Annotated in this window: 44 protein-coding genes (2 of these 44 cut by a window edge); 12 read left to right on the top strand and 32 right to left on the bottom strand. The window is 67.0% G+C overall.

From position 1 onward, the window contains the following. From A1D30_RS15050 to A1D30_RS15020, 8 genes are all read right to left on the bottom strand, one after another. On the bottom strand, nt 1-1,238 hold the beginning of the coding sequence (locus tag A1D30_RS15050) for a cellulose biosynthesis protein BcsC (protein WP_242421906.1). Its footprint begins 3,100 nt before the window's first position; only the first 1,238 of its 4,338 coding nucleotides appear in the window; it begins with the start codon at nt 1,236-1,238; the stop codon falls past the left edge of the window. 88 nt (nt 1,239-1,326) lie between these two features. Then, a complete protein-coding gene (gene bcsB / locus A1D30_RS15045) occupies nt 1,327-3,651 on the bottom strand; it encodes a cellulose biosynthesis cyclic di-GMP-binding regulatory protein BcsB (protein ID WP_063461529.1) in 2,325 nt (774 codons plus the stop codon). A gap of 54 nt (nt 3,652-3,705) precedes the next feature. Next, nucleotides 3,706-5,901, bottom strand: a complete 2,196-nt coding sequence (gene bcsA, locus A1D30_RS15040; RefSeq protein ID WP_063461528.1) for a UDP-forming cellulose synthase catalytic subunit — start codon at nt 5,899-5,901, stop codon at nt 3,706-3,708. Then, nucleotides 5,898-6,680: a cellulose biosynthesis protein BcsQ gene (gene bcsQ / locus A1D30_RS15035; protein WP_063461527.1), complete on the bottom strand. Its 783-nt coding sequence runs from the start codon at nt 6,678-6,680 to the stop codon at nt 5,898-5,900. Before bcsQ ends, bcsA begins: the two co-directional genes overlap by 4 nt. Continuing rightward, nucleotides 6,677-7,282 (bottom strand): cellulose biosynthesis protein BcsP, encoded by a 606-nt coding sequence (bcsP, locus tag A1D30_RS25540; RefSeq protein ID WP_131798466.1) that lies wholly within the window; start codon nt 7,280-7,282, stop codon nt 6,677-6,679. The genes bcsQ and bcsP overlap by 4 nt, the downstream gene beginning before the upstream one ends. Nucleotides 7,283-7,328: 46 nt before the next feature. Then, nucleotides 7,329-7,805 carry a cellulose biosynthesis protein BcsD gene (gene bcsD / locus A1D30_RS15030; protein ID WP_063461526.1) on the bottom strand — a complete coding sequence of 159 codons (477 nt, stop codon included), beginning with the start codon at nt 7,803-7,805 and terminating at the stop codon, nt 7,329-7,331. 309 nt (nt 7,806-8,114) lie between these two features. After that, complete coding sequence (gene mnmA / locus A1D30_RS15025) at nt 8,115-9,233, bottom strand: tRNA 2-thiouridine(34) synthase MnmA (RefSeq protein ID WP_063461525.1); 1,119 nt, start codon at nt 9,231-9,233, stop codon at nt 8,115-8,117. A 17-nt stretch (nt 9,234-9,250) separates the two neighbouring features. Further along, the gene (locus tag A1D30_RS15020) at nt 9,251-10,171 is read right to left on the bottom strand and encodes a LysR family transcriptional regulator (protein WP_063461524.1); all 921 of its coding nucleotides are present in this window, start codon (nt 10,169-10,171) and stop codon (nt 9,251-9,253) included. Nucleotides 10,172-10,360: 189 nt separating this feature from the next. Here A1D30_RS15020 and A1D30_RS26460 point away from each other — a divergent pair, with 189 nt between their 5' ends. The 7 genes from A1D30_RS26460 to A1D30_RS14985 all read left to right on the top strand — a co-directional run bounded on the left by A1D30_RS26460 (nt 10,361) and on the right by A1D30_RS14985 (nt 18,472). Beyond that, the gene (locus A1D30_RS26460; protein WP_063461523.1) at nt 10,361-11,449 is read left to right on the top strand and encodes a 4-oxalomesaconate tautomerase; all 1,089 of its coding nucleotides are present in this window, start codon (nt 10,361-10,363) and stop codon (nt 11,447-11,449) included. A gap of 87 nt (nt 11,450-11,536) precedes the next feature. Continuing rightward, nucleotides 11,537-12,535: a tripartite tricarboxylate transporter substrate binding protein gene (locus tag A1D30_RS26455; protein WP_063461522.1), complete on the top strand. Its 999-nt coding sequence runs from the start codon at nt 11,537-11,539 to the stop codon at nt 12,533-12,535. A 52-nt stretch (nt 12,536-12,587) separates the two neighbouring features. Further along, the gene (locus tag A1D30_RS15005; RefSeq protein ID WP_063461521.1) at nt 12,588-13,652 is read left to right on the top strand and encodes a porin; all 1,065 of its coding nucleotides are present in this window, start codon (nt 12,588-12,590) and stop codon (nt 13,650-13,652) included. Between the two features lie 75 nt (nt 13,653-13,727). Further along, the gene (locus A1D30_RS15000; RefSeq protein ID WP_063461520.1) at nt 13,728-14,675 is read left to right on the top strand and encodes a LysR substrate-binding domain-containing protein; all 948 of its coding nucleotides are present in this window, start codon (nt 13,728-13,730) and stop codon (nt 14,673-14,675) included. A gap of 120 nt (nt 14,676-14,795) precedes the next feature. Continuing rightward, complete coding sequence (tcuA, locus tag A1D30_RS14995) at nt 14,796-16,289, top strand: FAD-dependent tricarballylate dehydrogenase TcuA (RefSeq protein WP_063461519.1); 1,494 nt, start codon at nt 14,796-14,798, stop codon at nt 16,287-16,289. Then, nucleotides 16,276-17,457: a tricarballylate utilization 4Fe-4S protein TcuB gene (gene tcuB / locus A1D30_RS14990; protein ID WP_063461518.1), complete on the top strand. Its 1,182-nt coding sequence runs from the start codon at nt 16,276-16,278 to the stop codon at nt 17,455-17,457. The genes tcuA and tcuB overlap by 14 nt, the downstream gene beginning before the upstream one ends. Before the next feature lie 40 nt (nt 17,458-17,497). Beyond that, complete coding sequence (locus A1D30_RS14985) at nt 17,498-18,472, top strand: tripartite tricarboxylate transporter substrate binding protein (RefSeq protein WP_063461517.1); 975 nt, start codon at nt 17,498-17,500, stop codon at nt 18,470-18,472. Between the two features lie 17 nt (nt 18,473-18,489). Here the strand turns inward: A1D30_RS14985 and A1D30_RS26745 are convergent, their stop codons facing one another. From A1D30_RS26745 to A1D30_RS14965, 4 genes are all read right to left on the bottom strand, one after another. Then, nucleotides 18,490-20,133, bottom strand: a complete 1,644-nt coding sequence (locus tag A1D30_RS26745) for a DUF692 family multinuclear iron-containing protein (protein ID WP_063461516.1) — start codon at nt 20,131-20,133, stop codon at nt 18,490-18,492. Between the two features lie 169 nt (nt 20,134-20,302). Continuing rightward, on the bottom strand, nt 20,303-20,596 hold the full coding sequence (locus tag A1D30_RS14975; RefSeq protein ID WP_063461515.1) for a hypothetical protein: 294 nt from the start codon (nt 20,594-20,596) through the stop codon (nt 20,303-20,305). Between the two features lie 163 nt (nt 20,597-20,759). Next, nucleotides 20,760-21,248, bottom strand: coding sequence for an NUDIX hydrolase (locus tag A1D30_RS14970; protein WP_063461514.1), 489 nt, complete (start codon nt 21,246-21,248; stop codon nt 20,760-20,762). A gap of 37 nt (nt 21,249-21,285) precedes the next feature. After that, nucleotides 21,286-22,209 carry an EamA family transporter gene (locus A1D30_RS14965; RefSeq protein ID WP_063461513.1) on the bottom strand — a complete coding sequence of 308 codons (924 nt, stop codon included), beginning with the start codon at nt 22,207-22,209 and terminating at the stop codon, nt 21,286-21,288. 133 nt (nt 22,210-22,342) lie between these two features. On the opposite strand from A1D30_RS14965, the gene A1D30_RS14960 reads away from it, so the two are divergent. Then, nucleotides 22,343-23,236, top strand: a complete 894-nt coding sequence (locus A1D30_RS14960) for a LysR substrate-binding domain-containing protein (RefSeq protein ID WP_063461512.1) — start codon at nt 22,343-22,345, stop codon at nt 23,234-23,236. Here A1D30_RS14960 and A1D30_RS14955 read toward each other — a convergent pair. From A1D30_RS14955 to A1D30_RS14900, 12 genes are all read right to left on the bottom strand, one after another. After that, complete coding sequence (locus A1D30_RS14955) at nt 23,223-23,765, bottom strand: GNAT family N-acetyltransferase (protein ID WP_063461511.1); 543 nt, start codon at nt 23,763-23,765, stop codon at nt 23,223-23,225. The two genes, A1D30_RS14960 and A1D30_RS14955, sit on opposite strands and share 14 nt — an antisense overlap. Nucleotides 23,766-23,782: 17 nt before the next feature. Continuing rightward, nucleotides 23,783-24,487, bottom strand: a complete 705-nt coding sequence (locus A1D30_RS14950; RefSeq protein WP_063461510.1) for a riboflavin synthase — start codon at nt 24,485-24,487, stop codon at nt 23,783-23,785. A 77-nt stretch (nt 24,488-24,564) separates the two neighbouring features. Beyond that, entirely contained in the window at nt 24,565-25,923 is a 1,359-nt protein-coding gene (locus A1D30_RS14945; protein ID WP_063461509.1) for an esterase-like activity of phytase family protein, read from the bottom strand. A 166-nt stretch (nt 25,924-26,089) separates the two neighbouring features. Further along, the gene (locus A1D30_RS14940) at nt 26,090-27,469 is read right to left on the bottom strand and encodes an MATE family efflux transporter (RefSeq protein ID WP_063461508.1); all 1,380 of its coding nucleotides are present in this window, start codon (nt 27,467-27,469) and stop codon (nt 26,090-26,092) included. Beyond that, a complete protein-coding gene (locus A1D30_RS14935; protein WP_063461507.1) occupies nt 27,466-27,996 on the bottom strand; it encodes a L,D-transpeptidase in 531 nt (176 codons plus the stop codon). Before A1D30_RS14935 ends, A1D30_RS14940 begins: the two co-directional genes overlap by 4 nt. Before the next feature lie 15 nt (nt 27,997-28,011). Beyond that, the gene (locus tag A1D30_RS14930) at nt 28,012-29,727 is read right to left on the bottom strand and encodes an NAD(P)-binding protein (RefSeq protein WP_109790957.1); all 1,716 of its coding nucleotides are present in this window, start codon (nt 29,725-29,727) and stop codon (nt 28,012-28,014) included. A 21-nt stretch (nt 29,728-29,748) separates the two neighbouring features. Next, nucleotides 29,749-30,741, bottom strand: a complete 993-nt coding sequence (locus tag A1D30_RS14925) for a two-component system response regulator (RefSeq protein ID WP_063461506.1) — start codon at nt 30,739-30,741, stop codon at nt 29,749-29,751. Continuing rightward, nucleotides 30,738-34,547: a PAS domain S-box protein gene (locus A1D30_RS14920; protein ID WP_242421905.1), complete on the bottom strand. Its 3,810-nt coding sequence runs from the start codon at nt 34,545-34,547 to the stop codon at nt 30,738-30,740. The genes A1D30_RS14925 and A1D30_RS14920 overlap by 4 nt, the downstream gene beginning before the upstream one ends. Nucleotides 34,548-34,641: 94 nt before the next feature. After that, nucleotides 34,642-36,201, bottom strand: coding sequence for a polyamine aminopropyltransferase (locus A1D30_RS14915; protein WP_109790956.1), 1,560 nt, complete (start codon nt 36,199-36,201; stop codon nt 34,642-34,644). A gap of 65 nt (nt 36,202-36,266) precedes the next feature. Further along, nucleotides 36,267-36,485, bottom strand: a complete 219-nt coding sequence (locus tag A1D30_RS14910; RefSeq protein ID WP_199865996.1) for a DUF350 domain-containing protein — start codon at nt 36,483-36,485, stop codon at nt 36,267-36,269. A gap of 70 nt (nt 36,486-36,555) precedes the next feature. Continuing rightward, the gene (locus A1D30_RS14905) at nt 36,556-38,070 is read right to left on the bottom strand and encodes a DUF4178 domain-containing protein (RefSeq protein ID WP_063461502.1); all 1,515 of its coding nucleotides are present in this window, start codon (nt 38,068-38,070) and stop codon (nt 36,556-36,558) included. A 129-nt stretch (nt 38,071-38,199) separates the two neighbouring features. Next, nucleotides 38,200-39,252, bottom strand: coding sequence for an SPFH domain-containing protein (locus A1D30_RS14900; RefSeq protein WP_063461501.1), 1,053 nt, complete (start codon nt 39,250-39,252; stop codon nt 38,200-38,202). Between the two features lie 272 nt (nt 39,253-39,524). On the opposite strand from A1D30_RS14900, the gene A1D30_RS14895 reads away from it, so the two are divergent. After that, nucleotides 39,525-39,797, top strand: a complete 273-nt coding sequence (locus A1D30_RS14895) for a DUF2061 domain-containing protein (RefSeq protein ID WP_063461500.1) — start codon at nt 39,525-39,527, stop codon at nt 39,795-39,797. Nucleotides 39,798-40,005: 208 nt separating this feature from the next. Here A1D30_RS14895 and A1D30_RS14890 read toward each other — a convergent pair whose 3' ends face one another. Next, nucleotides 40,006-40,311: a flagellar basal body protein gene (locus tag A1D30_RS14890; protein ID WP_063461580.1), complete on the bottom strand. Its 306-nt coding sequence runs from the start codon at nt 40,309-40,311 to the stop codon at nt 40,006-40,008. A gap of 91 nt (nt 40,312-40,402) precedes the next feature. After that, complete coding sequence (locus A1D30_RS14885; RefSeq protein WP_063461499.1) at nt 40,403-41,365, bottom strand: LysR family transcriptional regulator; 963 nt, start codon at nt 41,363-41,365, stop codon at nt 40,403-40,405. A gap of 143 nt (nt 41,366-41,508) precedes the next feature. Between A1D30_RS14885 and A1D30_RS14880 the strand changes: the two genes are divergently transcribed. The 3 genes from A1D30_RS14880 to A1D30_RS14870 all read left to right on the top strand — a co-directional run bounded on the left by A1D30_RS14880 (nt 41,509) and on the right by A1D30_RS14870 (nt 45,117). After that, on the top strand, nt 41,509-42,873 hold the full coding sequence (locus A1D30_RS14880; RefSeq protein WP_063461498.1) for an aspartate aminotransferase family protein: 1,365 nt from the start codon (nt 41,509-41,511) through the stop codon (nt 42,871-42,873). A gap of 20 nt (nt 42,874-42,893) precedes the next feature. Further along, a complete protein-coding gene (locus A1D30_RS14875) occupies nt 42,894-43,529 on the top strand; it encodes a DJ-1/PfpI family protein (protein ID WP_063461497.1) in 636 nt (211 codons plus the stop codon). Between the two features lie 70 nt (nt 43,530-43,599). Next, entirely contained in the window at nt 43,600-45,117 is a 1,518-nt protein-coding gene (locus A1D30_RS14870; protein WP_063461496.1) for a CoA-acylating methylmalonate-semialdehyde dehydrogenase, read from the top strand. Nucleotides 45,118-45,269: 152 nt separating this feature from the next. Here the strand turns inward: A1D30_RS14870 and A1D30_RS14865 are convergent, their stop codons facing one another. The 6 genes from A1D30_RS14865 to A1D30_RS26655 form a co-directional block, all read right to left on the bottom strand. Then, nucleotides 45,270-46,541 carry a TolC family outer membrane protein gene (locus tag A1D30_RS14865; RefSeq protein ID WP_242421904.1) on the bottom strand — a complete coding sequence of 424 codons (1,272 nt, stop codon included), beginning with the start codon at nt 46,539-46,541 and terminating at the stop codon, nt 45,270-45,272. A gap of 86 nt (nt 46,542-46,627) precedes the next feature. After that, nucleotides 46,628-47,968: an HlyD family type I secretion periplasmic adaptor subunit gene (locus A1D30_RS14860; RefSeq protein WP_242421903.1), complete on the bottom strand. Its 1,341-nt coding sequence runs from the start codon at nt 47,966-47,968 to the stop codon at nt 46,628-46,630. 67 nt (nt 47,969-48,035) lie between these two features. Then, nucleotides 48,036-49,784 carry a type I secretion system permease/ATPase gene (locus A1D30_RS14855; protein ID WP_063461494.1) on the bottom strand — a complete coding sequence of 583 codons (1,749 nt, stop codon included), beginning with the start codon at nt 49,782-49,784 and terminating at the stop codon, nt 48,036-48,038. A gap of 27 nt (nt 49,785-49,811) precedes the next feature. After that, nucleotides 49,812-51,608, bottom strand: a complete 1,797-nt coding sequence (locus A1D30_RS14850; RefSeq protein WP_242421902.1) for a type I secretion system permease/ATPase — start codon at nt 51,606-51,608, stop codon at nt 49,812-49,814. Between the two features lie 36 nt (nt 51,609-51,644). Next, on the bottom strand, nt 51,645-52,376 hold the full coding sequence (locus tag A1D30_RS14845) for a hypothetical protein (protein ID WP_063461492.1): 732 nt from the start codon (nt 52,374-52,376) through the stop codon (nt 51,645-51,647). Nucleotides 52,377-52,483: 107 nt separating this feature from the next. Further along, nucleotides 52,484-57,671 carry the 3' portion of a DUF4347 domain-containing protein gene (locus A1D30_RS26655; RefSeq protein ID WP_063461491.1) on the bottom strand. Its footprint extends 827 nt past the window's final position, so 5,188 of the gene's 6,015 nt are visible here — the last part of the coding sequence; its start codon lies beyond the right edge, outside the window — the gene reads right to left on this strand; the stop codon is at nt 52,484-52,486.

Below are 57,671 nucleotides of genomic sequence, written 5' to 3'. Positions count from 1 at the left end.
TCGGCCGCGTCGTACTGGCCTGCTTCCACCAGCAGGTCGGCCAGGTCGGTTTCGGCCGTCACTTCGGTGGGGTTGATGCGCACAGCCTGCTCCAGCGTGCGGCGCGCGGCAGCGGTGTCGCCGCGCTCGCGTTCGCTGGTGGCCTGTTCGACCAGGCTCCAGTAGGTGGCACTGTCCAGCGCCTGCTTCCAGCGTGCGGCCGAGCCGGCGCGCGAGGCGCGCTCCAGCAGCCCCCGGGCGTCGGCAAACCGCTCCTGGCGCAGCCGCAGGATGCCCAGGCCGCCCAGGGCATCGCCATCGCTGGGGCGGGCTTCGAGCACCTGCAGGAAGGCGGCTTCTGCCGCATCCAGCTCGCCATCCTCCAGCGCCTGGAACCCGGCCGTGGTGCGCAGGCGCAGCGGGTCTGTCGCCACAGGGCGGCTGGCCACCTGGCTCTGCTTTTGCAGGTTCTGGGCCTGGGCCAGGCGTGTCTGCACGGCGGTGTCGCCGGGGTTTGCGCGCAGGAACTCCTGGTACAGCGGGATGTCGGCCGAGCGGTTGCCCGTCCAGGCCAGCGCCTTGCGCCAGCTCTCGGTGGCAGCCTTGCCCACATCGGGGCGGCCCGCCAGGCGTGCCAGCTGCGCGATGCCATCGCGGCGGGTGGATTCGCGGTAGGTCAGGTGCTGGGCCAGGGCCAGCGCGATCTGCGGGTCTTCGGGGGATTCCTGCGCCAGGCGGCTGAGGCCCCGGCGGGCTTCGTCCCAGCCACCGGCCGTAGCGCCCAGGGTCTGGTAGTACTCCAGCGCCAGCGGCCCGGTGGGGGGGCGCTCGCCCAGCGCGGCCTGGTAGGTGCTCAGCGCCTGGCTGGCCTGGCCGCTGCGGGCCTGCTGGCGTGCGGTCTCGATCTGGGGCGCGCTGCGCCCGGTCCGGATGGATTCCTGCAAGCGACTCACCAGCGGGCTGCGCGGGTGCGCCGCCTGCAGCTGCGTCAGGTAGCGCTGTGCGCCTTCGGGGCGCTGGGCGTTCAGTTCGACCAGCGCCATGCCATACAGCGCCTGGGCGTTCTGCGGGTTCAGGCGCAGCAGCTTCTGCCAGGCCTCACCGGCGCGTTCGGTGTCGCCGCGCTCCTGCCAATACTGCCCCTGGTCCAGCAGGGTCTGCTCGGCCCCGGTCTGGGCCCAGGCGGCAGCGGGTGCCATCAGCGAGGCCAGCAGGCCCATGGCGAGTGTGTGGTGGTGACGACGACGTTTGGAGGACATGCCTACCTTCTCCCTGCGAGTCTCCCGGCCGCCAGGGCCGGGAGGGTGTTGCGTGATTCCGAATCGGCTGAGCCTGCCGCGTGCGGCCTCAGCCCTTCTTTTGCTGCTTCAGCCGGGCGCGAGCGCGGGCCCGCAGCGACAGGTACATGATGATGGCCACCAGCACCGCCGCCGAGACCCCGAGCAGGATCAGCAGCAGCGGATTGCGCGACAGGTACCACTGCGCGTACAGCAGTGGCCCCAGTTGGCCCACATGGTAGTTTTTCTCGGCCACCAGGCTGTCCACCTGTTTGCCCCGGATCACCGTGGTGCTGCCCTGCACCTTGGTGACCGCGTCGGCATCCAGCAGCGCGTCCATCACCTGGGCCAGGCCCGCAGGCTGGTTGCTGGCCACCAGCACCACGCTGCGCCCCGTGCGCAGGGGCGATTCAAACCCCGCAATGAACGCGTCGGTGCTGCTGCTGGAAAACGCCACCTGGCTGCGGTGCGCGCGGGTGCCGGATTCGTCTTCGAAGCCCCACCAGCGCAGCACGCGCTGGGCCAGGTCTGCCAGCTGGAAGCTCTTGGCATCGCCCTGCAATGCCGCCGGAATGGCGCTGGCCCACTGCTTGAGCAGGGGCTGGTTGCCACCGCCCGAGGAAATGACCAGCAGGTCCTTGTCACCCAGGCGCTCGACCTGCTGGGCCTGCGCCACCGTCACGCCCAATGCCGGGAATCCCGTGACGCGGCCCATGAGCCCCATGAGCCCGAGGTAGGTGCCCAGCTCCTGCACACCCGCCTTGTCGGGCATGACCACGGCCGACTCCGACAGGTCGGCCATGCGCGTGAACGGAAACCCGGCGTTGCCGAACGCGGCCAGGTCCGGCATGGCGATGAAGTGCGGGAAGCCGGAGATGTCGATGGTGGAGTCGGCCTCCACCGAGCCCCGCACGTTGTCCAGCGGCACGTCCTTGCAAGCGCCCTGCTTGACCACGTCGTAGTAGTAGTGCATCTGCAGCTGCGACTGGGCAGGCAGCTTGAACAGCGGGATGTGGAGCTTCTCGCGCTCGGGCACCGTTTCGCCTGTGGGCATCACCTTGGTGAACCAGCGGTCGAGCGTGCCCTGCTCTTCATGGTTCACGGCCCGCAGGGGCAGCGAGCGCAGGAACTGCTGGTTCACGTTGATGTTGAGCGTGGACTTGTCAGCGTTGGGGCGCGGCGTGTAGCGGTAGCGCAGGTCCACCGGAATACCCTTCTGGCGCCAGCCAAACAGGTCGGGCGGCAGGAAGAAGTTCACGCGGATCAGGTCGGGCGAGTAGCCGGACACATTGAGCGCCTGGGCCTCGGCCAGTTCGCCAAACTTCACGGGCCGATCGCTGGCCAGCCAGTGGGGGGCATCGTAGGGCTTGCGGGGCTTGAGTTCGGTGACCTCGGTGATGCGCGCGAGCGGGCCGGACAGGGCCGAGGAGCCAATCGCCAGCGCCTTGGCCGCCACGACCAGCTCGGCATCGTCGCGCCCCATGACCAGCAGCAGCTTGCCGTTGCGGTCGGTCGGATGGCTGACCACGGCCACGGTGGGGCCGGAGATTTCGGGCAGCGCCAGGCCTGCGGGTGCCTGCGCCCGGCCAGCCACCATCACCACGGCGTTGCCACGCGCAGGCAGCTCGCCGATGAGGGAGGGGAACTTCGCGCCACGGAAACCTGCCAGCGCGCCAAACCACGACGACATCGTGCCCGCCGCCTGCAGGGTGCCTGCATTGGGCGCGGCATTGAACACGATGGGGAGTTCCAGCGGCCGCACGTCCCGGCGATCGAAGAAGGGCTGGGGCAGCAGCGCCAGGTCGTTGGTCTGCGCCACCGGGGCCACCGTCAGCTCCAGCACGCTGTCGTTGCCGATGTTGGCCCACAGGCTGGAGTGCAGCGGGTCTTCACACTCCATGGTGTAGTGGCCGATGAGCTGCAGGTTCAGCCGGTTGAACTCGGTGATGAGGCGCGGCGGGATGGTGATCTCGCGCTGCAGGTTCTCACCGGCCTGCTGGGTGGTCACGGGAATCGTGGCAGCCACCTGCTCGTTCACCAGCACCTTGATGTGCGACAGGTTGGTGAGCAACGCAGGCGAATACGAGTAATTGAGCTTGAGCTTGGCACCAACCACCACCTCGTCGTTGCGCACGCTGAAAGCCACGCCACTGGTGCCATCCACACCCCGCAGCTGCAGCGGGAACAGCGCGCCCAGCTCCTTGAGGCTGGCGCGGTGCACACGCACCCCAGACTCGGCAGGCGGCACGGCCACAGGGGCCGGTGCGGCCAGCGGTGCAGGGGCGGCTGCCAGCTGCGAAACGGGCGCTGCAGCCCCCGCCAGCACCAGGGCCAGCATGGCAGGCAGCATGCGCTGGCGTGGCAGCCGCGCTGTCGGATGTCGTGTGGAGATCATGGTGAGGGAGAAATCTTGGAAAACAGGAAAGGCTGAGGGCGTGTTGTGCACGCGCTAACGGGACTTGAGGGGCTTGAGGGACTTGAAGGCCGTGGCGGTCAGCTGCCCCATGCCACGCAGCCCGATCACGATCACGCTCTTGAGCGAACGCAGCGGCTTGTCGCGCTGGCCCGTGCCCCAGGTGGCGATCCAGGCGTCGGCGCGCGCAAAAGTGAGCGAGGCCAGCTCGGCCTGCTGGTGCAGGCTGAGGTTGTCGAATTTCACCCCCAGGCGCCCCTTGCCGCTGAACGTGACGATGGCCGGGAAAACGCCTTCTTCGTCCGAACGGAACAGCGACACCGCCAGGCGGCTGCCCATGGGGATATCGACATCGGGCGGCACCGCAAGCCCCAGGCCATGCTGCGAGAAGTCTTCGGTCTTGCACACCAGGGTGCGGCCGTTCTCGAAACGGATCACGGCCGGCAGGCTGGCCGCCACGCGCGGCGTGCCCCGGATCTGGCGCGTCTCACTGGCCACGGCCACACTCGCGCCCAGCAAGATGATGTTGTAGACGGTCCACACCATGTTGATGACCAGCGTGGTGGTTTCGTCCCCGGCCGACGAGAACAGCTTCCAGACCCCGACCGCCATGCCGACCAGATTGATCAGCAGCAGCACCACGTAGGGGCGGGCAATGGTCCAGTCGAAGTAGGCTTTTTCGATCACCCCCCCCTTGGCCGTGACGTTGAACTTGCCCAGCTTGGGGTTGATCGCGGCCACCAGCACGGGCCGCATGATGTACCAGGCCAGCACCGACTCGTACACCTCGTTCCAGAACGAATGGCGAAAGCGCCCCTGGATGCGCGAGTTGGTCACGCTGGCATGGGCCAGATGCGGCAGGGCATAGGCCGTGATCATCAGCGCGGAGGCCTGGAACACATGTGCACCAAAAAACAGGTAGGCCAGCGGCGCCGTCAGGAACACCAGGCGCGGCAGGCCATAGAAGAAATGCAGCATCGCGTTGAGGTAACACAGCCGCTGGCCAAAGTGCAGCCCCTTGCCGAACAGCGGGTTGTCGGTGCGCGCAATCTGCGCCATGCCCCGCGCCCAGCGGATGCGCTGGCCCACATGGCCCGACAGGCTCTCGGTGGCCAGGCCCGCAGCCTGCGGCACTTCGAGGTAAGCGGTGTTGTAGCCCAGGCGGCTGAGCTTGAGCGCGGTGTGCGCGTCTTCGGTCACGGTCTCCACCGCGATGCCGCCCACTTCCAGCAGCTCCTTGCGGCGGATGATGGCGCAGGAGCCGCAGAAGAACGACGCGTTCCACAGATCATTGCCGTCCTGCACGATGCCGTAGAACAGCTCGCCCTCGTTGGGCATGCGGTGGAAGGTGTCGAGGTTGCGCTCGAAGGGGTCGGGCGAGAAGAAGACGTGCGGCGTCTGCAACATCACCAGATTGGTGTCCTTGAAGAACCAGCCCATGCACACCTGCAGGAAGGAGCGCGTGGGGATGTGGTCGCAGTCAAAGATGGCGATGTACTCGGAATGCGTGACCTTGAGCGCCGCATTGATGTTGCCCGCCTTGGCGTGGTGGTTGTTGTCGCGGATGAGGTAGCCCACGCCCAGCTCTTCGCAGAACTCGCGGAATTCGGTGCGGCGGCCGTCGTCGAGCACATACACATGCAGGCGGTCTTTGGGCCAGTCCAGGCTCATGGCCGAGAACACCGTCTGGCGCACCACTTCCAGTGGCTCGTTGTAGCTGGGGATGAACACATCCACGCTGGGCCAGGTGCTCACGTCCGCCGGCATGGGCACGGGGCGGCGCTGCAGCGGCCAGGCGGTCTGGAAGTAGCCGATGAGCAGCACGGCAAACGCATACAGCTCGGCCAGCACCAGCCCGTAGCCGAAGGCGGCGTCCATCCAGTGGGTAAACCCGATGGTGTCGGTGAAGCGCCAGTAGATGTAACGCGACGACGCCGAGATCGACAGCACGATCATGGCCAGCGTGGACAGGCGCCCCGGGGTCTTGCTCAACAGCAGCGCGGCGGCAAACGAGCCCAGGGAGAACAGGATCTGCCCCTGCAGGTCCAGCGGCACGCTGATGACCAGCCCCATCAGCAGCGCACTGAACACCACGGCCACCACACGGGCTGTGGGGTGTTGCCAGATCGCCCAGCCCGTGATGGCATGCACCACCGTGCGCCAATGCGCCTGCGGGCTGTGGGAATCGGCGTCGGCAACTTCGTCGGCCTGGGGCCGCTGGTCCACGCTCATCGCGCTGCCCCCGCCAGTGGCAAGCCCAGGCGCTGGGCCAGCACCTGCGCACACTTGCGCAGGTCGTCGGCCGCCTGGCCATGGGTGTCGTACTCCAGCACGCTCTGGTCATAGGCCAGGGCCTCGCGCACCGCCTGGTCCTCGTGGATCACGCCGATCAGCCGGTCGCCCAGGCTGTCCTGCATCACGCGGGTGATGTCCTTGGACAATTGGCGCGCGCCATCGGCCTGGTTCAGCACATGCAGGGTGCCGGCAAAGTCGGGGCGTGGTGTGCAATAGGTATGCACCAGGCGCTGCATCAGGGCCAGCGCCGCATACGACGCCGCATCGGGCAGGTTGACCACCACCACCACCTGGGCCGCCGTGAGCGCCTGCTGCATGTAGGCCGAGGGGCCCGGCGGCGTGTCGATGAACACCAGCGCATCGGAGGGCAGATCCAGGCTTAGCAACTGTTGCGCGAGCCAGTCGGGGTTAGCCTCCAGGTGCCGTTCAAAGGCCACACGATCGGCCTCGTTCACCACCCCGTAGGGCAGCACATGCACCCCTGAAGGGCTTGGCTGGCAAACCGAACCCCAGCTATCGCCCGACAGGCTGGCGCGGGAAACCCCGGCAAGGGCCCCCGGGTCGGCCCCGAAATGCAGGCCCAGCGCGTTCTGGGGGTCCAGGTCCACCACCAGCACCGTCGGCGCACCCTGGTGCTGCAGCGCCGTGGCCAGGTTCGCAGTCAGGGTCGTTTTGCCCACACCGCCTTTGGCAGAAACAACGGCAACCACCTTCATGGCTGGCCCTTGCGAGGCTGCCAGGTGGCAGCGGGCCGGGGTGATGGCTCTCCGGTCAGGCGCGCAAACACCGAGGGCAGGTCGGTGGGCAGCGGGTCTTGTGGCGCAGCAGGCGCATCGCGCAGAGTGCTTGCGGCAGACGCGTGCAGGCCGGCCAGCCCCGCCAGTGGAGAACGCGCGGCGAGTGCCGGAACGGAAGCAGAAGGTGCCAGGGGCGCTGCTACCTGAGCCATCGCAGGCGCAGAAACGGGGAGCGGGGCAGGTGCGGCGGCTGGTTGTGGCGCCGCAGCGGCGCCCCACAACGGCGCGGGGCTGTCACCGGCCCTCGGCGCGGCGGGCTGCGTCCAGCCTGCGGGAGCGGGCCCGCTGGCGACTGGCGCAGCCGGGCTTTGTGGCGCAGCGGCTGGAGTTGAGGCTGGCAAGCCGCCGGGGCGGCGGTCCACCGCTGGCACGTCCCCGCTCACAGCACCCCGAACGGCAGATACCAACGGCCAGCGTTCACTGGAACGTTGGTGCTCCTGCTTGCGGGCCAGCTCCTGGTAAGGGTCGGCCTTGCCTCCAAATTGCTGGAAGAGGTTCACGATATCGTCTGATTGCTTCACGGGTCACCGCCAATAGCAAAACGTGGAAAACCGGAGCCCGCAGGGCTCAGCGTGCCAGCTGGAAATGGATGCAGCCCCAGGCGTCCGCCGGGGCGGACTGGGCCACGCGAAGCTGGGCGGCGCCAGCCTGTTCGAACCAGCTCTGGTAGACCCCTTCGAGGAAGCCGCCGGACCATGGCGCATGGCCCGGCCCGAAAGCCGCCGACAAGGGCGAGAGGTCGTGGTGAATGTCCAGCTGCGCCGCAGCCTGCTGCAGGCGGACGCCACCCCAGCCGATGCGGTCCCACACCGCCGCCATGCTGCGCTGCAGGTCATCCAGGGTGGCACATGCGGGCAGGGGGTGCTCGGCAGCAAACCGTGCGCCCACCCGGAACATCAGCGCGCGCAGGTCCTCAGGCGGCAGCGCGGCAGCAAACTCGGCCGCCAGGGCCTGCAGGAACCCCCTCCATTGCACGGTGCACTGCTGATCGATAAGGCGTTGGGTGATGTCGGGGTTGGCTGGCAGGGAGGCAGTTGAAAACATGGCGTGCGCACGAGCAAGCTTCGGGCCCGATTCGGCGGCCCTCGCGGGGGGTGGACTCAAGGGAGATACCCCATGCATCGGCTGATACATGTGGTTTCAAACAGGTTGTGCGGAATTCTAGGAGGCTTGCCCCAAAAAATGCACTTTCAGCGGCCATGCCAAAGGTCAACTTCCTTCAACGGCACCCTCCATGCCGGTGTGTGTGGGCACAACACCACACAGCATAAACGAAAACTATTACAAAATAATTTCAATAGTCATGACGGTTTCTGAACCCACCCAGGAATCCACCCCACGGGCACCCAAGAATCAGGGCGCAGCGACCTGGATCACCCCACCCCCCAGGCACACCTCCCCGTCATACAGCACCGCACTCTGTCCGGGGGTCACGGCCCACTGGGCCTCCGGGAACTGCAGCGCAAAGCCTGCGAGCGCGGCCTCCAGGGTGCAGGCCGCATCCTGCTGGCGGTACCGCGTCTTGGCAGCATAGGCGCCCGGCGCTGGTGCCTGCCCCGCACACCAGCTCACATCCTGTGCCACCAGGTGGTGCGACAGCAGCCAGGGGTGGTCATGCCCTTGCACCACACGCAGCGTGTTCTTCTCCAGGTCCTTGCGGGCCACAAACCAGGGCTCGTGCGCGCCACCACCACGTTGCGCGCCTTTTTCCTTCACGCCGCCAATGCCCAGGCCCTGGCGCTGGCCCAGGGTGTAGAACGACAGGCCCACATGCTTGCCCAGGCTGCGACCCCGGTCGTCCAGGATGGGGCCCGGCGCATGGCTGATGTAGCGGTTCAGAAACTCGCGGAATGGCCGCTCGCCAATGAAGCAGATGCCGGTCGAATCCTTTTTCTTGGCGTTGGGCAGGCCAATTTCCTCGGCGATGCGGCGCACCTCGGTCTTGTGCAGCTCGCCCACGGGGAACAGGGTCTTGGCCAGCTGCGCCTGGTTCAGGCGGTGCAAGAAGTAGCTCTGGTCCTTGGAGGGGTCCAGCCCCTTCAGCAGCTCGAACAGGCCGGAGGTGCTGTTCTGGCGCACGCGGGCGTAGTGGCCCGTGGCAATCTTCTCGGCGCCCAGGCGCATGGCGTGGTCCAGGAACGCCTTGAACTTGATCTCGGCGTTGCACAGCACGTCCGGGTTGGGCGTGCGGCCCGCCTGGTACTCGCGCAGGAACTCGGCGAACACGCGGTCCTTGTAGTCGGCCGCAAAGTTCACATGCTCGATCTCGATGCCGATCACATCGGCCACGGCGGCCGCGTCCACGAAGTCGATGTTGGACGAACAGTATTCGCTGTCGTCATCGTCTTCCCAGTTTTTCATGAAGATGCCGACGACCTCGTGGCCCTGCTTTTTGAGCAGGTGCGCGGTCACGGCCGAATCCACGCCGCCGGAAAGGCCGACGACGACGCGGTGTTTGGTGGGTGCTGTCATTGCCCCAATTGTATTTTTCAGGCCGCCGTCGCCTTGCGCGGCCGCACAGAACGCGTAGCGACCAAGAGGTCATACAGCTGCTGCGCGGCAGGCGACAGGGTTTTGCCCCGGCGCTTGATGAGCCCCATCTGCCGGGTGACGATGGGCTCCACCAACGGAATGCTGACCAGCGTGGGGTGGTCCTTGCCCGGCATCGCCAGGCTGGGCACGGCCGCCACGCCCAGGCCCGCCTCCACCAGGCCCAGCAGCGTGGTCACATGCTTGGCCTCGTACAGGCACTGGGGCCGGTCGGGCACATTGGCCAGCGCCAGGTCCATCAGCAGGCGGTTGCCCGAGGTCTTGCCCACCGACATGAAGTCGTGCTGCCCTAGCTCGGCCCAGGTGACCTTCTTGCGCCGCGCCAACACATGGTCGCGCCGGCAGGCGGCCACAAAACGCTCGGCCAGCACGGGCTTGAACTCGATCTCGGCCTCCTGGCTGCCGATGAAGTTGAGGCCAAAGTCCGCATCGCCCTGCGCCACGGCCACCAGCACCTCATTGGCGCTGGCGTCGTGCACCTTGACGCGGATCTTGGGAAAGCGCTCGTGGTAGCGCTTGACCACCTGCGGCAGGAAGTAATACACGGCCGAGGGCACGCAGGCAATCGTCACCTCGCCCATGCGGCGCGCAGCCACATCGCCCAGGCCCATGAGCATGCCGTCCAGGTCATCGAGCCACACGCGCGTCTTGCGCGCAAAGTCGCGGCCCACGGCCGTGAGCGTGACGCGGCGCGTGGTGCGGTCGAGCAGGCGCACACCCAGCGCTTCTTCGAGTTTGTCGATGCGGCGGCTGAACGCAGGCTGCGACAGGTGGATGGACTCGGCCGCGGCGCGAAAGCTGTGCAGCTCGGCCACGGCAGCAAAGGCCTGGATGTCGGCAAGGTCGAACTTGTTGTTCATCGGGGCTTCCTTCAAGTGATTTCACAGCTTCTTCGGCATTGCAAGCCGTGCATCAAACGTTCAGAAAATTGCAATTCACGGACGTAATTGGAGCATGTAAAAGCAGCCAAAGCCTATTGCACGCCATGCATCAATCATTGCCAACAATGCAATTCACAGATCATCGAAGGCGCCGCACCATGCCGACCCATGAGCACCAACCTTCCTTGCGTTCTGATGCGTGGCGGCACCTCCCGGGGGCCGTTCTTCCTGGCCGACTGGCTGCCGCAGGCCCCCGAGGCCCGCGACCGCACGCTGATTGCGGCCCTGGGCTCGCCGCATGAGCTGCAGATCGACGGCCTGGGCGGCGGCAACTCGCTGACCAGCAAGGTCGCCATCGTCTCGCGCTCCACGCAGCCCGACTGCGACGTGGACTACCTGTTTGCCCAGGTCAGCGTGCAGGAGGCCCGTGTGGACACGCGGCCCAACTGCGGCAACATGCTGGCGGGCGTGGGCCCCTTTGCCATCGAGCAGGGCCTGGTGGCGCCCTCAGGCCAGGGCACAACCCGGGTGCGGGTCTACAACGTCAACACCCGCTCCCGCATCGACGTGCAGGTGTGCACCGCCGGGGGCCAGGTGCACTACGACGGCGACGTGCGCATTGACGGCGTAAAGGGCACGGCAGCCCCGGTGCTCATGAATTTTTTGGACGCCTGGGGCGCTGTCACCGGGCAGATTTTTCCCACGGGCCAGCGCATCGACCACATCCAGGGCCTGGATGTCACCTGCATAGACGCGGCCCAGGTGATGGTGCTGGTGCGGGCCGCCGACCTGGGCCTGCGCGGCGACGAGACACCCGCCGAGCTGGACACCAACACCGCCTTGCTCGCCCGCCTGGAGGCCTTGCGCCTCGAAGCAGGCCAGCGCATGGGCATGGGCGATGTGACGCACAGCGTGCTGCCCAAGCCGGTGATCGTGTCGCCAGGCACATCACCGGGCTGCGTGGTGTCGCGCTACTTCACCCCTCACCAATGCCACCGGTCCCACGCTGTCACGGGCGCCATCGGCGTAGCGGCGGCCTCGGTACTGCCGGGCACGGTGGCCACCGACGAACGCAGCCCCCCCAGCGCCGGGCTGCGTCGCGTGGAGGTGCAACACCCGGCAGGCCGCATCCAGGTGGAGGTGGAACTCAGCGAGGTGGACGGCCAGTTCAAGCTGGTGCAGGCCGCGCTGGTGCGCACCGCACGAAAGATTCTGGAAGGCACGCTGTTCGTGCCCGAAAGCGCCCCCGCGCACTGAGCGCTCTTCAAGGCGCTGCTTGCGCAGCGCCGTTCCAAAGATTTCAACGATTGCGACGATTCCAACCATTACGACAGGAGACAAACCATGACCCATCCCATCCACACCACCAAGCGCCGCACGGCACTGGCCACCGCCGCGCTGGCGCTCGCGTCCAGCGCCTTCTGGGCCACTGGCACCGCCCACGCTGCCTACCCCGACAAGCCCATCACACTGGTCGTGCCCACCGCCGCCGGAGGCGGCAACGACGGCATGGCGCGCGTGGTGGCGCTCAAGCTCTCCACCCTGCTGGGCCAGCAAGTCATCGTGGAGAACAAGGCCGGAGCCAATGGTGCCATTGCTGCCGAATACGTGGCCCGAGCGGCACCCGACGGGCACACCATTCTGTTCGGCTACATCGGCACCCACGGCATGAGCCCCGCGCTGCAGAAGCTGCGCTACGACCCCATCACGCAGTTCGAGCCCATCGGCATGGTCAGCTACTCGCCCACGCTGATGGTGGTGAACCCCAAGGTGCCCGCCAAAACGGTGGGCGAGCTGGTGGCGCTGAGCAAGGCCAAGCCCCGCGACTTCAACTACGCATCGGCGGGCAATGGCACGGCCCCGCACTTCTCGGCCGAGATCTTCAAACTGGAAAGCGGCGCCCAGATGGCCCATGTGCCCTACCGGGGCGCAGCCCCCGCCATGAACGACACCATGGCCGGGCAGACGCAGGTGATGTTCCCCAGCCTGTTCTCGGCCTACCCGCACGTGAAGAACGGCAAGCTGCGCGCGCTGGCGCTGGCCGGGCCCAAACGCTCGTCGCTGCTGCCCGATGTGCCCACGCTCGAAGAAGCAGGCGTCAAGGGTGTGGAGATCACCCAGTGGTATGCCCTGTTCGCACCTGGCAAGACGCCGCGCCCGGTGATCGACCTGCTCAACAAGACCCTCAACACCGCGCTGGCCGACAAGGATGTCGTGCGCCGCATCGAGGAACAGGGCGCGGTGGTGGACACCAGCACGCCCGAGCAGCTGGCCCTGACCGTGAAGCAGGAACTTGCCAAGTGGAAGGGCGTGGTGCTGAAGGCCCAGCTCACCCCGGACTGACCGGCGGGGCGCTCCGGGAGGCCCCGCTCCATTTCAAACACAGGAGACATTCATGAAAAGACTTGTGGCAGCGGCTTGCGCTGCACTCATCGCCCCCTGCGCCATGGCGCAGAACGCGGGCGTGACGCTCTACGGCGTGGTGGACCTGGGCCTGCGCAACGGCAGCGGCCTCACCGCATCCAACGCCCCGGCACCAGGCTCCACCCACAGCCTGGGCAGCGGCATCCACACCACCAGCCGCTGGGGCCTGCGGGGCAGCGAAGACCTGGGCGGCGGCGCCAAGGCGCTGTTCAACCTGGAGAGCGGGCTCAACGCCGACACCGGCGCACCCGCCAACGCCAGCAAGTACTTCGACCGGGCATCCTGGGTGGGCCTGCAGGGCGGCTGGGGCACGCTGGCCCTGGGCCGCCAGACCACCACGCTCGCCGACGCCATCTCGCCCGTGGACCCGCTGGCCATGCGCTTTGCCAGCTTCAACCCCAACATCGGCGTGACGGCGCTGAGCCAGCATGGCCTGGGCATTGAGTACGGCAGTGCAGGCGCCAATTCGGGCTCGTACCGGCTGGACAACTCACTGAAGTACACGGGCCGTTTCGGCGGCTTCACGGCACGTGCCATGTGGGGCATCGGCGAAGTCGCATCGCAGGCCTCAGCCCTGTCGTCACGCGGCGCGGGCCTGGCCTGGGCTGCGGATGGCTTCGTGGTATCCGGCGCGTACCAGAGCTTCAACGACACCAACAAGCGCTCGCTGGACGCCACCACGCTGGGCGCCGCGTACCAGTGGGGCAGCGTGCGCCTGGCCGCCAATGCAGGCCGCAACAAGGCCGAAACAGCCGCAGGCCGCTTCACAGAGCAGCGCGTGCTGTCGGCCGGTGCGACCTGGGCGGTGGCGCCTTTGGTGGACCTCACGGCCGCCTACTACAAGGTAGACCGCACGCGCACCGGCGCGGCCGACGACGGCTATGGCCGCCTGGTGGCCTTTGCCGAATACAAGCTCTCGCGCCGCACTAAGGTGTATGCCGAGCTGGACAACACCCGCTGGCGCAACGGCTTCCAGGGTGCGGCCAACAAGGCGACCGCCACCGGTGTCTCTGCAGGCGTAGTGCACACCTTCTGAAGTGCAAGAGCCTGCTTGCTATGTCCTCGGGGTGCGGCCACGCAGGCACTGGTGGGACTGTGCGACCATCGCCCCATGGAACTGCGCCAGCTTCGCTACTTCGTCCGCATCGTCGAACTCGGCTCCATGGGCCGCGCCGCGCTCGACCTGCAGATGGTGCAGTCGGCCCTGAGCCAGCAGATCAGTCGGCTGGAGGGAGAGCTGAGCACGCGGCTTTTGCAGCGCACCAGCAAGGGCACCGTGCCCACCGAGGCCGGGCTGGCCTTTTTCCGCGAGGCGCAGCTCACCCTGCGCCATGCCGACCAGGCGGCGCGCGTGGCGCGGCAAGCCCGGCTGTCGGGCACCGTGACCGTGGGCCTGGCGCCCACCACCGCGTCGGTGCTGGGCATCCCGCTGATGCGCGCCATGCGCGAGCGTTACCCCGACGTGCGGCTGCACATGGTCGAGAGCCTGTCGGGCCACCTCTCCAACATGCTCAACGCACGCCAGCTGGACCTGGCCGTGCTGTTCGACACCCAGCCCGCGCGCCGCTGGAGCGTGCTGCCGCTGCTGGAGGAGCGCCTGTTCCTCATCCGCAGCGCCCACGGCGGCACCAGCACCTTGCCCGCCAGACTGCCCAAGCGCCTGCGCCTGGCGCAGATCCAGCACGAGCCGCTGATCCTGCCCACCGGCCCGCATGGCCTGCGCAGCCGCATCGACGCCGCATTTGCCACCGCCAAGGTGACGCCCCAGGTGGCGATGGAGATCGACTCGCTGGCCATGCTGATGGACGCAGTGAACGCGGGCCTGGGCAGCACCCTGCAGCCCTGGGCCGCCGTGGGGCGCTACCCGGATGCCGCCACGCGTTTTGGCCTGGCCGAACTGGCCGACGCGCCCGCCAGCCGCCCCGCCGCGCTGTGCAGCCTGTCCGACGACGAACTCTCGCCCGCTGCGCTGGCCACCCGCGTGGTGCTGGCAGATTGCGCGCGGGCGCTGGTGCAGTCGGGCACCTGGGTCGGCGCCACGCTCGCGCAGGCGGCGTAAAAGGCACATCAAGCAGTGCCCGGCCATCACGATCCGTGATGGCCCCTTGCCCATTCGGGCCTGCCCACACCGGGGCGAAATTCCTACAGTGGCGGCCACCCCCACGAATGGAAAACCACGGTGCCACACCACCCCACCCCTGCGGAACACACTGCGGTTGACGTGCTTGTCATCGGCGGTGGCAACGCCGCCCTGTGCGCCGCCCTGATGGCGCGCGAAGCAGGCGCCAGCGTGCTGCTGCTCGAATCGGCCCCGCGCGCCTGGCGCGGCGGCAACTCGGCCCACACCCGCAACCTGCGCTGCATGCACGACGCGCCGCAGGACGTGCTGGTCGATACCTACCCCGAGGAAGAGTTCTGGCAAGACCTGCTCAAGGTGACGGGCGGCCTCACCAACGAACACCTGGCGCGCCTGGTGATCCGCGCGTCAAGCACCTGCCGCCCGTGGATGCGCCGCCACGGCGTGCACTTTCAGCCCGCACTGGCGGGCACGCTGCATGTGGCGCGTACCAATGCGTTTTTCATGGGTGGCGGCAAGGCGCTGGTCAACGCCTACTACCGCAGCGCGGAGCAGCTGGGCGTCCAGATCCGCTACGAAGCGCCTGTGGAGCGCATCGAGATGGACGGCCGCCGCTTCATCGCCGCGCACCTGGCCAATGGCGAGCGCATTGCCGCCAGAAGCTGCGTGCTGGCTGCGGGCGGCTTTGAATCGAACCGCGAGTGGCTGCGCGAGGCCTGGGGCCAGAACGAACGGGGCGAATGGCCTGCGGACAACTTCCTGATTCGCGGCACGGCCTACAACAAGGGCGTGCTGCTCAAACACCTGCTGGAAGACCACGGCGCCGACCGTATTGGCGACCCCACGCAGGCGCACATGGTGGCCATCGACGCACGCGCACCGCTGTACGACGGCGGTATCTGCACACGCATCGACTGCGTGTCGCTGGGCGTGGTGGTCAACCGCAACGGCGAACGCTTCTACGACGAGGGCGAAGACTTCTGGCCCAAGCGCTACGCCATCTGGGGCCGCCTGGTGGCGCAGCAGCCGGGGCAGATCGGCTACTCCATCATCGACAGCCAGGCCATTGGCCGCTTCATGCCGCCCGTGTTCCCGGGTGTGAAGGCGGGCACCTTGCCCGAGCTGGCCCAAAAGCTGGGCCTGCCGGTGGACACCTTCACCCGCACGCTCGATGCCTACAACGCCGCCTGCCGCGTGGGAACGTTCGACCACACCACACTGGACGACTGCCACACCGAAGGCGTGGCACCCGCCAAGACGCACTGGGCGCGGCCCATCGACAGCGGCCCGTTCTACGGCTACGCGCTCAAGCCCGGCGTCACCTTCACCTACCTGGGCCTGCACACCGACGACACCGCCGCCGTGCGCTTCAACCACCAGCCCAGCCCCAACCTGTTTGTGGCGGGCGAAATGATGGCGGGCAACGTGCTGGGCAAGGGCTACACCGCCGGCGTGGGCATGAGCATCGGCACCGCGTTTGGCCGCATCGCGGGCACACAGGCGGCGCGTGCCGCTTGGGCATCAAAACAGGCCTTACCGCCTGATGACATTGCCTCAATAGCTATCAATTCAGGAGCAAACCATGCAAACGCTTGAGGCCCTGGCACGCGACGCCCGCGCGCTGGCGAATGGTGATGTCGTGCTGTCGGCCCCCGAAACCGAGGTGGCCCGCCAGCTGCAGATCTGCAACGCCTGCCGCTACTGCGAGGGCTTCTGCGCCGTGTTCCCGGCCATGACGCGGCGGCTGGAGTTTGGCAAGGCCGACATCCATTTCATTGCCAACCTGTGCCACAACTGCGGCGCCTGCCTGCACGCCTGCCAGTACGCGCCGCCGCACGAGTTTGTGGTGAACGTGCCGCAGGCCATGGCCCAGGTGCGCGGCCAGACCTATGCCGACTACGCCTGGCCGCCCGCACTGGGCCAGCTCTACCAGCGCAACGGCCTGACCCTTGCGCTGGCGCTGGTGGGCGGGCTCACGCTGTTCCTGCTGCTGGCCGTGGCGCTGCACGGGCAAGGGCTGGCTGCGCTGTGGCACGCGCCCGTGGGCGGCTTCTACGGCATCTTTCCGCACAACCTGCTGGTGGGCCTGTTCGCGCCGGTGTTCCTGTTCGCCGTGCTGGCCCTGGGTCTGGGCGTGCGCCGCTTCTGGCGCGACGTGACGCCCGCCACCAGCGGCGCCCCGCTGACTGCCCCCGCCACGGCCGAAGCCACCGATGCGGTGCTGCGCCTGAAGTATCTGGACGGCGGCCACGGCGATGGCTGCCACAACGAGGACGACGCCTACACCCTCTCGCGCAGGCGGTTTCACCACCTCACGTTCTACGGCTTCCTGCTGTGTTTTGCCGCCACCAGCGTGGCCACGCTGTACCACTACCTGCTGGGCGCGCCCGCACCGTATGACCTGCCCAGCCTGCCCAAGCTGCTGGGCGGCGTGGGCGGCATCAGCCTGGCGATGGGCACGGCAGGCCTGTGGCGGCTGAACCAACGCCGCCATCCGCAACACGGCGACGCCGCGCAAAAGCCCATGGACCGCGCCTTCATCGCCCTGCTGTTCCTCACCGCCACCAGCGGCCTGGCCTTGTGGGCCGCGCGCGGCACCGCCGCCCTGCCGCTGCTGCTGTGCCTGCACCTGGGCGCCGTGATGGCCCTGTTTGCCACCATGCCCTACGGCAAGTTTGCGCACGGCATTTTCCGCACCGCTGCACTGCTGCGCCACGCGGTGGAAAAGCGCCAGCCCCACCCCATCGGTTTGAGTGCCGACTGAGCCCACGATCACAACACCCCTCACGATGAAGGAGACACCGATGAACAAACGCACCCTGCTGCACTGCGCCCTGGCGCTGGCCAGCGTTCCCCTGGCCTTGGGCGCAGCCGCGCAGGACTTCCCGCCCAAGAAACCCGTCACCCTGGTGGTGGGCTTTGCCGCTGGCGGCGCGGCCGATGCTGCCGCGCGCCTGATCGCCAAGAAACTGGGCGAGAACATCGGCCAGGCCGTGGTGGTGGACAACAAGGGCGGCGCGGGCGGCAACATCGCGCACCAGTTTGTGGCCAATGCAGCGGCCGACGGAACGGTGCTGCTGTTCGGTTCGGTGGGCCCGCTCACCATCGCGCCGCACCTCATGAAGCTGACCTACGACCCGTTCAAGGACCTCGCCGCCGTGTCGGGCGGGGTGAACTTTCCGAACGTGCTGGTGGTGCACAAGGGCGCGGGCGTGAAGACGCTGGCCGAGTTCGTGCAGCTCTCCAAAAAGAAGCCCGGCAGCGTGGACTTTGCCTCCACCGGGGCAGGCTCGGCATCGCACCTGGCGGGGGAGTTGTTCAACCAGCGCGCGGGCATCGACATGACGCATGTGCCCTACAAGGGCGGCGCCCCCGCGCTGCAAGACCTGCTGGGCGAACGCATCACCTCCTACTTTGCGGCGCCGCCCACGGCGCTGCCCCATGTCGAGACAGGCAAGCTGATCCCGCTGGCCACCACCGGCCTCACGCGCCCCGCCTACCTGCCGGGCATCCCCACCGTGGCGGAGTCGGGCTTTCCGGGCTTTGAGGCACTCAACTGGTATGCCTTCGTGGCCCCGGGCAAAACGCCGGTGCCACTGCTGGAGCGCTGGAACCAGGAGATCGTGAAGGTGCTGAACGATGCGGGCGTGAAGGAGGCGCTGAACAAGCATGGCCTCACGCCGCAGCCCACCACACGCGCCGAGCTGACGGCCTTCATGAAGAAAGAATCGAAGCAGTGGGCCACCATCATCAAGGAGCGCAAGCTCACGGCCGAGTGACGGCCTAATAACCAGTTCTAAGGGGCTGCGTCCGCACGCACCAGCCCATCGTCCAGCAACTGCGCCAGCCAGGCGCTGAGCTGGGCGGCATCGCCATCCCACAGCCCGCTGCCCAGCAAAGCCGTGCAGGCATCGTGCACCGAGGCCCCTGCGTGCAGATCGCCCACCCAGCGCGCCTCGGCGGCGTCCAGCGTGCGGAAGTGCGGCTGAAAGCCCTTGCGCCACACCAGCAGGCCCACGGGCGCGGGCAGGGCCACGGCCTCGGGGACTTCGGCGTCGGCGTCAATGGCATTCCACAGGCTGACCACGTTGGTGGTCACTGTGCGCAGCAGTGCGCTGGGGTGCAGCACGGCGGGCCGCGTGGTCCAGTCGGCGACGGCCTGGGCCTGCTCTCTGCCGAGCGCGGGCAGGTCTTCCCCATCGAAGCGGGTGCGCAGGTCCCAGTCGAGCTGGGCGAGTTCGTGCAGCTCGGGGTTGGCGGGGTACTGCTGGCGCAGCGCGTCCACCAGCCCCTCTCCATAACGGTTCAGGCTGCGCGTGTGCGGCGGGTGGGCCACGGCGTAGTCCCGGGCATGCACGTCGAAGGTGTCCGAGCCCATGTAGAGGCAGGTCTTGGCATAGGTGTCGGCCAGCACCTCGGCCAGCCGCGCGCGGTAGGCGTGGTGGTAGATGGGCAGGCGGCCGGTTGCCACACCGTCTTGTGACACGGCGGGCAGTGGCTCCGCCAGCACCCAATCCGCCACCTGCCGCTGCACGGTGGCCAGGCGGGGTGCGTCGGCCCCTTCGGCGGGCGCCGCCACCACGGGGGCCGCAGCGCCCGGGGGCGGGGCCGTGTGTTCGGCCGCAATGCGCCGGGCGATGTCCATCTCGGCCAGCAGCTCTGCCAGCGGCGGGATGTGGTCGTCGCGCTCGATCATCGCGGCCACCGCGCCAAAGCGCTGGCAGGCCTGGGCGTACAGCGCCCACACCGGCGCCGCCACCGGGTGGTCGTGCGTGTCGATGATGTGGTCGCCGTTGTCGCTGTGCCCGGCCAGGTGGATCTGCTGCACGCGGTGTGCGGGCAGGGCGTGCAGGTATTCCAGCGGGTCAAAGCCATGGTTCACGCTGCTCACATGGATGTTGTTCACATCCACCAGCAGCAGGCAGTCGGCCTCTTGCGCGATGTAGGCCAGAAACTGCCACTCGCTCGCGCTGTCGTGCTGGTAGCGCAGGTAGCTGGAAACGTTCTCCACCACCAGCCTGCGGCCCAGCACATCCTGCGCACGGCGGATCTGCGTGATCACGTGCCGCGCAGAGGCATCGGTGTAGGGCAACGGGTACAGATCGTGCAGCTGCTCGGGGCCGGGGCCCGTCCAGCACAGGTGGTCGGACACCCACAGCGGCTCAATGCGGTCGGCCAGCGCCTTCACGCGCTGCAGGTAGGGCAGGTCCACGCCCTGCGCCGCACCGATGGACATGGCCACGCCATGCATGGCCACGGGGTAGTCGCGCCGGATGGCATCCAGCACCGCCAGCGGCTTGCCACCGTCGATCAGGTAGTTGTCGGTGATGATTTCCAGCCAGTCCAGCGGCTGCTTCTGCGCCAGGAAATCGGCGTAGTGCGGCGTGCGCAGCCCCAGGCCAAAGCCGGTGCCGCGCGTGGCGATGGGGTCATATGCCATGGCGAAAGCTCAGATTGGGGCAGGACTTCGCGCAGGGCTTAAACGATGAAACTGGCGCATTCGAAACCAGTGCCACCGTGGAACTGGCTTTGCCAGGCCACCGGTGGCGTCCCCCTCCCGCGCAGCGAGAGGGGGGGAAGGCGCGAAGCGCCTCAGGGGGAGCTTCATCTCAACCTTTGATATCGCCGATGGTGCCCTTGTCCATCAGGCACTGCGATGCCGTCTTGGCCTTGAATCCGTGGCCCTTGCAGGCGTTCTGGCCCTTGCAGCTGTGCTCGGCGGTGGCGCAGTCGCTGTTGCCCTTGCAATCGTGCACGTTGTAGCAGTGCACCTTGTCGTTGGCGGCAATGGCCGCGCCCTTGGAGCCCTTGGGCGCATCGGCCGCAAAGCTGGTGGATGCCAGTGCCAGCAGGGCGGCAGACAGGGCGAACGAGGCAGTGGTCTTGGTGTGTGTGGACAGCATGGTGGGTAACTCCGTAAACGTTGGGGGATGACGAATCAGGCGGGTAGATCACGCAACACAGTGCCGCGCTCTCTGCCTGGTAATTCGTCCCCCGCGCGCTGCGGGTTACATGCAATCCAAAAAAAATTCTTGCGTTGCGCCTCGGCGCTGCTCCGCTGTTGCACTACTGCGCAGAGGGTTCGGTCACCGAGATGTCGGTGTGCACCAGCGTGAGCGGAAAACGCTGGCCTGCGAGGTAGTCCTCCAGGCAGCGCAGCAGCAAGGGGCTGCGGTGGCGCTCGGGGCAGGCGCGGATCTCGTCGGCCGTGAGCCACAGCGTGCGCACGATGCCGGTGTCCAGCGTGCGCCAATCGTGGTGCGTGCCCAGCGTGCCTGCAAACGCAAACCGCATGTAGGTGAGGTCGTCCCCCGTGCGGGTTTTGGTGAAGCGGTTGAGGTACACACCAATCAGCGCCGTGGGCTCGAAGTCGTGCGCGGTTTCTTCCAGCACCTCGCGCGCGCAGGCCTGGATGGGCGACTCCCCCGGGTCCAGGTGGCCTGCAGGGTTGTTGAGCTTGAGGCCGTCCGTGGTTTCTTCCTCGACCAGCAGAAAGCGGCCGCCCTGCTCGATGAGCGCGGCCACGGTGACGTTGGGTTTCCAGCGGTGGGGCATGGCGGGCATTATGACCACGCCGTATGACCCGGGGTTTTCAGCGGGCACCCTGCAGCGCCACAGGAGCGGCCGGTACGGGCCGCAGCACCAGCCACAGCGCCGCACCAATCAGCCCGCCGCCCGCCCCATGGGCCCAGGTCGCGGGCTCGCCCAGCAGCAGCCAGCCCCAGGCCACACCAAACAGCGGGATCAGGAAGGTGACGGTGAGGGCCTTGAGCGGCCCCACATCGGCAATCAGCCGGAAATACAGCACATAGGCCAGAGCCGTGCACAACAAACCCAGCCCCAGCAGCGCACCCCACACTGGCGCCGGTGCGGCCAGCCAGGCCGTGGCGGCGGCGGGCTGGCGCAGCAGCTCCCAGGCCACCACCGGCACCAGCACCAGCACGGCCCCCATCTGGCTGCCCAGGGCCACGATGCGGCTGTCGAGCCCCCCGCGCTCGGTGACCCAGCGCCTGGTTAGAAACCCCGCGAGCCCATAGCAGGCCGTGGCCACCAGGCAGGCCGCCATGCCGCCCAGCACCTCGGGCGTGAGCGCCACCGGCCCGGCCTGGGCCAGCACCGCCACGCCCGCCATGCCCAGCACCATCCCCCCCACACGCGCCGCCGTGATGCGCTCACCAAACGCCAGCGCGCCGATGAGCACGCCCATCAGCGGCGTGGTGGCATTGAGGATGGCGCTGTAGCCCGCTGGCAGGCTGCGCGCGGCCATGGCAAACATGAGGAAAGGGATACCCGAGTTCACCACCCCCAGCACCAGGGTGGCGCCCAGCTTGCCCCCAAACCGCGGACGCAGGCGCAGCACCAGCAGCAACAGCCCCAGCCCCGCAGCGCCAAGCAGCACCCGGACAAAGGCGGTAGGCAAGGCGCCCAGCACGGGCGCGGCCACGCGCATCAGCAAGAAGCTGCCGCCCCAGAGGGCAGCCAGCAGAAGGAGTCGCAGGAAACTGGGCAGTGGCATATCGGCACCTGAAAAAGGTCGGTCAGCGGGAAACACAGAACATGCCGACTATTGTTGAAACTGCGTTCATTTCTGGCAAACGATTTATCCTCTACAACCGTTTAGTCTGAATGAACAGTGCGGACCTGTACCGATGAAACTTCCTCCCCTGATTGCCGTGCGCTTTTTTGAAGCCACAGCGCGCCACCGCAGCGTGCGCGAGGCCGCGCGCGAGCTGCACGTCACCCCCGGGGCGGTGTCGCAGCAGGTGCGGCGCCTGGAGGATTTCCTGGGCTGTGCGCTGTTTGATCGCCTCCCGCGTGGCCTGGCCCTCACACCCGCTGGCATGGACTACCAGGCGGCCTGCGGCGAGGCGCTGGCCCGCATCGGCCACGCCACCGCCCGGCTGGCCGCCGGGGCCCGCCGCGTGGTGCGCGTGAGCTGCACGCCCGACTTTGCGGCCCAGTGGCTGGTGCCACGCCTGCAGCTGTTTCTGCAGCACGCACCCGAGCTGGATGTGCACGTGAACAGCACCCACCGCGCGGTGGACCTGCTGGCCGAGGACATGCATTTTGCGGTGCGCCACGGCCTTGGGCCCTACCCGGGCCTGCATGCCGAGTGGCTGCTGGACGATGACCTGGTGCCCGTGTGCAGCCCGCGCCTGGTGGCCCACCGCCCCTGGGCGCAGCTGGCAGACATCACCGGCCCCCGGCTGCTGCACGATGGGACCCGCGACGACTGGCGCCTGTGGTGCCGCGCCCAGGGCCTGGTGCGGGTGGACAGTGGCCAGGGCGTGGTGTTTGCGGGCGCCGGGGGTGCCGTGGAGGCCGCCCTGGCGGGGCAGGGTTTTGCACTGGTGACGCGCACCCGGGTGGCGCGTGCGCTGGCCACCCGCGCCCTGGTGGGCCTGTGGGCCCCGCAGGCGCCAACCCCCCTGGGCTACCGCCTGGTCTACCGCCCCGAGGCGCTGATCGACCCTGCGCTGCGGCGCTTTCGCGATTGGGTGCTGGACGAGGGCACGCAGGCCGGAGGCATCAGCGCGGGCTGACGCGAACAGCGTGGCCGCACGGCCCCTGCAGCAGGCTGCGCACCATGTAGCTCGCACCCTCGCCATAGGTGGCCAGTCGCTGGCGCTGCGCGGCGTCCTCCAACGCTTGCTGGGTATAGCCATGGCGTGCCCAGTAGCCCTGCGAGCCCTGCACCGACACCAGCGCCGTGTGGCGCAAGCCCTCTTGCTGAGCGCGCTCCCACAGCGGCGTGAGCAGCGCCTGCGCCAGCCCCTGGCCCACGCAGCTGGGCAACACAGCCATGTCGTGCAGGTACAGAGTGTCGGGCTGGGCCACGGCCTCAAAGTCGCCATGCAGCGGGGTGACCTTGCCGCGCACGCTGCGATAGGCCGCCAGGTAGGCGCACACCCTGCCACCCTGCTCCAGCACCAGCGAACAATTGGCGGGGCTGGCGAGGCGGCGGGCAAACACCTCGCCGCTCTCCACAAACCCCTCGCCATAGCAGGCCAGCTGCACGGCCAGCAGGTCGGCCAGATCGCTCAGCGCCAGCGGGCGCACCACCACGGACATGAGGGCACTTCGCTCCGTCAGTGCGGCAGCACAGGTGCCTGCACAAAGTCGTCGAGCGACAGGCCCTTTTCCTTCAACAGCGCCTCCAGCACCGGCTGCAGGCGGCCCAGGCTCTCCTGCACGGCCTCGCGCACCGTGTCCACCACCACCTGGGTGCTGCGCTCGATCTCGATGTTCAGGCGGTCGCCCACCTGCTTGTTTTCAAACACCGTGGCGCGGCGGGTCTCGGGGATCATCCAGATCTCGAACCAGCCCTCTTGCCGGTTCACCTCGGCCACCGTGAGGCTGGCGCCGTGGATGGCGATGTAGCCCTTGGCGAACACGTAGCGGCGAAACGCTTCGGGCACGGCCACGCGCCACACCAGGTTGTTGTCGAACTCGCGCCGCTCGATGAGCGTGCCGGTGAAGTCCACATGGCCCGACAACGGGTGGCCGCCGATCTCGGCGCCGTCCTTGGCCGCGCGCTCCACGTTCACGCGGTCGCCTTGTGCATAGCTGCCCAGCGTGGTGATGTTCAGGCTCTGCAGCATCACGTCGAAGTTGGCCTGTGTGGGCGACAGGATCTCGGTAACCGTGAGGCACACGCCATCGGTGGCCACGCTGGCGCCGATGGCCAGGTCCTGGCAGAAGCCCTCGGGGAAATCGAGCGTGAAGGTGCGCAGCCCTGCGCGGTCGTGGATGGCGGCAATGCCTGCCGTGGCTTGGACGATGCCTGTGAACATGGTGGCGCGGTGTGTGGAGCGTTGGAGGGGGAACCGGGAATTTTGCCACCCGGACCCCACCGCGCGCTGGCGCCGGGTTACTTGGCTTGCAGTAGCCCGCCAACCTCCAACAGCACCAGCTCGTTGTCATCCGCCTTGTTCGGCTCGCGGCTGCTGCTGAAGGGCAGGTTGTTGTCGTTGCCCACCACGATGTGCGTGCTGTCCACGATGTCCACGTTTTCGATGGTGAAGAACGGGAAAGTCAACACGCCGTTGTTCAGCGGCTTCTTGGCCAGGCGCCTCGGGTCCTGGATGTTCATGAGGTCGATGTAGCCGATCTTGCGGATTTCGGCGCCCACGTTGGCGTCGCTCATTTCGACCTTGTAGACGCGCTTGAATTTGGCGAGGTCATGGAAGCAGTCGGTGCGCTTTTGCTCGGCGGGGCAGGCCTTGTCGGCCGTGCCTTCGCCGTTGTCGCGCTCGATGATGAGGCCCGTGGTCTGGTCGATCATGTTGAAGTCGCCAATCGCGTGGTGGTTGGCCTCCAGCACGTACTTCCAGTGGCGGCCGGTCCATTGCTCGGTCTTCACGTCGAATTCGAGCACGCGCAGGTACTGCTTGCCGTCCACGTTTTCATACGCCTTGGCGTCGTCGTTCCACAGCGCGCCTTCGAGCAGCGCGTAGAGCTTGCTGCCGTCCTTGCTGGCGGCCATGCCTTCGTAGCCCTTGGAGCGCTTGACTTCAAACGGCGTGGGCTTGGCATCGGGGGCGCCGGGCATGAGCACGCCGGGCGCGTCGGGCGAGCGCACGACCTTGCCGTCCACCTGCGTCTCGAACACGGCCAGCACCTTGCCGCCCAGGTCGGCCTTGATGAGGAAGGGGCCGAACTCGTCACCGATCCACAGCGCGCCACCGGCAAACTGGAAGCTTTCGGGGTCGAAGTCGGCGCCCGTGAGGTAGCGCTTGTCGGTGCCTTCATGCGTGATGCGGAACGGCACCTTCTTGTCGGGGTCGTGCAAAAACACGGTCTGGCGGCGTTGGAACTGGCCGCTGGCAAAGTCCACGCCGTAGTGGCTCAGGTGCAGCATGAAGTCGGGTGAATTGGCCTTGGAGCCCGCGCCGTTGTCGGTGAGGATCCAGAACGAGCCGTCGGCCATGCGCTTGATGCCCGAGTGGCCCTGGATAGGTTGGCCCTGGAAGGGCAGCGACACGCCCGTGTTGCGCCCGCCGGACTGGCCCATCACCGTGCCCACGGCGTCCACGCGGCGCGGGGTGGTGAACTTGCCCGCAACCTGCAGGTCCTGCGGCGCGTCCTTGGGGGCGGGGATGACGGTGAAGGCTGGCAGCACAGCGTGGCCGGCCAGGGTGGCGGGGTAGGCCTGCTGGGCGATGGCAGAAGAGGAAGCGGCGGCGCAGGCCAGCGCGGCGCAGGCGGCCAGGGCAGAGAATCGGGACATGGTGGCTGGGGCAAAAAAGTAAAGCGGCCACGATGCCGCCAGCGCATGACGCGGCTGTGACGGCCATGCCGATAGCTTGGCGGGCAAGGCTCCGCGATAGCTATTACTTTTATAGCTAACCAGGCTTACCTATCAGGCGCAGAAGCCCTTTTTTGATCAGATCAGATCAAACCAGCCGCTGCACCGCCTGGCGCCGCCACACGCCATGGAAGTACAGCCCCTGCAACACCATCGCGCACAGGTAGGTGGCGGGGTAAGCCGCCCAGGTGGCGACCAGGCCAAACTGGCGGCCCAGCACCCAGCCCAGTGGCACGATGAGGCAGGCCAGGCAGCCCAGCGAAATGAGCGTGGGCGCCAGCACCGTGCCGCTGGCGCGCATCACGCCCGAGTACACACTGGCGCGCCCGAAGAAAAACGCGCCCCACACGGTGATGCCCAGCACACTCGCGGCGATGTCGATCACCCGCGCGTCGGCCACAAACAGGCCCACCACCCAGGGCGCGGCAACAAACACCAGCACGGCCAGGCTGCCGGTGAGCCACAGGTTCATGCGCATGCCGGTGCGGGTGACGGCCACCAGCTGCTGCCCCTGGCCCGCACCAATGGCCTGCGCCGCAAACACCGACGACGCGATGGCCACGGCCATCGCCGGGAACAGCACATACGACATGACCTGGCTGGCCGCGCCCCAGGCCGCCGTGGCGGCCGAGCCATGGGCGTTGACCAGGCTGAGCAGCCCCAGGTCGGCCAGCGAGCCGGTGATGAAGAACAGGCCCGTGGGCACGCCCAGCCGCACCAGGGTGCGCAGCAAGGCCGCATCGAGCCGCACCTGCGCCAGCAGCGCCCGCGTGGGGGCCAGCACATGGGCGCGGCGCCGCAGGTGCCAGGCCGTGTAGCCCAGCGAGCACAGCGTGGCCAGCAGCAGCGCGGCCACGCCCCCCAGAATGCCCAGCGCAGGCAGCCCGATGGCGGGCACGCCCTGGATGAACGGCGGCGCACACACCACCGTGACCGACAGCGACACCCCCAGCGCGCGCAGCGGCGTGACGGTGTCGCCCGTGCCGCGCAGCAGCGCGGCCGTGAGCATGGAGGTGAACAGCACGGGGAACAGCACCATCATCCCCCGCGCATAGGCCACCGCCTGCGGCAGCACGTCGGCCGGGGTGCCCAGCAGCCGCATCAGGGGCTGCACGGCCACCACCCCTATGGCGGCCAGCACCAGGCCCAGCAGCACGCCGGTGCACAGCGTGGTGCCCGCCACCGCGTGCAGGCGCGCAGGGTTGCGTGCACCAAAGGCCTGGCCCACCAGGATGGAGGCCCCGTTGCCCAGGCCCATGATGAAGGCGCTGAGCAGAAAAAACAGCGGCATGAACGAAGCCACCGCCGCCAGCGAGCCCGCGCCCAGCAGCCGCCCCACGTAGATGTGGTTCACCGTGCCGGTGAGTGCCTGCAGCATGTTGGTGAGCACCAGCGGGCCCAGGAAGACGAGGAAGCGGCGGTCGAGCGAAGGCGCCGGGCTGCTGCCGGGGTGGGCCGGGTCTGTCATGGCGCTGCGCCCTCCGTGCGCTCAGTGGTCCAGGGGGCGGGGCTGCTGTGGATGGTCACCCGCGTGCCGACCACCACCCGGTCGAACAGGTCGATCACATCGGCATTGGCCAAACGCACGCAGCCGTGCGACAGCGGCACGCCCATCGCACAGTCATCCGGGCAGCCATGGAGGTAGATATAGCGGCGCAGCGTGTCCACCGCGCCACCCCGGTTCACGCCGGGTTCGCAGCCGGTGAGCCACAGGATGCGGCTCAGGATCCAGTCGCGCCCCGGGTGGGCGGCGGCGAGTTCGGGCGAATACACCTCGCCCGTGGCCCGGCGCCCCACAAACACCGTGCCGGGCACGCAGCCTGCGCCCACCTTGGCGCGCACGCGGTGCTGGCCGCGCGGGGTGCAGCCGCTGCCATGGATTTCGCCCACGCCATTGAGTGCAGTGGAGATGCGGTAGCTGCGCTCTGTGGCCCCGTGCACCACCAGATGCAGCCGCTGCTGCGCCACGTCGATGTGCAGTTCGGGGGCCGCCATCCCTGCCATCGGGGGTCAGCCTGCGGCCACCAGGCCCGCGCCATGCCCGCGCGTGAAGGCTTCTTCAAACACCGAGTAGCCCGACCAGTCGCTGTGCGCAAACGCCAGGCGCGCGGTGGTGGGGGTGGGGATCCAGGGTGTTTGCTCTGTTTTTGATAGCTGCCTGCGCATGCTGGTCGCGCGGTGAAGGCCAATTTTGCTTAAATATTCGAGCACCCCGGGCGTGGGGATGACCATGGCGTGGCCGTAGCGGGTGATGTCCACGCGGGTGGCGCGTTCGCGCAGGTCGGGGTGGGGCACCGAGAGCGCGGCCAGCGCGGCGTCGGCCCAGTGCTGCCAGGGCTGGGTGGCCAGCTGCTGGCGGCCGTCCTGCAGGTCGCCGAGTGCCTGGTAGTAGGTGAGCACGGTGGGGCCGGTGAGGGTGGCGCGCGGGTCCAGGCCCTGGTGGCCTGCGTTCACATAGCCCAGGCCCCCGGCCGTGGGGTCGGCATAGAGCACGTTGTCCCATGCGGGTGCGGCGCCGGGGCGGTCGGCCAGCGGGCTGCCGATGTGGATGTTGGCCACCAGCCAGGGCGCCCACTGCAGGCGCTGCGCCGCGCCCGTGAGGAAGGCGGGCGGCTGCTGCACCACGCGCGCCGCCAGCAGCACGGGTAGCGCCACGATGCACTGCGGCGCCACCCAGCGCTCCACGTTGCCCGTGCGGTGGTTGAGGGCGTCCACCTCCACGCCGTGGCGGCCTTCGGTGATGCGCAGCACGCTGGTGGCGGTGCGCAGCTGGCCGCCACCTGGGGCACTGTTCTGCAGCGGCTCGGCCAGGCGCTGGGTAAGCCAGCCGTTGCCTTCGGGCCAGGTGAGCACGCTTTCGCGCGCTTCGTCCACCGCCTCGCCGGGGGCATGAAAACCGTGGCGGCTCGCAAAGTAGTGGATGCCCGCCCAGGCCGACACGCGGGCGGCGCCCGCGCCATAGTCGTCGCGGCAGCAGTAGTCGAGGTACCAGCGCAGGTGGGCGTCATCCAGCCCCTGCGCGGCCAGCCATTTATCAAAAGTTATAGCATCCAGCGCTTGATGGGCAGGCGCAAGCGGCTGTTTTAGGCTCCATAGCTTGAGCGCAGGCATGGCAAACCGGGCGGCGCGGGCCTCGGCGTCCACGGCGCGGGCAAAGCGGCGGTACTGCGCCAGCGTGGCTTCGCCCACGCCGTGCACGGGCAGCAGGCCCTCTTGCCATTCGCCGTCAAAAAACAGGCGCTCCTGCGGGCTGTGGCACAGGTGGCGTTCGTCGTACTGCCAGCGCCCGGCCACGCGCTGGCGCACGCCCAGTTCTTCGAGCAGGTCCTGCACCTCGCGCGCGTCGTCACCGGGCACGGGCAGGTAGTGCGCGCCCTGCGGGCAGGGCAGGCCGCCCACCAGGGTGCCTCGGCTGTTGCCGCCGGGGGTGTCTTCCAGCTCCAGCAGGGCAAAGTCGTGCACGCCCGCCAGCCGCAGCGCGCGTGCTGCGGCCAGCCCGGCCACGCCTCCGCCCGCAATGACCACCTGCGCACGCCGCACCACGGCGGGTGCGGGTAGGTGGCCGGTTTTCAGCAGGTCGCGCAGTTGGTGGCCTCGGGCCATGTCGATGCCGGTGAAGCCGCCCAGCAAAGGCGGCGTGGTGCGCTCACACCCGCCCAGGGCGGCCGTGGCCAGGGCGGCAGCGCCCGCCACAAACTGGCGGCGCTGCAAGGTCCATGCGGTCATGCCATCGTCCCTTGCACCGGGTCAGTCGGCCCAGCGGGCGCGGACCTCTTGCAGCACGGGCAGCAGCGGCACAAACAGCGGCACCAGGGCCGGGTCGAAATGCCGGCCCGCCTGCGCCGTGATGTGGTCCATGGCCTCGTGCACGGGCCAGGGCTCCTTGTAGGGGCGGCGGGTGGTGAGGGCGTCAAACACGTCGGCAATGGCCACGATGCGCGCCGACAGCGGGATGGCCTCGCCCGCCAGGCCCTGGGGGTAGCCGCTGCCGTCCCATTTTTCGTGGTGGGCCAGCGCAATCTCGCGCGCCAGCTGCAGCACCCCGGCGGGGTGTTCGCCAATGATCTCGGCGCCGATCTCGGGGTGGCGGCGCATGGTGGCCCACTCGTCGGCATCGAGCGGGCCGGGCTTGCGCAGCACGGCGTCGGGGATGCCGATCTTGCCCACGTCGTGCATGGGCGCGGCGTTGAGCAGGTCTTCGGCCCAGGCGGGGCTGCAGCCTGCGGCCAGCGCGAGCTGCTGGGCAAAGTGGCTCATGCGGATCACATGCATGCCGGTTTCGTTGTCTTTGTACTCGGCCGCACGGCCCAGGCGCAGCACGATCTGCAGGCGGGTTTCGCGCAGCTCGTCCAGCCGCACCAGCGACAGGTGGGTGCGCACCCGCGCGCGCACCACGGGCGGGCTGACGGGCTTGGTGATGTAGTCCACCGCGCCCGCGTCGAACCCGGCGGTTTCGTCCTGGCTGTCGGTGAGCGCGGTGATGAAGATCACCGGGATGGCCGCTGTGGCCGCGTCGGCCTTGAGCAGGCGGCACACGGCGTAGCCGTCCAGGTTCGGCATCATGATGTCGAGCAGGATCAGGTCGGGCCGCTGCTCGCGCGCCACCTGCAGCGCGCGTTCGCCGTCGGTGGCAAACAGCAGGCGGTAGTCGGCCTGCAGGATGTGGCGCAGCACCTGCAGGTTGGTGGGTTCGTCGTCCACCAGCAGCAGGCGGGGCCGCAGGTCGGGGGCGGGGTTCATGCGGGGGTCTCCGTGGGCGCGTCGATCCAGTGCGTGCGCAGCTGCTGCAGCTGCGCCAGCGCCTGGTCGAAGTCAAAGGTGTCGATGGCCTCCTGCAACCTCTCCATGGCATCGGCGGGCAGCAGCTGCGCCAGTTCGTCCAGGGGCGGCTGGGCCAGTTCCGAGCGGGCCAGGGCCTGCTGCAGCGCCTGGGCCGCCGCAGCGGCTTGGGCACGCTGCGCGGGCGCCAGCGGCGCGTGCTGGCCCACGCCGGGGGCCGGGGCGGCGGCGGCATCCAGTTCCTGTGCCAGGGCCTGCTGTACGGCGTGCAGGGCGGCGGGCAGCGCGGCCACCAGCGAGCCCAGGGCGGTGCGGTCCAGCGTGTGGGCCGCTTCTTCAATGCGCTGGGCCAGCGTCTGCACGGGCGCCAGCGCCAGGTTGCCCGCCGCGCCGCGCAGGCGGTGGGCCAGGGCGCGGGCGCCGTCCATGTCGTGCTGGGCCACCAGGGCCTGCAGCGCGGCGGGTGCGGCGTCGTATTCGCCCACAAACCGCGCAATCGCGTCGCGCAGCAGCGCGCGTTGGCCCCACAGGCGGGTGCCGCGCTCCCAGTCTATGGCGGTGTGGATGGCGGTGTGCGCCTGCGCCGTGGGCACCGGCACGGGGGCCAGGCTGGCCAGCGCGGACGCCGCCGTCAGCGCGCCCCAGCCCGATGTGGCGGGATCAGGCTGCAGCTTGAGCACGCGGGCGATCTCGCGGAACAGGCGGGCGGGCTCCAGGGGTTTGCTGGCAAAGCCGTCCATGCCCGCAGCGCGCGCGTTGCGCCGGTCCTGCTCCAGCACGCTGGCCGACAGCGCGATCACGGGCACGGGTTTGCGGCGCTGTTCCTGCTCAAACGCGCGCATGCGGCGCGTGGCCTCCAGGCCGTCCAAACCGGGCATCTGCAGGTCCATCAGCACCAGGTCAAAGCGGGCTGACTGGAAGGCCGCCACGGCCTCTTCGCCGTCGCGGGCGATGGTGGTGTGGTGGCGGCCCTTGTCCAGGTGGATCTGCAGCAGCTCGATGTTGGCGGGCACGTCGTCCACCGCCAGGATGCGCAGCGGCGGCAGCTGCACCGCGTGGCTGGGGGTGGCCACGGCCTCGGTGGCCTGGCCCAGGGGCAGCGGCAGGCACACGGTGAAGGTGGTGCCCACGCCCAGGGTGCTGCGCACGCTGATGCTGCCGCCCATCAGCTCGACCAGCTGGCGCGAGATGGTGGTGCCCAGGCCCGTGCCGCCAAACTGCCGGGTGGTGGACGCATCGGCCTGCGCGAAGGGGTCGAAGATGCGGTCCAGGTGCTGGGCGGCGATGCCGATGCCGGTGTCTTCCACCTCCATCACCAGCGTGCCGTCCTGGTAATCCAGCCGCAGCAGCACATGGCCGCGCTGGGTGAACTTGAGCGCATTGCCCAGCAGGTTGAGCAGCACCTGCTGCAGCCGCAGCGCATCGCCGCGCAGGTAGGGCGGCACCTGTTCGGTGGTGATGCACTGCAGCTCCAGCCGCTTCTTGGCAGCGTGGATGCGCAGCGAGGCCAGGATCTGGTCGCACACCTCGGGCAGGGAGAAGTCGGCAATCTCCAGCTCGACCGCGCCTTTTTCGAGCTTGGCCGTGTCCAGGATGTCGTTGAGCAGGCGCAGCATGGAGCGCGCCGAGTGCTGCACGGTGCCCAGGTGGCGGCGCTGCTGGGCGTCCATGGGGGTGTCGAGCAGGGCCTCGGTGAAGCCGATGATGGCGTTCATGGGCGTGCGGATCTCGTGGCTCATGTTGGCCAGGAAGGTGCTGCGCGCGGCAGCGGCCTGCTCGGCACGGTCCTTGGCGGCGCGCAGCTCCTGCTCCATCGCGCGGCGCTGGCTCAGGTCGGTGGCAAATTTGACGACCTTGAACGGCCGCCCCTGCGCGTCGAAGATGGGGTTGTAGGTGGCCTGGATCCAGATGCGCCGCCCGCCCTTGCCCAGGCGCTGGTATTCGCCGCCTTCCAGCTTGCCATCGCGCAGTTGTTGCCAGAACGCGGCGTAGGCATCGCTCTGGGCATAGGCGGGCTCGCAGAACATGCGGTGGTGCTGGCCCACGATCTCGTCGAGCCGGTAGTCCATCAGCTCGCGGAAGTTGGCGTTGGCGGTGATCACATGGCCCTGCAGGTCGAATTCGGCCACGGCCAAAGCACGGTCGATGGCGCGCACGGTGCTTTCAAACTCGGCGTTGCGTTCCTTGAACACCGTCATGTCCATGATCACGCCGTCGATCCACTGCACCTCGCCATCCGCGCCCACCACGGGGCGGCCGCTTTCGGACACCCAGCGCATGCGGCCCTGGCGGTCCACCAGGCCAAACTCCACGTGGTAAGGACGACGCAGCGCGATGGCGGCCGAGACCTCGTTCCACAGGCGCGGCACCTGGTCAGGCACCGTGAGCTGCGTGAAGTTGATGCGGCCTTCCAGAAAGTCCTGCGGCGTCCAGCCCGTGAGCGCCGTCACGGCGTCGCTGACGAACAGCATGGTCCAGTCCGCGTCATAGCGGCAGCGAAAGCTCACGCCCGGGATGTTGCCCATCAGCGAGCGCAGGCGCTGCTCGCTGTCGCGCAGCTCCTGCTCCATCGCGCGGTGCTGGCTCAGGTCGCCGATGAAGCCCACAAACACCGGGTCGCCATCGAGCTGGACACGCCCCACCGAAATGCGGATGGGCACCGTGCTGCCATCGCGCCGCAGGGCCAGCACCTCGCGGCTGCTGCCCCCCACCACCCCGCTGCCCTGTCCGGCCAGGTAGCGCTGCAGGTAGCCGTCGTGCCGGGAGCGGTCAGGCTCGGGCATGAGCATGGACAGGTTCTGCCCCAGCACCTCGGCGGCAGACCAGCCCAGGATGCGTTCGGCCGCTGCGTTGAACGACTGCACCACGCCACGGGCATCGATCGTCACGATGCCATCCACCGTGGTTTCGGCAATCGCGCGCAGGCGCGACTCGCTCTGGCGCACCTTCATGAACATCTGCCGGTAACGCAAGCCGGCGTTGATGGCCACCACCAGCAGGCCGATGGCCACGGCCACCACTGCCACGGCAACCGCCAGCGGCGTGCTTTCGGTAGCGGCCAGCAGCGCCAGCGCATCGGGCGCATCGGTAAACCGCAGCGCCGCCATGCCCGTGTAGTGCATGCCCGCAATCGCCAGGCCCATAACGGCCCCGGCTGCGCCATTCAGGTACAGGGTGCGCCACTGCACCACCCGCTCCAGCCCGAAGCGCACCCACAGCGCCACAATGGCCAGCAGCACCGCCACCAGCACCGACGCCGCAAACCCCCAGGGGTCGTAGCGCATCACGCCCACCCACTGCGATGCCGCCATGCCGATGTAGTGCATGGCACCAATGCCCGCGCCCACCAGCACACCGCCCACCACCAGGGCCATGCGGCCCACCGTGCGGCGCATCAAAAGCCCCAGCGCAATCCACGACGCCAGCACGCTGGGCAGCATGGACACCACCGTGGTCACGGCATCAAACTGCCCGCGCGCGCACACGGCAAACGCCAGCATGCCGATGAAGTGCATGGCCCAGATGCCGCCGCCCAGCGCCAGCGCGCCCGAGCCCCGGGCCATCTGGCGCATGAAGCCGGTGTCTGCCCGCCGGGCCAGGGCCGCCATCTGCAGCGCCAGCACCGAGGCCAGCACCGCCATCAGCACCGACAGCGCCACCAGCCAGGGGTCGTGCTGCGCCCACAGCAAGGGGTAGGCCGGAGCGTTGGAAAGAAAAAAGGAGTCCAGCATGAAGTTCGCCCATGACAACCCGGTGGTTGCCATCATTTGTATCCCATTGTCACGCCCCGGCGCCTTCGGGACTCCCCGCCCCAGCAGGCTGCCGGGCTGCAGGGCCGCCGGGGTCCGGGGCACCCACGCGTCAGTGGGCCACCACCTTGCCCCATTCGCGCTCGTAGGTGTGCACCAGGGCCTGGTTGGACAGGCGGTTCACCTCGGCGGGCACCCGCGCCATGTCCAGCGGGAAGTCGAACAGCAGCGGCAGCGACGGCCGGCTCAGAAACCGCAGGCCGTCCGGCAGGGCCTCGGGCATGCGCCAGGGCCGGCGGCTGGCCACCACATAGCCCCATTCGCCAAAGCTGGGCACATGGGTGTGGTACGGCGCGGCCTGCAGGCCCACGGATTCCATGGTCTGCACCACCGTCCAGAAGCTCTGCCGCGCCACCAGCGGCGAGGTGGTCTGCACCACGGCATAGCCACTGGCCGCCAGGCGCTTGTCCAGCAGCGCATAAAAGCTGTTGGTGTAGAGCTTGCCGATGGAGAAGTTGGTGGGATCGGGAAAATCCACCACGATCACATCAAAGGTGTCCGCCCCTTGCTGCAGCCAGCCAAACGCATCGGTGTTGACGATGGTCACCTTGGGGTTCTGCAGCGCATGGTCGTTCAGGCGCGCAAGCGCGGGGTTCTGGCTGAAGATCTGCGTCATGGCCGGGTCCAGCTCGACCAGGGTGACAGATTCCACCGAGGGGTACTTGAGCACTTCGCGCACGGCCATGCCGTCGCCGCCGCCCAGCACCGCCACCCGCTTGGGCGCCCCGTGGGCCGCCATGGCGGGGTGCACCAGGGCCTCGTGGTAGCGGTACTCGTCGCTCTGCGAAAACTGCAGGTTGCCGTTGAGGTAGAGCCGGTGCCCCGCGCGCCCCTGGGTCACCACGATGCGCTGGTAGGGCGATGCGGAGGTGAACACGATGCGGTCCTGGTAGAACTTGTCCTCGGCAAAACTCGTGATGTGCTCAGCACCCGCCAGCGCGGCCAGCAGGATGCCCAGCACCATCACACAGGCCGCCAGGTGGGCCTTGAGCCGCCGCAGCTCGTGCCTAAACAGCCACACCGCCCACAGCGCCACGGCCGCATTCATCACCCCGAACAGCAGCCCCGTGCGGATGAGCCCCAGGTGTGGCACCAGCAGCAGCGGGAACGCCATCGACACCGCCAGCGCCCCCAGATAGTCAAACGTGAGCACCTGCGAGACCAGGTCCTTGAGCGCCACGTTGCGCTTCAGGATGCGCATGACCAGCGGAATCTCCAGCCCCACCAGCGTGCCCACCATGAGCACCATGCCGTACAGCAGAAACCGGAAGGCCCCCGGCGTGTAGGCATTGGCCAGGAACAGCGTGGCGGGCAACAGCCCCCCGATCAGTGCGACCAGCAGCTCGATGCGCAAAAAATGCGCAGGCAGCTGCCGCTCAAAGTACCGCGACAGCCACGAACCCACGCCCATGGCAAACAGGTAGGTGCCGATGATGGTGCTGAACTGCAGCACCGAATCGCCCAGCACATACGACGCAAGCGCCCCCGCCGCCAGCTCGTACAGCAGCCCGCAGGCGGCCACGACGAAGACACTGATGAGCAGTGCGATTTCGATGGGGCGGGGGCCGGTCGGAGCGGCCAAGGCCTCGGGCGGGGAGGCGGACGGGGTCAAATCAGGTTCCAAGGCGGTCACCAGCGCACGCCGGGGGCGAGCGCTGCGTCAGGCTGCGGGAGGGGTCAGTGAATCGCCGCCGCCACGATGATGCTGATGCCCAGGCACATCGCGGCCACCACCAGGGCCAGGGCCTGGTTCTGCTTTTCGACGATCTCGCGCCACAGGTCGTAGGGCGTGATCTTGTCCACGATGACAAAACACAGCCAGAAGATGATGACGCCAATGATGGCGTAGAGGATGGACCCGAGAAATGCTGCGGGTTTGAGCCATTCGAATCCCATCATGGTGTGATCTCCTTGAAACGAGTTGTCGGTAAGTGTGGCGGGCGGATGAGAAGAGACAAGCGCCGCATTACTTGTGGCTGCCGCCCGATGAATATCCGCCGTACGAGCCGCCCGAGCTGCGGTAGCTGGAGGACGAGGAACAGTTCTCGACCCGGGGGTCACAGCTGGAGCAGCGGCTCAGCAAGATGAGCAGGACCAGGATCACCACAGCGAGCAGGATGATGGTGCCGCAGCCCAGGCCCGACTTGGCCACAAAAGGCCCCGGGTCGTCGCGCTGGAGCGCGTCCTTCTTGTCTTCGAGCTTGAAGGCCTTGGCCACGGTGTCGCTGGCGAGCTTGTCGCCGGCGGACCAGGTGATCTCGTTCGGGCTCTGCTCCATCGACAGCAGGCCCTTGCTGCTGGCGAAGTCACGGTTGGTGGTCTTTTGCCCGCGCGTGACCTGCCAGTAGAACTCGCCCAGCACATAGGTGGTCTCGGCCTCGTAGGTGTACTTGAGGTCGTACTTGGTGCCCATGTACGTGGCCGAGCGCCCGGTGGCCGCCATCTGCGGCGCGCCGGTGGTGGGGCGCACCATGCTCCAGCCTTCTTCGGAATCGACCAGGAACGCAAAGCCGCGCTTCTGGTTGTAGAGCAGGTACTCGCTCCAGCCAAAGTGTTCGTCGTCGCCGGGCTCCACACCCATGCGGTGCTGAAAACCCACCACCTGCCAGTGCACGCCCTGCAGCTGGCCCTTGCTGCCCAGCGGGATGAGGGGCTGCACGGGCTCGTCCTGCTCGGCCGAGCGCAGCTCGCCGCCCACACCGCTGTCCAGGCTGATGATGCTGGCGCACGAGCCGCAGGTGATGCTTTTGGTGCCCGCCAGCTTCACCTCCACCGGCGCACCGCAGTGCGGGCAGTTGAACTGGCGGCCTTTTTCGTCCTTGGCCGATTCGTCCTTGAGGCCCTGCAGTTGCAGGTCTTCGAGCAGCACGGCGCGGCCGCGCTCCACATTGGGTGGGGTGTGGCCGTAGTCGATGCTGACCACTTCGCCGTCGGCGCTGCGCAGCTCGACCATGCCAAAGGGCTGGCCCAGCGGTGGCAGCTTGGGCAGCTCGCCCTGGGCCGAGATCAGCTGCGCCTGGCCGGTGTAGGCCACGCTGTAGGGCGTGCCATTGATGGCCGTGGTGGTGCCGATGCGAAAGCGCTCGGGCGCGGGCATCTCGCGGCCGGGGTCGATGGGGCGGGTGAAGACGTAGGCCCCGTTGTCCTCGCCCAGCGTGGCCAGGGTGCCGTCGTTCAGGAAGGCTGCCCATTCGGTCCACACGCCCGCATCGCCCTTGTATTGCAGGCGGCCGATGAGGGTGAAGGGCACATCCTTGCCATCGAGCTGGATGCGCCCGCTGGCCATGAGCTGCAAGGGGCTGTGGTCGTCGAACAGCTCGGCCATCTTGCCCAGGCGCGTGAGCACGTCGCCACTGCGCACGACGGTGCTCTGGCAGTAGCCACACACGGCGTGCGTGGACTGCGCGCTCTTGAACTCCACCGGCGCGCCGCAGCCGGGGCAGGGCGCGCGGTAGTAGCGCTGGGTGGGGTCGGTGGCCATCGTCTGGAGTGTTCTGCCTGCGCCGCATCACGCGGCTTCGGGGCATTTTAGGCCCCTTGCGCGCGTCCCTCCTGCGAAGACAGCTATATTTGTGATAGCAATTGAATCACGAGGTGTGTGGCACCTTTTTCAGACCAGCTTCTTGAGCAGCTCGGCCTTCTTGGTGTCGAACTCTTCCTGCGTGAGGATGCCCTTGGCCTTGAGGTCGCCCAGCTTTTCGAGCGTGGCCATCACTTCTTCAGGCCGCACGCCCACGGGTGCGGCCGCCGCCTGGGCAGCCGCTGCGGCGGCAGGTGCCACCGGCGTCTGCAGACCTTGCTGCAGGTTCTGCGCCAGCACCTGGCCCAGCGCCACGCCCGCCCCCAGGCCCATGGCGTCGCCCGCAATGCCGCCACCGCCACCGCTGGCTTCTGCAAACTTGGGGATGGCCTGCGCCGTCTGGTACTGCATGAACTTCGCCATGTCATTGCCGACCATGCCCATGCCGATCTTCTGGTCGAGGATCTTCTGCAGCTCTTCGGGCAGCGAGACGTTCTGCACCGTGAGGGACTCGATCAGGATGCCCAGCTTGGCGAAGATGGGCGCGAGTTCCTTGGTCAGCGCATCGGCAAACATGACCTGGTTGGCCGCCAGGTCCAGGAACGGCAGGCCGCTGCCCGCAATGGCGTTGCTGATGTTCTGCAGCACCAGGCCACGCAACTGGCCTTCCAGGTCCGCCACGGGGTAGCTCTCGCGCGTGCCGGAGATCTCGGTGTGGAACAGCTTGGGGTCAGCAATGCGGAAGGCGTAGTTGCCGAACGCACGCAGGCGCACGGCGCCAAAATCCTTGTCGCGGATCGTGATGGGCTGGGGCGTGCCCCATTTCTGGTCGATCTGCTGGCGTGTGCTGAAGAAGTAGACATCGCTCTTGAAGGGGGACTCGAAGAGCTTGTCCCAGTTCTTGAGGTAGGTCAGCACCGGCAGCGTCTGCGTGGTGAGCTTGTAGGTGCCGGGGCCGAACACGTCGGCCACCTGGCCCTCGTTCACGAAGATCGCCATCTGCGATTCGCGCACCACCAGCTGGCCGCCGTTCTGGATTTCCATGTCGCGCATGGGGAAGCGCCAGGCCAGCGTGCCGTCCCCCTCCTCGGTCCACTGAATGATGTCAATGAACTGTTTCTTGATGAAGTCCATGAGGGCCATGTGTGCTCCCAAAGCAAAAGAGGGGTTGAAAAGAGCGGCCATCATAGCAATGGGGGCCAGGGCCTGATCGCACTATTTTTGCCCCCATGTGTGAACCAGTTCACACGCGCAAGCCCTGTGTTTGGGATAGGCGCTGCAGGAAGTCCGGTCGCTGCCACCTCATAGCGGCTATCTCCGCTTTAGCGATGATCAATTGGCTTTCGCTATTACGAATCACTACCATTTCTCCATTGCTGCCCACCCCCTGCAGCCTGTAGAAAAAGGAGTCCGCCATGTCCCACATCCGCCGCGCCGCACGCCAGAACAAGACCATGCTGATGAAGACCGGCAGCTACTACCTGATCCATATCTGCGTGGCGGCGATGGTGGCCTACGCCGTCACGGGCAACCTGTGGGCCTCGCTCACGCTGAGCCTGCTGGAGCCCACGGTGCAGGCCGTGGCCTTCTTCTTCCATGAAAAGGCGTGGGACCGTGCTGCGCGGCGCGGCGACAGCGGTGGCGACGCCCCACCCGCCACCAGCCCGGCCACCATGCAGGCCGCTTGATTGAATCCCCCACCCTAAGGAGCCCACCATGTACAGCATCCCCTTGCGCAGCCGCACCAGCACGGGGCTGGCCTTCCAGCGCTGGCTGGTCCACCGGTTGGCCGGTTTGGCATCGGCCGGTTGACTCACCGCCCGCCGAAGTCGGAAACAACAATGCCCCGGCCAGCGGGGCATTGCATGGGGAAAGTGGACGAAGGCTTGCTGCGAATCAGGCCTTCACATCCAGCAGCGAGCCCATCATCTCGTCCTGCGTCTTGATGGTCTGCAGGTTGGCCTTGAAGGCGTAGGTGGCCGACATCTGCTCCACCGCTTCTTTCTCCAGCGCCACGCCCTCGGCCTCCTGCTGGCGCTGCACCGTGGCGCGCACACCGGCGCTGTCGGCGGCTTCTTCCTGCGCCACCACCTGGCGGCGGTAGTTGGGCGTGTTCATGTTGGCCACGTTGTTGGCCGAAGCGTCCAGCCGCAACTGGGCGGCCTGCAGGCCCGAACTGCCAATCGAAGAAATGGTTGCCATGGTTGTGCCCCGCAAAAAATCGCCAAACGCCAGTGAGACCAGCAAAACCCGAATTGTCCGCCTGCACCGCTGCGCAGGCAAGCCGGGGCGATCAACCATGCGCCTGCAGCAGGCATTGCGCAAACGCCTGCGCCGCCCGCGGCGGCTGGGGCGACTTGCGCAGCACGCTCACAAACTGGCAGCGGTAGTGGAACTGCGCGGGCAGAACGGCCTGCATCAACCCCTGGCGCTCGAAGCCCTCGGCGTAGTGGTCGGGCAGAAAACCCAGGTAGCGGCCCGAGAGGATCAGCGTGGCAATCGACTCCTGGTCAAACCCCGTCGCCTTGCGCGGCAGGCGGGTGCTGTGGCTCAGCTCCATGTTGGGGGAGTGGTAGCCCAGGCCCGCAAACTGGTAGGCGCGCAACGCTTCCCAGGTGAGTGCGGCGTGGTCCCCGCCAAACAACGGGTGGCGCGCGCCGCAGTACAGCAACATGGTTTCGGCAAACAGGTCGGCATACACCAGGCTTTGCGAGGTGCGGTGCGCCGGGATGATGCCCACGTGAAAGCTGCCGTCGATGAGCCCGCGCTCGATGGCCGGGATGGACGCCACATGCATCTGCAGGCTCACCTCGGGCGCCTGGCTGGCAAACAGCGCAATCGCATCGCCGATGTGTGCGGCGGGGTTGCTGGCCGTCTTGTCGAACACGGCCACCTCCAGCCGCCCGCCCATGCGGCGGTGGATGTCGTCGATGCTGCTGCGGAAGCTGTCCACGGCGGACAGCAGGCGCAGGGTTTCGTCGTAGACGCGCTGGCCCTCGGCCGTGAGCGCAAAACCGGCCCGGCCCCGGCGGCACAGCGTGAGGCCCAAGCGGGTTTCCAGGTCCTTCATATGGCGGCTCACGGTGCTGGTGCCGATGTTCAGTTCCAGCTCGGCCGCCGACATGCCGCCGCACTCCACCACCGCCTTGAACACCTGCAGAAGACGCAGGTCCATGTCGCTGAGCTGGCCCAGCACAGCGCGGTGTTTGGGGTTGGGGGCCGTTGCAGGGGTGGGTGGGGGTGTTTTTACTTGCATGAATCGTCAAGTAAACATTGATATTGGATTATTTGAGAGATTAACAGGCGGTACAACAATGGGCGCTTTGCAGGGCTTTGCCACGCAAGCCCCTGCACTGCCGTCACCCCGCCTGCCATCAACGTCCGCCCTGGAGATCTGCCATGAGCTTTGTCCACATCGAAAAACCCGCCGCTGGCCCCGACAGCCCCCGCATGGACGCCGAATGGCTGGATGCGCACTGGATGCCGTTCACCGGCAACCGCAACTTCAAGGCCAAGCCCCGCATGATCGTGAGCGGCCAGGGCGCCTACTACACCGATGCCGACGGCCGCAAGATTTTTGACGGCCTCTCGGGCCTGTGGTGCTCGGGCCTGGGCCATGGGCGCAAGGATGTGGCCGAAGCCATTGGCAAGGCTGCGGCCACGCTGGACTATTCCCCCGCGTTCCAGTTCGGCCACCCGGCGTCGTTCGCGCTGGCCAACAAGCTGAAGGAGCTGACGCCTGCGGGCCTGGACTACGTGTTCTTCACCGGCTCGGGCTCCGAGTCGGCCGACACCTCGCTCAAGATGGCCCGCGCCTACTGGCGCGCCAAGGGCCAGGCGAGCAAGACCCGCCTGATCGGCCGCGAAAAGGGCTACCACGGCGTGAACTACGGCGGTATCTCGGTGGGCGGCATCGTGGGCAACCGCAAGACCTTCGGCCAGGGCATCGAGGCCGACCACTTGCCCCACACCCAGCCACCCGCTGGCACCTTCCAGAAGGGCATGGCCGAGGACGGCGGCCGTGCGCTGGCCGACAAGCTGCTGGACGTGATCGCGCTGCACGACGCATCGAACATCGCCGCCGTGATCGTGGAGCCCTTCTCGGGCTCGGCCGGCGTGGTGATCCCGCCCAAGGGGTACCTGGAGCGCATCCGCGAGATCTGCACGCAGAACAACATCCTGCTGATCTTTGATGAAGTGATTACCGGCTTTGGCCGCTGTGGCGCCTGGACGGGGGCCGAGGCCTTTGGCGTGACGCCCGACATCCTGAACTTCGCCAAGCAGGTGACCAACGGCGCGCAGCCGCTGGGCGGCGTGATCGCCACCAAGGAGATCTACGACACCTTCATCAGCCAGGGCGGGCCTGAATACATGCTCGAATTTCCGCATGGCTACACCTACTCGGCCCACCCCGTGGCCTGCGCGGCGGGCAATGCGGTGCTCGACATCCTGCAAAAAGAAGACATGCCCGGCCGCGTGAAGGCGCTGGCACCGCACTTCGAGAACGCGGTGCACGGTCTGAAAGGCGCCAAGCATGTGGCAGACATCCGCAACTACGGCCTGGCGGCGGGCATCACCATCAGCGCACTGCCCAGCGAGCCTGCCAAGCGCCCTTATGAGATCGCGATGAAGTGCTGGGAGAAAGGCTTTTACGTACGCTACGGCGGGGACACGATCCAGCTCGCGCCCCCGTTCATCTCGACCTCCGCCGAGATCGACCGCATGGTCAGCGCCCTGGGCGACGCCCTGCACGAAACGGCTTGAGTCGGCCGCCCCACCAGCCCATGCGCATCGCCATCCTCACCTTCGACGCCTTCAACGACCTCGACTCGCTCGTGGCGTTTGGCATGCTCAACCGCATCGCACTGCTGGGCGACACGGACTGGCAGGTGCACATCGCCAGCCCCACGCCGCGCGTCACCTCCATGAACGGCCTGACGATCGACGCGCATGAAGACCTGAGCCAGTTGGCTAAGGCCGATGCGGTGCTGATTGGCAGCGGCATGAAGACGCGCGAGGTGGCCAACACCCCGGCGCTGATGGAGCAGCTGCGCGTGCTGAACCCTGCGCGCCAGTTGCTGGCGGCGCAGTGCTCTGGCACCTTCCTGCTGAGCCGCCTGGGCCTGCTGGGCCGCGCGCCTGCGTGCACCGACCTGACCAGCAAACCCTGGGTGGTGGAATCCGGCGTGGACGTGGTGCCGCGCGCTTTTGCCGCCCACGGCAACGTGGCCACGGCGGGCGGGTGCCTGGCCTCGCAGTACCTGGTGGCCTGGCTGATCGCCCGCCTCAAGGGGCTGGACGCCGCCCGCGAGGTGCTGCACTACTTTGCCCCGGTGGGCGAGAAACAGGCCTTCATCGACCGGGCGCTGGCCCATGTGGTGCCCACGCTGGAACCCCAGGCGGCGGCACAGGCCGCATAGTCACTCATCTTTTTATAGCTGCTTGCGCATACTGGACGCGCGCAAACGGCATTTTTTACTTGAAATCACCATGAACCACGACAAGAACGTCACCACCACCGTCGGCCACCTCATCGACGGCAAGAGCGTTGCCGATGCTGAGCGCACGCAGCCCGTGTTCAACCCCGCCACCGGCCAATCGACCACCAGCGTGGCGCTGGCGAGCAAGGCCACCGTCGAAGCGGCAATCGCCTCCGCAGAAGCCGCCTTCCCCGCCTGGCGCAACACGCCGCCCCTCAAGCGCGCGCGGGTGATGAGCAAGCTGAAAGTGCTGCTCGAAGAAAACGCCGACAAGATCGCCGCGCTGATCACCGCCGAACACGGCAAGGTGCTGGCCGACGCGCACGGCGAGCTGCAGCGCGGCATCGAGAACGTGGAATACGCCAGCTACGCGCCCGAGCTGCTCAAGGGCGAGCACAGCCGCAATGTCGGCCCATCGATTGATTCGTGGAGCGAGTTCCAGGCACTGGGCGTCACCGCAGGCATCACGCCGTTCAACTTCCCGGCCATGGTGCCGCTGTGGATGTGGCCCATGGCCGTGGCGTGTGGCAACACCTTTGTGCTCAAGCCGTCGGAGCGCGATCCGTCCTCCACACTGTTCATCGCCCAACTGGCCCTCGAAGCAGGCCTGCCGCCCGGCGTGCTCAACGTGGTCAACGGCGACAAGCTGGCCGTGGACACGCTGCTGCAAGACCCGCGCGTGAAGGCCGTGAGCTTTGTGGGCTCCACCCCCATCGCCGAGTACATCTACAGCGAAGGCTGCAAACACGGCAAGCGCGTGCAGGCCCTGGGCGGTGCCAAGAACCACGCAGTGCTGATGCCCGACGCCGATGTGGGCAACGCCGTGAGCGCGCTGATGGGTGCAGCCTATGGATCGTGCGGCGAGCGCTGCATGGCCATCCCGCTGCTGGTCGCCGTGGGCGACGCAGTGGGTGACGCCGTGATCGCGGGCCTGAAGACCGAGATCGCCAAGATGAAGGTCGGCCCCGGCACCGACAACAGCAACGACATGGGCCCGCTGGTCACCAAGCCGCACTTTGAAAAGGTGAAGGCCTATGTGGACAGCGGCGTGACCGAAGGCGCCACGCTGGTGGTGGACGGCCGTGGCGTGAAGGTGGCGGGCCATGAGGAAGGCTACTTCCTGGGCGCCTGCCTCTTCGACAACGTCAAGCCCGGCATGAAGATCTACCAGGAGGAGATCTTCGGCCCCGTGCTCGGCGTGGTGCGCGTGAAGACGCTGCAGGAAGCCATGCAGCTCATCAACGACCACGAATACGGCAACGGCACCTGCATCTTCACCCGCGACGGCGAGGCTGCCCGTTACTTCACCGACCACATCCAGGTCGGCATGGTGGGCGTGAACGTGCCCCTGCCCGTGCCCGTGGCGTACCACTCGTTCGGCGGCTGGAAGCGTTCTTTGTTTGGTGACCTGCACGCCTATGGCCCGGATGCCGTGCGCTTCTATACCAAGCGCAAGACGATCACGCAGCGCTGGCCGTCGGCGGGCGTGCGCGAGGGGGCGGTGTTCAGCTTTCCGAGCAGCCGCTGAACACTGGCTCTACGCAGCTACAAGGGTGCATAGAACGTATTCACGTTCTTGGCCCCTGCACCTCCGGGCGCAGGGGGTTTTTCTTCCATGCGACGGCGGGAGGAGGCCCCAGGAGTACACGGCCAAGCCACGTCGTGCATGGAAAGTTGGACTCAGGGCGTCTTGAATAGCGCGTTCACGGCAGCGATGCTGCTATCCCGGTCCCCTCCTGCCAGGGCCTGCAGGCGCACGCAAGACACCAGGTAGGTGTAGCGCGCCCGGGCCAGGTCGCGCAGGGCCAGCTCCTTTTGCTGCTCCGCGTTCAGGATATCCACCAGGGTTCTGGCACCGCCTTCAAACGAGCGGCGGCTCGACACCACGAGCTGCGTGGCAGACCGCGCGGCCTGTTCCAGCGCCCGGATGCGCAGGCGACCTTCGCTGACGCCCCGAAACTCAGTGTGGATGCGCAGGCTGAGATCCCGGCGCGCGGACTCCAGCAGCTCGCGGGCCTGCACCTGCTCCGCTACCGCCTGGCGTACGGTGGAGCTGACATAGCCACCCGCAAACAGGGGCATATTCAGCTGCAGACCGATCACGCGGTTGGTGTAGCTGGAGCTGGGGGTGGTGACGTTCTCGCTGCCACTGCGCGTCCATTGGGCCACAGCATCCAGCGTGGGGAGGTGCCCGGTGCGGGCCTTCTCGATCTCCAGCCGGGCCACATCCAGCCGTGCTTTCTGTTGCCGGATCTCAGGACTGTTGTCCTCTGCAAGGGCCAGCCAGTCCTCAACGCTGCGCTGCTCGGGCGCCCAGGCAGCAAACTTGGACTCGTCCAGCGGGCTGAGCGCCTCCACCGGCTGATTGACCAGCGTCTCCAACTGGCGGCGCGCATAGTCCAGCTGCTGCCGGATCTCCAGTTCCTGCGCCACGGCCATGTCCAGTCGGGCCTGGGCTTCATCGATGTCGGTGCGCGTGCCGCTGCCCGCGTCCAGCAGCTTGCGCGCAGCGTCCAGCTGGGTGGTGGTGGTGTTCTTCTGCGCACGCGCCAGGGCCAGCTGGTCTTGAGCCAGCAACAGCTGCAAGTAGGCGTCGGTCACGCGCACGCCCAGGTTCTGCAGCTCCCGATCCAGCTGCGCCCCCACTTCGGCACGCATCTGGTGGGCCTGTTCCAGCCCCACCGACAACGACTTGCGGTAGACAGGCTGGCGCAGGGTCAGGGTGGCGTTGTGGCTGGTGTAATTTTCATCCACGGTCACCGACCGGCCCAGGACGTTGCGTTGCGTGTTGCTCAGGTCGTTGCGGTTGCGGGCGGCACTGAAGGCCACATTGGGGTAGCGCATGGCCTTGGCCTGCTCTACCCGCTCATCCCCCACATCGGCGGCTGCACGGGCGGCGCGGATGGTGGCGTCCTGCAGCAAGGCCGCCTGGTAGGCCTGCTGGAGATCCATGGACCAGGCAGGTCCTGCGCATGCCACCAGGACGGAGAACGAGACCGCCCGCAAGGCGCTCGAGGGCGTGAAAAACAAGGCCATGCTCACTCTTCCTTCAGGGAGCCCGACACGCGCTTGAGCAAAGGGCCTAGCAGATAGGTCAGCATGGTGCGCTCCCCAGTCTTGATGACCACCTCGGCCGGCATGCCTGGCTGCAAGTGGCGTGCGCCCAGCGTCTTCATGCCGTCCGGCGTTACCTTGACCCGCGCGAGGTAGTAGGTCTGGTTGCTCTGCGCATCCGTCAGCAGATCCCCGGAGACCGAGGCCAGCTCTCCTTGCACCACAAGCTGGGGAGAATGGGCGAATGCACTGAAGCGCACATCGGCATGCAGACCGGGGCGTACCTTGTCGATCAGGTGAGGGGCCACGCGGGCCTCCAGCACCAGAGGCTCATCGGGTGGGACGATGCCCATCAGTTGCTGGCCCGCCTGGACCACGGCACCCACAGTCTGCACCGCCAGGCCTACCACCTGGCCAGCAGCGGGTGCCCGGATCTCCGTACGGTCCAGATCGGCTTTCAGCGCGGTGAACTTGTCGGCGTCCGACTGCACCTCACGCGTGATGTCCGCAAGGTTCGTTTCGACTTCCTTGCGGTATTCCTGCTGCCGCGCCAGAGCCCGCTGGCGCATTTCCCCCACCGTGCGCTGCGTGCGCGCCGTGTTGCCCAACAGCTCCGTAATGGCCAAGCTGGAGTCGGCTACCATGCGTTCAAGCTCCAGCTGTCGGTTGCGAGGTGAATAACCCTCTTTGACCAGCTCACGCGTATGGCGCAGCTCTTCCTCCAGTGAAGCCAGTTGCCCGCGCCGGCTGGTCAACATCCCCGCGTATGCCTGAAGCAAGGCATTCTGACCCTGGATGCCTTCCTCTATGCCTTGCAGGTCTGCGCGCAGGGCCGCTCGCCGCGACAGGATCAACTGCTCCTGGTTCTTAGTCTGCTGTCGAATCAGAGGATCCTTCGCTGCGGCCTGAAGATCAGGATGAAAAACGATAGCTGCAGCACCCGACTGCTCGGCCAGCAACCGCCCCTGGACTGCCCGCAATCCCAGGTACCGCTGGCGGACCGCCTCGTAGTTGGCCTTGGCCACCGCGTCATCCAGAGATATCAACGGTTGCCCCGCCTGCACCACGTCACCCTCGCGCACAAAGACCTGCTTGACGATGCCCCCGCTGAGGTGCTGCACCGCTTTGCGTTTGGTGTCGATCGCAACCACACCCTGGCTGGGTACCCCCTCGTCCAGGGGGGCAACAGCCGCCCACAGCAAAAATCCCCCCAGGCCCAGGCCCAGCACCCACAGCCCAATGCGCGCCGCGCGCCCGGTATCCGAGGGAGGCAGGGGCGCCGATCGGGCTCCCGGCAGTGAGGAGATCGAAGGTGCTTGTTTCAAGGGTTCAGTGTGAGCCATGGGCGGATGTTCAGAAAATGTTCGCTCGTATCGAATGCGCACAACGCGTTCAGGCGGGCAGCGGCTGCGGGGCAGGCAAAGACCCAGCGGCTGAAGAAGGGGCGGGCGCTTGGCGTGCCGCCTGCAGCTGTGCCAGGACTTCGTCACGCGGGCCTTTCAGCTGTACCTGACCGTTCTGCAGAACCAGCACCTGATCTGCAAGTGCAAGCACCCCCGCCCGATGCGTCACCATCACGACGGTCTTGCCGCGCTCCTTGAGCTGGCGCATGGCCCCGAGCAAGGCCGCTTCGCCCACGTCGTCCAGGTGGGCGTTGGGCTCATCGAGCACCAAGAGCGCTGGATCACCGTACAGAGCGCGGGCCAGTCCGATGCGTTGGCGTTGTCCCCCCGAAAGCAAGCGCCCACCCTCTCCAATCGGCGTGTCATAGCCTTTGGGGAATCTCAGCACCATCTCATGCAGGCCCGCGCATTGGGCCGCAGCAATGACCTTGGCAGAATCCACCGCCGCAAAACGTGCGATGTTCTCGGCAATCGTCCCGCCGAACAAAACCGTATCCTGTGGCAGGTAACCTACCTGAGGGCCCAAGGTCTCATGGCTCCAGGCGGTGGGGGGCTGGCCATCAAACAACAACTCGCCCTGCGATACGGGCCAGACTCCCACAAGCACGCGCGCCAGCGTGGATTTGCCGGAACCCGAGGGGCCCAACACCACCGTCAGCGAACCCGGCGGAGCATGCAGGTCCACCTGCTGAAGAATCGGCGTCACCTGCCCCGGCGCAGTGGCATGTACATCGCGCAGCTGAACATCCCCTTGCAGACGCGGGGCTGCAGAGATCTTGGGCAACGGTGGATGCTCTTGCAGCAGTTGCTCCAACCGAAAGAAGGCCGCGCGGGCCCCCAAAAAGCCGCGCCACGCACTCACCACCTGGTCAATCGGAGCCAAGGCGCGGGTCATCAGCACGTTGGCAGCAATCATGGCTCCGGCCGAGATCTGACCATCGATCACCAGCAAAGCACCCACCGCCAGCGACAGCGCCTGCTGCGCATAACGCACAGACTTGCTCCAGGCCGTGATGCGGTGCGTCAGGCCCTGGGCTGCCGCATGCAGTTCGGCATAGCGCGCCTGCAGCAACGCCCAGCGGTGGTGCAACTGCTGCAACATGCCCATGGCCTCAACCGCCTCGGCATTGCGCAACTTGCCATTCAGGTAGGCATGCGACCGGCCCTGCGCCTTGGCCAGGGATTCGGAAGGCTCCACCGTGCGCTGGTGCCCCAGCCATGCCAAGGCGGCCTGGATCAGAGCAAAGACCACGGCCACGGCGCCCAGCAGGGGGTGCAGCAAGAACAGCACCCCGATGTAGATAGGGGCCCATGGCAGATCGAAAAAGGCAAAAATGCTGGGGCCCGTCAGGAACTGGCGCACCTCCGCCAGGTCCGTGAACGACTGGCCAGGGCTTCCCCCGCCCTCACGGACGCTGCGCGCGAAACCTGCCGAGAAAACACGCTCCCCCAGCAACCGGTCCAGACGCACCCCCGCGCGCACGAGCAACCGGGACCGCGCCCATTCGGCAAATGCCATGGCGGCAAACAGGAACAGGATAAGCAGCGAGACCACCAGCAAGGTGAGCTCGTTGCGGCTGACCAGCACACGGTCGTAGATCTGCAGCATGTACAGCGTGGGTGCCAGCATGAGCAGGTTGGCCACCATGCTGAAAATTGCGATCACGACCCATTCACGCTGCAGGCTCCGCAGGGCCTGGGTGATTTCGCTGCGCGAGAAAAATCCGCTGATGGACATGGTGTCAGTTGGGTTGGAAGAAGGGGGTCAGGCGGCACGCGGCGCGATGGCGGCAACCGGAGTACCCGCAGAAGCATTTCGCAATGCCGCCAGCACATCATCTCGGGGGCCAAAGGCCTGCTGCCCCCCACCCTGCATGATGAGCAATTTATCCGCCACCGCCAGCACGCTGGGCAGATGGGTCATCACCACAAAAGTGGTGCCCCGGGCCTTGAACTCCTGCAAAGCCCGGCTCAATGCAATGTTGCCCACCTCGTCCAGGCTGGCGTTGGGCTCGTCCAGTACGACAAAAACCGGATTGCCATAGAGGGCACGTGCCAGCGCGATTCGCTGGCGTTGCCCGCCGGAGAGCATCACGCCGGCCGCTCCCACAGGGGTGGCATAACCTTGTGGGAGCAATGTGATCCAGGTGTGCACACCCACCGCCTGTGCGGCATCCACCATGGCCTTTTCGTCTACCTCGCCAAAGCGGACGATGTTCTCGCCTAGCGTGCCTTCCAGCAGTTCAACGTCCTGCGGCACATAACCCACGTAGGGCCCCAGCTCCGCCTTGTTCCACACACTGACATCCACTCCGTCCAGCCGGACGCTGCCCGCCACGGGAGGCCACAGCCCCATCAGCATGCGGGCCAATGTGGTCTTGCCCGCAGCAGACGCGCCCAGGACCGCAAGCACTTCCCCTGGTTGCAATGAAAAGGCAACCCCTTTGACAAAAGGCGGTGCACCAGCAGAAGCCCCTGCGACCAGGCTCTCCACCGTCACACGGCCCCGTGGCTTGGGCAGTGGCATCCCCTGCACAGGGGGCGGCAACCGCTCAAGAAGCTGCCCAAGCCGCCCCCATGCAGCCTGCGCCTGCACCACCGCACGCCACTGCGACACCATTTGCACCAGAGGCGCCAGTACACGCCCGCCTAGCACCGACCCCACGATCAGCATCCCAGGCCCGCCGAGCAACTGGTCATGCATCAAAAGCCAGGCACCCAAGCCCAAAAGCGCCGACGACAAAGTCGTCTGCAGCATCTTGCCCAGCGCTTGCAACACCCCTGCACGGTCAGACGCCAGTGACTGCAATCCCAGACCCTCCTCGTGCTGCGCCAACCAGCGGCGGCGCATGTCTTTCTCCATGCCCATGGCCGCAATCACGTCGCTGTGGCGCAAGGTGCCATCCACATAGGCCCGCGCGCCCGTATCCGACTGATTGGCCCGCAGCAAGGCTGGACTGGTGCTGCGCTCGTTCAGCCACGAAAGGCCAACCTGCAGCAGAGCACCAGCGAGGGATACCCACCCCAGCAGTGGATGAATCACAAACAGAAGAACCAACATCACCAGGGCCACCGGCGTTTCCATCGCAGCCCCGAGTGCAGGTCCGTGAAAAAAGTCACGCACGGCCCGCAAATCAATCAAGGGCTGGGCTCCCGCAGCCCCCCCCTGCCTCAGATGCGCAGCATGAATGGCTGTGAAAACACGGGGGGCCAACGCACGGTCCAGGGCCGCACCCGCCTCACGCAAGGTTTCCGAACGTGCCCATTCCAGTACTTCCATCACACCGATGGCCAAAAATACGGCCAGCGTCAGCATGGCGAGGGTCATGGCGTTGCGGCTATTCACCACACGGTCGTACACCTCGAACATGTAGACAGTAGGCGCCAGAACCAGAAGCCCCGCCAGCACACTCAGGCAGAGAGCCCGCCAAAAATAGGGCATAAGCCTTGCCAGAGCCTGGTGGATTTCGGGTGGCGCTGCAGATACGGACATGCGGAAAAGATCTGGTGAATGTGTACTCTTCTGTGCACACAGTACAAAAGCCCGGCCTTGCCAATGCAAAGCCAGGCCCTAGGTTGGTTTTAATTGTCTGTGAAATTACTTTGCCAAGAAGAGCGCAGCCCCCCGGGACTCGTCCGCACTCGCCACCACCACCGTCAGCCCATTCTTGGCCACGTTGAGCGTACCCACCCCGTTGAATGTGGTCTTGCTGCCATCCGCACAGCTTTCATTGAAGCTCACGCCGTAAGCTGCTGTGGCGGCCAGCGCCGCCACGCTGCCAGCATAGGTGCATCCGGTGGTGGACGTGCCAGTCATGTTGCCGGTGGTGGTGAGGCTCCACTGCACGGTCTGGGCATTGCCGCCCAATGTGGCACTCCAGTTGCCCTGCACTTCCGCCTGGACTGCAGGGGTCGCCAGGGTGTCGCTTTGGGTCAGGGTCCCTGTGCTCAGGCCCGTGAATGCAATCGTCTTGGGGCTGGCCGCAAGTGCCGCGTTGACCTGGCCTGTCACCGCCTGGCCTGTGGCATTGCCTTGCCCCAGGGCGTAGCTTTTTCCATTGGCGCTGCTGTCACTGCGCACCACCAGCTTGACCAATCGACTGGCATCCTGGGCCAGCAGCCAGGCGTTGGCAGCTCCGTTGGCGTCGGGCACCACCACAGCGGTTGTGGCTGGAGCCACGCCCGCAGCGGTGACCCAGCGGCCTTTGAGTTGGGCGGGGTCGATGGTCGGACCCGAGCCGCCTCCGCCGCCTCCGCAGGCCGCCAGCAGCCCCCCCAGGGCCAGTGTGAGTGCGGTGGCTGGGAGTTTGCGTGCGATTGCAGTGGGCATTAGTGTTTGCATGTGCGTCTGTGTTTGTGTTTGTGTTGTCACGAGTGGTTTCAGTGCCATGTTGTCAGCTCTCAGAAGATAGGGCGAAGCAGGTATGCAGGTGCCGCTCAGAACCAGAAGGGATGGTGCCCGATGTCCGGAGCGAGTCCCACGATCGACAGCGGCATGTGCCCCGGCGCCCCCGGGTCCGTGATGATCCCATCCACCTTGCCGTCTGCGTCGAACTGCCCTCCGTCCGTGATCTGGAAGTCCAGGCGTGTGCGCCCCCCTTCCATCACCACCTTGCCGCCATAGGGCTCGCTCGCCAGGTTTACCCAGGTGCCGCTGGCGTCCTGCTTCCAGTAGCCGTTGACCCCCAGTGCCGGGTCCAGGTACAGGCTGAAGCTTTCGCTGCTCTTGCCCTGTGCCAGCTCCACCGTGAAGCTGACCAGCCCGATGGGGGTCTGCAGCCCTGCCGGTGCATCCGCTGGCGCGTCTTTCTGTGTCAGGCTGGTGATGCGGGAGTTGTCGTTGCTGACCAGCCCGATGGGGGTCTGCAGCCCTGCCGGTGCATCCGCTGGCGCGTCTTTCTGTGTCAGGCTGGTGATGCGGGAGTTGTCGTTGCCGCTGCCCACCTTGCCGTTCTGGCTGCTGGCCACCAGGGTGGTGAAGGTGGGTGGGGCATTGCCCGGGTTGCTCTCGCCTGTGGGGCTGAGCACGAAGCCGACGGAGCCTACCGAGGGCTGCTCGCTGTCCTTGATGCCGTCTCCGTTGCCGTCTCCGGGGGTAATGTTGCCGCCCGGGCCGGGGATACCGGGGGCCTGGTCTTCCACCGGGCCGGGGATGCCGTCGTTGTCGGGCACGCCGGGCGTAGGAGGAACCGGGGTTGGTGTAGGAGGGACCGGGGTCGGATCAGGGTCTGCCGGGGTGAGGTTGGTCACAGGCCGGGCTGCGAAGCTGACGGCGTCGTTGCCTGCTGCATCCTGAACGGCATTGATATCGTTGCCTGCCGTGGGGTCGGTATAGGCCACGGTGACGATCTGGCCGGCTCCCACAACGAATGCAAGGGTCAGGGTGACGGTCTTGGCGGCTGCGTTGACTGCTACGCCGGTGACCGCGTTGGCTGAGCCTCCCGCCATTACCACAAAGGCGCCGTTGGCTGCGGTGTTGACTGCGTCCAGCGTGGTCACCTCGGTGTAGCTCAGGACCAGCTGGTTGGCAGTAACGGTGGCTGTGTTCACCACCGGGGGCGTGGTGTCGGGGGTGGTGTTGGTGACAGGGGTCACACCCAGGCTGGGAGCGTCGTTGCCTGCTGCATCCTGGATGGCGTTGGCGTCGTTGCCTGCCGTGGGGTCGGTATACGCCACAGTGACCACTTCGGCAAAGCCCACCGGCGTCGTCAACGTCAGGGTCACGGTTTTGGCGGGACCGTTCACTGCCACGCCGGTCACGGTGTTGGCGACTCCACCGGCGACCACGGCGAAGGCGCCCGCGCCTGCCACGTTGATGGCATCCAGGTCACTGGCGTCGGTATAGGTCAGCACCAGGCTGGCGCCATTGACGCTGGCCGAGGCCCACACGGGGGCATCGGGGTCGTTGCCACTGACTGTGATGCCGTTGCCAAACAGGTCGGCGATGACCACAGCGACGGCTGCACCGGTGTTCCAGTCTTCCAGCATGCCGATGTTGTAGGTCGTGGTGTCGGTGGATGACGTTCCGTCCTTGTTCAGGCGCAGAGCCAGTGCTGCCTTGTCATTAGCGCTCATGGTGAGCGTGAAGCTGGTGTTGGACGTGATGTCCACGTTGGACGTGTCGGTCAGCGTGTAGTTGAACGCGCCTTGTCCCAGGAAGCGGATACGGTTTGCAGTGATGTCGTTGTTTGCGCCGCTCAATGTCAGGAAGTTGCTGCCGGTCACGACCAACACACCGGTACCCACGTTGTAGGTAGCACTGGTGACGGTAGGTGCGACCACATTGGTGACAGTGATGCCGTTGCCGGTGGGGTCAGCGATGACCACCGCAGCGTCAGCACCTGCGCTCCAGTCCTCTGCGGCGATGAGGTTGTAGGTGTTGGCACTGGTGGAGCTAGTGCCGTTCTTGTTCATGAGGAGGTTGGCACCCAGTCTGTCCGCCCCGCTCAGGCTCAGGGTGAAGCTGGTGGCGGAGGTGATCTCCACGTCTGCCGTGGTGGTCAGTGCGTAACTGGCTCCGCCTTCGCCTTGCAGGCTGAATTTGTTGGCAACGATGTCGTTGACGGCCCCCGCCCGGCTGGAGAACCCGGTGCCGGTGACGACGAGCGCTCCGGTGCTGGCGTTGTAGGTGGCGGAGGTGATGGCGGGTACTGCAACGTTGCTGACGGTGAGTGCGCTGGTGGCGTCGGCAATGTTGCCCCCCGTGACCACGCTGTTCCAGTCGTCCGCCGCTGCCAGGTTGTAGGTGCTGCCGCCTGTGGATGTGGTGCCGTTCTTGTTGAGCAGGGCTTCGACGGCGGCCTGATCGGCGCCGGTCAGGGTGACGCTGAAGCTGGTGGCCGAGGTCACTTCCACATTGCCTGTGGTGCTCAGGATGCGGGTGGCTGCGCCTTCTCCTGCAATGGTGAGCGTGCTGACGGTGATGTCGTTGGTGGCACCGATGGTCTGGACCAGGCCGGTGCCGGTGACGGTCAGCACGTGGGTGCTGGCATCGTAGGTGGCGCTGGTGATGGTGGGGGCCGTGACGTTCGATACCGTCACGCCGTTGCCGGTGAGGTCTGCGCTGCTGGTGCGGCTGGCATCCCAACTGGCGGCCGCCGCCAGGTTGAAGGTGGTGGTGTCTACCGCGCTCGTGCCGTTGTTGTTCAGGATGCCGTTGACGGCCAGTTGGTCTGCTGCGTTGAGCGTGACCGTGAAGGCGGTGCTGCTGCTGGCAGTGACGTTGGCGCTGGTGAGGGTGTAGCTGCCGCCCTGGCCTGCCAGCGCAAGCTTGCTCACGTCGATGGTGTCACCGCCCACGATGTTGGCTGCCGTGACGGAGAGAATTCCGGTGGCAGCGTCGTACGTAGAGGAAAGGATGCTGGGCGCAGCATTGGCGACGGTGATGCCGTTGCCGCTGAGGTCGGCAATGTTGCCACCGGTGATCACGCTGTTCCAGTCGTCTGCCGCTGCCAGGTTGTAGGTGGTGGCACCGGCCGAGCTGGTGCCGTTCTGGTTGAGCAGTGCATCAACTGCAGCAATGTCGGCGCCCGCCAGGGTGAAGGTGAAGCTGGTGGCGCTGGTGATTTCTACATTGCCGGTGGTGGACAGGGTGCGCATAGCGCCACCCTCGCCGGTGATCGTCAATGTGGAAATCGTGACGTCGTTGGTCGCACCGGTGGTCTTGACCAGGTTGGTGCCGGTGACGGTGAAGACGTGGGTGGCGCCGTCATAGGTGGCCGATGTGATGGTGGGAGCCGAAACATTCGATACCGTCACGCCGTTGCCGGTGAGGTCTGCGCTGCTGGTGCGGCTGGCATCCCAACTGGCGGTCGCCGCCAGGTTGAAGGTGGTGGTGTCTACCGCGCTCGTGCCGTTGTTGTTCAGGATGCCGTTGATGGCCAGCTTGTCGGCGGCATTCAGCGTAACCGTGAACGACGTAGCGCTGACTGCGGTGACATTGGCGCTGGTGAGGGTGTAGCTGCCGCCCTGGCCTGCCAGCGCAAGCTTGCTCACGTCGATGGTGTCGCCGCCAACGATGTTGGCTGCCGTGACGGAGAGAATTCCGGTGGCAGCGTCGTACGTAGAGGAAAGGATGCTGGGCGCAGCATTGGCGACGGTGATGCCGTTCCCCGTGAGGTCGGCGATGTTGCCGCCGGTGATCACGCTGTTCCAGTCGTCGGCCGCTGCGATGTTGTAGGTGGTTGAGCTGCTGGCAGACGAGGTGCCGTTCTGGTTGAGCAGTGCATCGACTGCAGCAATGTCGGCACCCGCCAGCGTGAAGGTGAAGCTGGTGGCGCTGGTGATTTCTACATTGCCGGTGGTGGACAGCACGCGTGTAGCGCCGCCTTCGCCCGTGATCGTCAATGCGGAAACCGTGATGTCGTTGGTCGCACCGACGGTCTTGACCAGGTTGGTGCCAGTGACGGTGAAGACGTGAGTGGCGCCGTCGTAGGTGGCCGATGTGATGGTGGGGGCCGTGACGTTGCTGACGGTGATGCCGTTGCCCGTCAGGTCGGCCGCCGCTGAAGCCGTAACGTCCCAATTGGCCGCTGCCGCCAGGTTGAAGGTGGTGGTGTCTACCGCCGTCGTTCCGTTGCTGTTCAGGATGCCGTTGATGGCCAGTTTGTCTGCTGCGTTGAGCGTGACCGTGAAGCTGGTGGCACTCGAAGCGGTGACGTTGGCGCTGGTGAGGGTGTAGCTACCGCCCTGGCCTGCAAGGCTCAGCTTGCTCACGTCGATGGTGCCACCGTTGCTCATGGCAACGCCGGTGACCACAAGCGTGCCGGTGCTGGCGTCGTAGGTGGCACTGGTCAGGCTAGGGGGAACATAGTTAGTAACCGTGGTGCCGCCACTGGTGGTGTAGATGGTCGAGGTGGACGCGCCGTCGGCACCGTTGACGTTCATGCCGCCGGCTGCCTTGCCCCCCAGGCCACCCGCGCCGACGTTACCGCTGGCCAGGGTATTGAAGCTGGTGTTGTCCGTGCGCACGGTGCCGCCGGCGTTCCAGATGGCACCGACCCCGGCACCGCCCGCCCCGCCGTTGCCTACCCGATTGCCAGGACCTGTGGCCGCGTAGTCGGAGACACCGCCACCACCACCACCACCAGCCCCCAAGTTGTTGGTCAGGCTGCTGTTGACGATGGTCAGGATGCCGCTGCTGGTGTTGTAGATCCCCCCCGCAGCGGCGCCACCCTTGCCGCCGACGGCAGAAACACCGCCGCCGCCGCCGCCACCACCAATGCTGGTGCTGCCGTTGTTGGCCGTCCCACCCCCGCCCCCTGCGGTATAGCCGGTGGTGTTGTTGCCATCACCGCTGTAACTGCCCCCCGCACCGCCGGCCGCGCCGCCGCCACGCCCCCCGAAGGAGCTGGTACCGCCCGCGCCATTGCCGCCGTTGATGCCGGAAGCGGGCGTGGGCGAAATGCCGGCGCCAACACTGGTACCGCCGGAGCCGCCAGAGGTCGTTCCAAAACCACCGCCGCCACCGCCGCCGCCGCCGTAGTAGCCACCGGAGTCGCCACCGCCACCACCGCCACCGGACGCCTTGTTGCCGGTAATGGTGCTGTTGGTGATGGTGAGTACGCCCGCGTTGTAGATACCGGCCCCCACGCTATCGGGTGCGGGCATGCTCTCGTTGCCACCA

Source organism: Acidovorax sp. GW101-3H11 (assembly GCF_001633105.1).
Lineage (GTDB): Bacteria > Pseudomonadota > Gammaproteobacteria > Burkholderiales > Burkholderiaceae_C > Acidovorax.
This window is presented reverse-complemented; position numbering and strand designations above follow the sequence as displayed.

Excerpts from the sequence above, each read along its gene's own strand:
- bcsB (WP_063461529.1), bottom strand. The coding sequence starts at position 3,651 with ATGATCTCCACACGACATCCGACAGCGCGGCTGCCACGCCAGCGCATG.
- bcsA (WP_063461528.1), bottom strand. The coding sequence starts at position 5,901 with ATGAGCGTGGACCAGCGGCCCCAGGCCGACGAAGTTGCCGACGCCGAT.
- bcsQ (WP_063461527.1), bottom strand. The coding sequence starts at position 6,680 with ATGAAGGTGGTTGCCGTTGTTTCTGCCAAAGGCGGTGTGGGCAAAACG.
- bcsD (WP_063461526.1), bottom strand. The coding sequence starts at position 7,805 with ATGTTTTCAACTGCCTCCCTGCCAGCCAACCCCGACATCACCCAACGC.
- mnmA (WP_063461525.1), bottom strand. The coding sequence starts at position 9,233 with ATGACAGCACCCACCAAACACCGCGTCGTCGTCGGCCTTTCCGGCGGC.
- A1D30_RS15020 (WP_063461524.1), bottom strand. The coding sequence starts at position 10,171 with ATGAACAACAAGTTCGACCTTGCCGACATCCAGGCCTTTGCTGCCGTG.
- A1D30_RS26460 (WP_063461523.1), top strand. The coding sequence starts at position 10,361 with ATGAGCACCAACCTTCCTTGCGTTCTGATGCGTGGCGGCACCTCCCGG.
- A1D30_RS26455 (WP_063461522.1), top strand. The coding sequence starts at position 11,537 with ATGACCCATCCCATCCACACCACCAAGCGCCGCACGGCACTGGCCACC.
- A1D30_RS15005 (WP_063461521.1), top strand. The coding sequence starts at position 12,588 with ATGAAAAGACTTGTGGCAGCGGCTTGCGCTGCACTCATCGCCCCCTGC.
- A1D30_RS15000 (WP_063461520.1), top strand. The coding sequence starts at position 13,728 with ATGGAACTGCGCCAGCTTCGCTACTTCGTCCGCATCGTCGAACTCGGC.
- tcuB (WP_063461518.1), top strand. The coding sequence starts at position 16,276 with ATGCAAACGCTTGAGGCCCTGGCACGCGACGCCCGCGCGCTGGCGAAT.
- A1D30_RS14985 (WP_063461517.1), top strand. The coding sequence starts at position 17,498 with ATGAACAAACGCACCCTGCTGCACTGCGCCCTGGCGCTGGCCAGCGTT.
- A1D30_RS26745 (WP_063461516.1), bottom strand. The coding sequence starts at position 20,133 with ATGGCATATGACCCCATCGCCACGCGCGGCACCGGCTTTGGCCTGGGG.
- A1D30_RS14975 (WP_063461515.1), bottom strand. The coding sequence starts at position 20,596 with ATGCTGTCCACACACACCAAGACCACTGCCTCGTTCGCCCTGTCTGCC.
- A1D30_RS14970 (WP_063461514.1), bottom strand. The coding sequence starts at position 21,248 with ATGCCCCACCGCTGGAAACCCAACGTCACCGTGGCCGCGCTCATCGAG.
- A1D30_RS14965 (WP_063461513.1), bottom strand. The coding sequence starts at position 22,209 with ATGCCACTGCCCAGTTTCCTGCGACTCCTTCTGCTGGCTGCCCTCTGG.
- A1D30_RS14960 (WP_063461512.1), top strand. The coding sequence starts at position 22,343 with ATGAAACTTCCTCCCCTGATTGCCGTGCGCTTTTTTGAAGCCACAGCG.
- A1D30_RS14955 (WP_063461511.1), bottom strand. The coding sequence starts at position 23,765 with ATGTCCGTGGTGGTGCGCCCGCTGGCGCTGAGCGATCTGGCCGACCTG.
- A1D30_RS14950 (WP_063461510.1), bottom strand. The coding sequence starts at position 24,487 with ATGTTCACAGGCATCGTCCAAGCCACGGCAGGCATTGCCGCCATCCAC.
- A1D30_RS14945 (WP_063461509.1), bottom strand. The coding sequence starts at position 25,923 with ATGTCCCGATTCTCTGCCCTGGCCGCCTGCGCCGCGCTGGCCTGCGCC.
- A1D30_RS14940 (WP_063461508.1), bottom strand. The coding sequence starts at position 27,469 with ATGACAGACCCGGCCCACCCCGGCAGCAGCCCGGCGCCTTCGCTCGAC.
- A1D30_RS14935 (WP_063461507.1), bottom strand. The coding sequence starts at position 27,996 with ATGGCGGCCCCCGAACTGCACATCGACGTGGCGCAGCAGCGGCTGCAT.
- A1D30_RS14930 (WP_109790957.1), bottom strand. The coding sequence starts at position 29,727 with ATGACCGCATGGACCTTGCAGCGCCGCCAGTTTGTGGCGGGCGCTGCC.
- A1D30_RS14925 (WP_063461506.1), bottom strand. The coding sequence starts at position 30,741 with ATGAACCCCGCCCCCGACCTGCGGCCCCGCCTGCTGCTGGTGGACGAC.
- A1D30_RS14920 (WP_242421905.1), bottom strand. The coding sequence starts at position 34,547 with ATGATGGCAACCACCGGGTTGTCATGGGCGAACTTCATGCTGGACTCC.
- A1D30_RS14910 (WP_199865996.1), bottom strand. The coding sequence starts at position 36,485 with ATGGGATTCGAATGGCTCAAACCCGCAGCATTTCTCGGGTCCATCCTC.
- A1D30_RS14905 (WP_063461502.1), bottom strand. The coding sequence starts at position 38,070 with ATGGCCACCGACCCCACCCAGCGCTACTACCGCGCGCCCTGCCCCGGC.
- A1D30_RS14900 (WP_063461501.1), bottom strand. The coding sequence starts at position 39,252 with ATGGCCCTCATGGACTTCATCAAGAAACAGTTCATTGACATCATTCAG.
- A1D30_RS14895 (WP_063461500.1), top strand. The coding sequence starts at position 39,525 with ATGTCCCACATCCGCCGCGCCGCACGCCAGAACAAGACCATGCTGATG.
- A1D30_RS14890 (WP_063461580.1), bottom strand. The coding sequence starts at position 40,311 with ATGGCAACCATTTCTTCGATTGGCAGTTCGGGCCTGCAGGCCGCCCAG.
- A1D30_RS14885 (WP_063461499.1), bottom strand. The coding sequence starts at position 41,365 with ATGCAAGTAAAAACACCCCCACCCACCCCTGCAACGGCCCCCAACCCC.
- A1D30_RS14880 (WP_063461498.1), top strand. The coding sequence starts at position 41,509 with ATGAGCTTTGTCCACATCGAAAAACCCGCCGCTGGCCCCGACAGCCCC.
- A1D30_RS14875 (WP_063461497.1), top strand. The coding sequence starts at position 42,894 with ATGCGCATCGCCATCCTCACCTTCGACGCCTTCAACGACCTCGACTCG.
- A1D30_RS14870 (WP_063461496.1), top strand. The coding sequence starts at position 43,600 with ATGAACCACGACAAGAACGTCACCACCACCGTCGGCCACCTCATCGAC.
- A1D30_RS14865 (WP_242421904.1), bottom strand. The coding sequence starts at position 46,541 with ATGGATCTCCAGCAGGCCTACCAGGCGGCCTTGCTGCAGGACGCCACC.
- A1D30_RS14855 (WP_063461494.1), bottom strand. The coding sequence starts at position 49,784 with ATGTCCATCAGCGGATTTTTCTCGCGCAGCGAAATCACCCAGGCCCTG.
- A1D30_RS14845 (WP_063461492.1), bottom strand. The coding sequence starts at position 52,376 with ATGCCCACTGCAATCGCACGCAAACTCCCAGCCACCGCACTCACACTG.